The 57,671-nt window shown below is 41.4% G+C and carries 58 protein-coding genes and 1 other RNA gene (1 of these 59 running past the window's edge); 52 read left to right on the top strand and 7 right to left on the bottom strand.

From position 1 onward, the window contains the following. From ACFPOH_RS04655 to ACFPOH_RS04530, 26 genes are all read left to right on the top strand, one after another. A protein-coding gene (locus tag ACFPOH_RS04655) for a DUF2768 domain-containing protein (protein ID WP_342469689.1) crosses the window boundary here: on the top strand, positions 1 to 5 show its end. The gene continues 262 nt to the left of window position 1, outside the view; 5 of the gene's 267 nt are visible here — the last part of the coding sequence; its start codon lies beyond the left edge, outside the window; its stop codon occupies positions 3 to 5. Positions 6 to 23: 18 nt separating this feature from the next. Further along, entirely contained in the window at positions 24 to 743 is a 720-nt protein-coding gene (locus ACFPOH_RS04650; RefSeq protein WP_390308944.1) for a hypothetical protein, read from the top strand. A 91-nt stretch (positions 744 to 834) separates the two neighbouring features. After that, the gene (spoIVA, locus tag ACFPOH_RS04645; protein ID WP_342471316.1) at positions 835 to 2,313 is read left to right on the top strand and encodes a stage IV sporulation protein A; all 1,479 of its coding nucleotides are present in this window, start codon (positions 835 to 837) and stop codon (positions 2,311 to 2,313) included. 202 nt (positions 2,314 to 2,515) lie between these two features. Further along, on the top strand, positions 2,516 to 2,788 hold the full coding sequence (locus tag ACFPOH_RS04640) for an HU family DNA-binding protein (RefSeq protein WP_208649539.1): 273 nt from the start codon (positions 2,516 to 2,518) through the stop codon (positions 2,786 to 2,788). Between the two features lie 222 nt (positions 2,789 to 3,010). Further along, the gene (gene folE / locus ACFPOH_RS04635; protein ID WP_342581252.1) at positions 3,011 to 3,580 is read left to right on the top strand and encodes a GTP cyclohydrolase I FolE; all 570 of its coding nucleotides are present in this window, start codon (positions 3,011 to 3,013) and stop codon (positions 3,578 to 3,580) included. Between the two features lie 55 nt (positions 3,581 to 3,635). Further along, positions 3,636 to 3,857, top strand: coding sequence for a trp RNA-binding attenuation protein MtrB (gene mtrB, locus ACFPOH_RS04630; protein WP_208649541.1), 222 nt, complete (start codon positions 3,636 to 3,638; stop codon positions 3,855 to 3,857). Positions 3,858 to 3,924: 67 nt separating this feature from the next. Beyond that, positions 3,925 to 4,677 carry a heptaprenyl diphosphate synthase component 1 gene (locus tag ACFPOH_RS04625; protein ID WP_342469686.1) on the top strand — a complete coding sequence of 251 codons (753 nt, stop codon included), beginning with the start codon at positions 3,925 to 3,927 and terminating at the stop codon, positions 4,675 to 4,677. 17 nt (positions 4,678 to 4,694) lie between these two features. Next, the gene (locus ACFPOH_RS04620; RefSeq protein ID WP_342469685.1) at positions 4,695 to 5,399 is read left to right on the top strand and encodes a demethylmenaquinone methyltransferase; all 705 of its coding nucleotides are present in this window, start codon (positions 4,695 to 4,697) and stop codon (positions 5,397 to 5,399) included. A 14-nt stretch (positions 5,400 to 5,413) separates the two neighbouring features. Continuing rightward, complete coding sequence (hepT, locus tag ACFPOH_RS04615) at positions 5,414 to 6,388, top strand: heptaprenyl diphosphate synthase component II (protein WP_342581253.1); 975 nt, start codon at positions 5,414 to 5,416, stop codon at positions 6,386 to 6,388. 107 nt (positions 6,389 to 6,495) lie between these two features. Further along, positions 6,496 to 6,912, top strand: a complete 417-nt coding sequence (gene ndk / locus ACFPOH_RS04610; protein ID WP_342469683.1) for a nucleoside-diphosphate kinase — start codon at positions 6,496 to 6,498, stop codon at positions 6,910 to 6,912. A 244-nt stretch (positions 6,913 to 7,156) separates the two neighbouring features. Further along, positions 7,157 to 7,927, top strand: a complete 771-nt coding sequence (locus ACFPOH_RS04605) for a CheR family methyltransferase (RefSeq protein ID WP_342469682.1) — start codon at positions 7,157 to 7,159, stop codon at positions 7,925 to 7,927. Between the two features lie 157 nt (positions 7,928 to 8,084). Continuing rightward, the gene (gene aroC / locus ACFPOH_RS04600; protein ID WP_342581254.1) at positions 8,085 to 9,266 is read left to right on the top strand and encodes a chorismate synthase; all 1,182 of its coding nucleotides are present in this window, start codon (positions 8,085 to 8,087) and stop codon (positions 9,264 to 9,266) included. A 2-nt stretch (positions 9,267 to 9,268) separates the two neighbouring features. Continuing rightward, positions 9,269 to 10,360 carry a 3-dehydroquinate synthase gene (gene aroB / locus ACFPOH_RS04595; protein WP_342581255.1) on the top strand — a complete coding sequence of 364 codons (1,092 nt, stop codon included), beginning with the start codon at positions 9,269 to 9,271 and terminating at the stop codon, positions 10,358 to 10,360. Beyond that, complete coding sequence (aroH, locus tag ACFPOH_RS04590; RefSeq protein WP_390308943.1) at positions 10,357 to 10,728, top strand: chorismate mutase; 372 nt, start codon at positions 10,357 to 10,359, stop codon at positions 10,726 to 10,728. Before aroB ends, aroH begins: the two co-directional genes overlap by 4 nt. Positions 10,729 to 10,743: 15 nt before the next feature. Then, on the top strand, positions 10,744 to 11,844 hold the full coding sequence (gene hisC, locus ACFPOH_RS04585) for a histidinol-phosphate transaminase (RefSeq protein ID WP_342581257.1): 1,101 nt from the start codon (positions 10,744 to 10,746) through the stop codon (positions 11,842 to 11,844). After that, positions 11,841 to 12,938 (top strand): prephenate dehydrogenase, encoded by a 1,098-nt coding sequence (locus tag ACFPOH_RS04580; protein WP_390308942.1) that lies wholly within the window; start codon positions 11,841 to 11,843, stop codon positions 12,936 to 12,938. The genes hisC and ACFPOH_RS04580 overlap by 4 nt, the downstream gene beginning before the upstream one ends. A 27-nt stretch (positions 12,939 to 12,965) precedes the next feature. Continuing rightward, positions 12,966 to 14,255, top strand: a complete 1,290-nt coding sequence (gene aroA / locus ACFPOH_RS04575; RefSeq protein WP_390308941.1) for a 3-phosphoshikimate 1-carboxyvinyltransferase — start codon at positions 12,966 to 12,968, stop codon at positions 14,253 to 14,255. Positions 14,256 to 14,359: 104 nt separating this feature from the next. Further along, positions 14,360 to 15,616: a tetratricopeptide repeat protein gene (locus tag ACFPOH_RS04570; protein WP_342581260.1), complete on the top strand. Its 1,257-nt coding sequence runs from the start codon at positions 14,360 to 14,362 to the stop codon at positions 15,614 to 15,616. A 13-nt stretch (positions 15,617 to 15,629) separates the two neighbouring features. Next, the gene (locus ACFPOH_RS04565) at positions 15,630 to 16,184 is read left to right on the top strand and encodes a ReoY family proteolytic degradation factor (RefSeq protein ID WP_342469675.1); all 555 of its coding nucleotides are present in this window, start codon (positions 15,630 to 15,632) and stop codon (positions 16,182 to 16,184) included. A gap of 122 nt (positions 16,185 to 16,306) precedes the next feature. After that, positions 16,307 to 16,756, top strand: a complete 450-nt coding sequence (locus tag ACFPOH_RS04560) for a YpiF family protein (protein ID WP_390308940.1) — start codon at positions 16,307 to 16,309, stop codon at positions 16,754 to 16,756. A gap of 162 nt (positions 16,757 to 16,918) precedes the next feature. Then, on the top strand, positions 16,919 to 17,419 hold the full coding sequence (locus ACFPOH_RS04555; RefSeq protein WP_342469673.1) for a QcrA and Rieske domain-containing protein: 501 nt from the start codon (positions 16,919 to 16,921) through the stop codon (positions 17,417 to 17,419). 22 nt (positions 17,420 to 17,441) lie between these two features. Continuing rightward, positions 17,442 to 18,116, top strand: coding sequence for a menaquinol-cytochrome c reductase cytochrome b subunit (gene qcrB, locus ACFPOH_RS04550; RefSeq protein WP_342469672.1), 675 nt, complete (start codon positions 17,442 to 17,444; stop codon positions 18,114 to 18,116). A 40-nt stretch (positions 18,117 to 18,156) separates the two neighbouring features. Next, positions 18,157 to 18,951: a menaquinol-cytochrome c reductase cytochrome b/c subunit gene (locus tag ACFPOH_RS04545; protein WP_342469671.1), complete on the top strand. Its 795-nt coding sequence runs from the start codon at positions 18,157 to 18,159 to the stop codon at positions 18,949 to 18,951. A gap of 166 nt (positions 18,952 to 19,117) precedes the next feature. After that, a complete protein-coding gene (lhaT, locus tag ACFPOH_RS04540; protein ID WP_342469670.1) occupies positions 19,118 to 19,717 on the top strand; it encodes a lipoprotein heptaprenylglyceryl N-acetyltransferase LhaT in 600 nt (199 codons plus the stop codon). 55 nt (positions 19,718 to 19,772) lie between these two features. Beyond that, a complete protein-coding gene (locus ACFPOH_RS04535; protein ID WP_342469669.1) occupies positions 19,773 to 20,450 on the top strand; it encodes a zinc metallopeptidase in 678 nt (225 codons plus the stop codon). 203 nt (positions 20,451 to 20,653) lie between these two features. Beyond that, positions 20,654 to 20,863: a hypothetical protein gene (locus ACFPOH_RS04530; protein WP_342581265.1), complete on the top strand. Its 210-nt coding sequence runs from the start codon at positions 20,654 to 20,656 to the stop codon at positions 20,861 to 20,863. Between the two features lie 123 nt (positions 20,864 to 20,986). Here the strand turns inward: ACFPOH_RS04530 and ACFPOH_RS04525 are convergent, their stop codons facing one another. After that, entirely contained in the window at positions 20,987 to 21,838 is an 852-nt protein-coding gene (locus tag ACFPOH_RS04525) for a YitT family protein (RefSeq protein ID WP_342581806.1), read from the bottom strand. Between the two features lie 262 nt (positions 21,839 to 22,100). On the opposite strand from ACFPOH_RS04525, the gene dapB reads away from it, so the two are divergent. The 16 genes from dapB to ACFPOH_RS04445 all read left to right on the top strand — a co-directional run bounded on the left by dapB (position 22,101) and on the right by ACFPOH_RS04445 (position 37,350). After that, positions 22,101 to 22,898: a 4-hydroxy-tetrahydrodipicolinate reductase gene (dapB, locus tag ACFPOH_RS04520; RefSeq protein ID WP_390308939.1), complete on the top strand. Its 798-nt coding sequence runs from the start codon at positions 22,101 to 22,103 to the stop codon at positions 22,896 to 22,898. A 25-nt stretch (positions 22,899 to 22,923) separates the two neighbouring features. Then, a complete protein-coding gene (gene mgsA / locus ACFPOH_RS04515) occupies positions 22,924 to 23,331 on the top strand; it encodes a methylglyoxal synthase (protein ID WP_342471313.1) in 408 nt (135 codons plus the stop codon). A gap of 110 nt (positions 23,332 to 23,441) precedes the next feature. Beyond that, the gene (gene bshA, locus ACFPOH_RS04510; RefSeq protein ID WP_342581266.1) at positions 23,442 to 24,581 is read left to right on the top strand and encodes an N-acetyl-alpha-D-glucosaminyl L-malate synthase BshA; all 1,140 of its coding nucleotides are present in this window, start codon (positions 23,442 to 23,444) and stop codon (positions 24,579 to 24,581) included. Next, positions 24,578 to 25,762: a CCA tRNA nucleotidyltransferase gene (locus tag ACFPOH_RS04505; protein ID WP_390308938.1), complete on the top strand. Its 1,185-nt coding sequence runs from the start codon at positions 24,578 to 24,580 to the stop codon at positions 25,760 to 25,762. The genes bshA and ACFPOH_RS04505 overlap by 4 nt, the downstream gene beginning before the upstream one ends. Beyond that, on the top strand, positions 25,740 to 26,729 hold the full coding sequence (locus tag ACFPOH_RS04500) for a biotin--[acetyl-CoA-carboxylase] ligase (RefSeq protein ID WP_342581268.1): 990 nt from the start codon (positions 25,740 to 25,742) through the stop codon (positions 26,727 to 26,729). The genes ACFPOH_RS04505 and ACFPOH_RS04500 overlap by 23 nt, the downstream gene beginning before the upstream one ends. A 276-nt stretch (positions 26,730 to 27,005) precedes the next feature. Further along, a complete protein-coding gene (panB, locus tag ACFPOH_RS04495; RefSeq protein ID WP_390308937.1) occupies positions 27,006 to 27,839 on the top strand; it encodes a 3-methyl-2-oxobutanoate hydroxymethyltransferase in 834 nt (277 codons plus the stop codon). Positions 27,840 to 27,842: 3 nt separating this feature from the next. After that, positions 27,843 to 28,697, top strand: a complete 855-nt coding sequence (gene panC / locus ACFPOH_RS04490; RefSeq protein ID WP_342581269.1) for a pantoate--beta-alanine ligase — start codon at positions 27,843 to 27,845, stop codon at positions 28,695 to 28,697. Between the two features lies 1 nt (position 28,698). Then, entirely contained in the window at positions 28,699 to 29,082 is a 384-nt protein-coding gene (gene panD, locus ACFPOH_RS04485; RefSeq protein ID WP_342469661.1) for an aspartate 1-decarboxylase, read from the top strand. Positions 29,083 to 29,298: 216 nt separating this feature from the next. Then, entirely contained in the window at positions 29,299 to 30,639 is a 1,341-nt protein-coding gene (lpdA, locus tag ACFPOH_RS04480) for a dihydrolipoyl dehydrogenase (protein WP_390308936.1), read from the top strand. A 110-nt stretch (positions 30,640 to 30,749) separates the two neighbouring features. Further along, complete coding sequence (dinG, locus tag ACFPOH_RS04475; RefSeq protein WP_390308935.1) at positions 30,750 to 33,512, top strand: ATP-dependent DNA helicase DinG; 2,763 nt, start codon at positions 30,750 to 30,752, stop codon at positions 33,510 to 33,512. Positions 33,513 to 33,570: 58 nt separating this feature from the next. Next, the gene (locus ACFPOH_RS04470; protein WP_342469658.1) at positions 33,571 to 34,050 is read left to right on the top strand and encodes a cell wall elongation regulator TseB-like domain-containing protein; all 480 of its coding nucleotides are present in this window, start codon (positions 33,571 to 33,573) and stop codon (positions 34,048 to 34,050) included. A gap of 15 nt (positions 34,051 to 34,065) precedes the next feature. Next, positions 34,066 to 35,259 (top strand): pyridoxal phosphate-dependent aminotransferase, encoded by a 1,194-nt coding sequence (locus ACFPOH_RS04465; RefSeq protein ID WP_342469657.1) that lies wholly within the window; start codon positions 34,066 to 34,068, stop codon positions 35,257 to 35,259. Positions 35,260 to 35,326: 67 nt separating this feature from the next. Beyond that, a complete protein-coding gene (locus ACFPOH_RS04460; RefSeq protein ID WP_342469656.1) occupies positions 35,327 to 36,046 on the top strand; it encodes a DnaD domain-containing protein in 720 nt (239 codons plus the stop codon). A 10-nt stretch (positions 36,047 to 36,056) separates the two neighbouring features. Next, positions 36,057 to 36,716: an endonuclease III gene (nth, locus tag ACFPOH_RS04455; RefSeq protein ID WP_342469655.1), complete on the top strand. Its 660-nt coding sequence runs from the start codon at positions 36,057 to 36,059 to the stop codon at positions 36,714 to 36,716. After that, a complete protein-coding gene (locus tag ACFPOH_RS04450; RefSeq protein ID WP_342469654.1) occupies positions 36,713 to 37,066 on the top strand; it encodes a YpoC family protein in 354 nt (117 codons plus the stop codon). Before nth ends, ACFPOH_RS04450 begins: the two co-directional genes overlap by 4 nt. 98 nt (positions 37,067 to 37,164) lie before the next feature. Next, positions 37,165 to 37,350, top strand: a complete 186-nt coding sequence (locus ACFPOH_RS04445) for a hypothetical protein (RefSeq protein WP_390308934.1) — start codon at positions 37,165 to 37,167, stop codon at positions 37,348 to 37,350. A 188-nt stretch (positions 37,351 to 37,538) separates the two neighbouring features. Here ACFPOH_RS04445 and ACFPOH_RS04440 read toward each other — a convergent pair whose 3' ends face one another. Together ACFPOH_RS04440 and recU are read right to left on the bottom strand one after the other, a co-directional pair. After that, positions 37,539 to 40,097, bottom strand: a complete 2,559-nt coding sequence (locus ACFPOH_RS04440; protein ID WP_390308933.1) for a PBP1A family penicillin-binding protein — start codon at positions 40,095 to 40,097, stop codon at positions 37,539 to 37,541. Between the two features lie 98 nt (positions 40,098 to 40,195). After that, entirely contained in the window at positions 40,196 to 40,819 is a 624-nt protein-coding gene (gene recU / locus ACFPOH_RS04435) for a Holliday junction resolvase RecU (protein WP_342581275.1), read from the bottom strand. 158 nt (positions 40,820 to 40,977) lie between these two features. Between recU and ACFPOH_RS04430 the strand changes: the two genes are divergently transcribed. The 9 genes from ACFPOH_RS04430 to fabG all read left to right on the top strand — a co-directional run bounded on the left by ACFPOH_RS04430 (position 40,978) and on the right by fabG (position 50,355). Further along, on the top strand, positions 40,978 to 41,175 hold the full coding sequence (locus tag ACFPOH_RS04430) for an endonuclease (RefSeq protein WP_342469650.1): 198 nt from the start codon (positions 40,978 to 40,980) through the stop codon (positions 41,173 to 41,175). A 36-nt stretch (positions 41,176 to 41,211) separates the two neighbouring features. Beyond that, positions 41,212 to 41,586 (top strand): YppE family protein, encoded by a 375-nt coding sequence (locus tag ACFPOH_RS04425; protein WP_390308932.1) that lies wholly within the window; start codon positions 41,212 to 41,214, stop codon positions 41,584 to 41,586. Then, positions 41,564 to 43,834, top strand: coding sequence for a DEAD/DEAH box helicase (locus tag ACFPOH_RS04420; RefSeq protein ID WP_390308930.1), 2,271 nt, complete (start codon positions 41,564 to 41,566; stop codon positions 43,832 to 43,834). Before ACFPOH_RS04425 ends, ACFPOH_RS04420 begins: the two co-directional genes overlap by 23 nt. A 4-nt stretch (positions 43,835 to 43,838) precedes the next feature. After that, positions 43,839 to 45,092, top strand: coding sequence for a ribonuclease H-like domain-containing protein (locus ACFPOH_RS04415; protein ID WP_390308929.1), 1,254 nt, complete (start codon positions 43,839 to 43,841; stop codon positions 45,090 to 45,092). A gap of 171 nt (positions 45,093 to 45,263) precedes the next feature. Next, a complete protein-coding gene (gpsB, locus tag ACFPOH_RS04410; RefSeq protein ID WP_342469646.1) occupies positions 45,264 to 45,554 on the top strand; it encodes a cell division regulator GpsB in 291 nt (96 codons plus the stop codon). Between the two features lie 57 nt (positions 45,555 to 45,611). After that, an RNA gene (gene rnpB, locus ACFPOH_RS04405) (RNase P RNA component class B) lies at positions 45,612 to 46,008 on the top strand. A 235-nt stretch (positions 46,009 to 46,243) separates the two neighbouring features. Next, positions 46,244 to 47,389, top strand: coding sequence for a THUMP domain-containing class I SAM-dependent RNA methyltransferase (locus tag ACFPOH_RS04400; protein ID WP_390308927.1), 1,146 nt, complete (start codon positions 46,244 to 46,246; stop codon positions 47,387 to 47,389). Positions 47,390 to 47,543: 154 nt separating this feature from the next. Next, complete coding sequence (locus ACFPOH_RS04395) at positions 47,544 to 49,445, top strand: ATP-dependent DNA helicase (protein WP_390308925.1); 1,902 nt, start codon at positions 47,544 to 47,546, stop codon at positions 49,443 to 49,445. Between the two features lie 169 nt (positions 49,446 to 49,614). Further along, a complete protein-coding gene (fabG, locus tag ACFPOH_RS04390) occupies positions 49,615 to 50,355 on the top strand; it encodes a 3-oxoacyl-ACP reductase FabG (protein ID WP_390308924.1) in 741 nt (246 codons plus the stop codon). Between the two features lie 105 nt (positions 50,356 to 50,460). On the opposite strand, the gene ACFPOH_RS04385 is transcribed toward fabG, so the two are convergent. Genes ACFPOH_RS04385 through ACFPOH_RS04375 form a run of 3 tightly spaced genes read right to left on the bottom strand, consistent with a single transcriptional unit; the run spans position 50,461 to position 52,808 of the window. Continuing rightward, positions 50,461 to 52,158, bottom strand: coding sequence for a b(o/a)3-type cytochrome-c oxidase subunit 1 (locus tag ACFPOH_RS04385; RefSeq protein WP_390308923.1), 1,698 nt, complete (start codon positions 52,156 to 52,158; stop codon positions 50,461 to 50,463). Continuing rightward, on the bottom strand, positions 52,142 to 52,636 hold the full coding sequence (locus ACFPOH_RS04380; RefSeq protein WP_342469641.1) for a cytochrome c oxidase subunit II: 495 nt from the start codon (positions 52,634 to 52,636) through the stop codon (positions 52,142 to 52,144). Before ACFPOH_RS04380 ends, ACFPOH_RS04385 begins: the two co-directional genes overlap by 17 nt. A 43-nt stretch (positions 52,637 to 52,679) precedes the next feature. Continuing rightward, positions 52,680 to 52,808, bottom strand: a complete 129-nt coding sequence (locus ACFPOH_RS04375) for a hypothetical protein (RefSeq protein ID WP_342469640.1) — start codon at positions 52,806 to 52,808, stop codon at positions 52,680 to 52,682. 587 nt (positions 52,809 to 53,395) lie between these two features. On the opposite strand from ACFPOH_RS04375, the gene ACFPOH_RS04370 reads away from it, so the two are divergent. Further along, positions 53,396 to 57,016, top strand: coding sequence for a dynamin family protein (locus ACFPOH_RS04370; RefSeq protein ID WP_390308922.1), 3,621 nt, complete (start codon positions 53,396 to 53,398; stop codon positions 57,014 to 57,016). 26 nt (positions 57,017 to 57,042) lie between these two features. Here the strand turns inward: ACFPOH_RS04370 and ACFPOH_RS04365 are convergent. Beyond that, positions 57,043 to 57,671, bottom strand: a 629-nt coding sequence (locus ACFPOH_RS04365; RefSeq protein ID WP_390308920.1) for a transposase, incomplete at its 5' end; no start/stop codon positions are given.

The raw sequence follows: 57,671 nt of genomic DNA, 5'->3' as shown, positions 1-57,671 counted from the left end.
CATAATCTCAGGAGTGAAAATCGATGAAAAATAAACCCATATTCTTGGTAATGTTGCTATTAACATCCTTTTTATTATCCGGATGTTTGTTTCCTCAGGAAGAGCGGGTGGAAAATCAAATCCCTGACGAAGCCCAGCTTATTGCGGTGCAGAATGCCGTCGATCAATATAAAGCGGAAACCGGCGTATTGCCGATAAAAAACAAAGAGATGGATACAGATATCTTTATCAAATATCCGATCGATTTTTCCAAACTGGTGCCAAAATATTTGGCGAATGTTCCTGGGAATTCTTATGAAAAAGGCGGCATTTTCCAATATATTATCTGGGATCCGGAAAACAATCCTACTGTGAAATTGGTAGATTTGCGGTCTGCAGAGACGTTGAGAGAACTGAACCTGCGTCTTCTCTCATCCAAATACATGATGTATAAAGAGCAAATTGCCGACTACGTATATTCGATAGATTACAAAAAATTGGGGTATACGAAAGAACTGACGGTTCCGAGCCCTTACTCGAACAACCACTTGCCATTGGTCGCATCTACGGAAGGTAAAGCCTATGTGGATTATTCCATCGATTTGGCTCAATTCCTAAAAGAACATGACATCAAACCAAAATCGGGCGAAGATATCCGTATGTACCTGGTGGAAGCTTATCCTGTTGTGCCGGCCTATTCGTTGCCTTACACGGTAAACGAGGACAATGAACCGGTCTTTATGTATGATCCAACAAAAAAATAAAAAATTTTAGCCTTGTACGACTTTTCGTGCAAGGTTTTTCATATTTTAGATATATAATTCATAGATTGAAGTACGTAAAGGAGGAGCTACAATAGGGGAACAAATATTTCAACAAATAGCGGAAAGAACAAATGGCGATGTATATATTGGTGTTGTAGGGCCTGTGAGAGTTGGAAAATCCACATTTGTGAAAAGAATGATGGAGTCCATTGTGCTTCCGAACATCGTTGATGAAGAAGAGCGGAAAAGAGCGCTGGACGAGCTGCCCCAAAGCTCACCCGGTCCTGTCATTATGACGGCGGAACCGAAATTTGTTCCTGCCCATGGAACGGAAATTTGTATTGGGGAAAATGATATACCTTTCCGCATCCGTTTTGCTGATTGTGTGGGTTATGTCATTGATGGGGTAAAAGGGTATGAAGATGAAAACGGTCCAAAATATGTACACACCCCGTGGAATACGGAAGCCATTCCGTTCCAGGAAGCGGCACGCATCGGAACCGATAAGGTGATTCGGGATCATGCCAACATCGGGGTAGTTGTAACAACAGACGGTACAGTGAACGGTATTGCCCGGGAAGCTGCGCAAGTGGCGGAAGAACAAATTGTTGAACAACTGCAGGAAATCGGTAAACCATTTGTCATCATTTTAAACAGCCAATATCCGAACAACCAAAATACGCAAAGATTGCGCAATGAATTGATCGCCAAATACAATGTGCCGGTCATTGCCACATCCATAGATCAAATGTCGATCAATGACATGGAATATATTCTCGAAGAAGCATTGTATGAATTCCCTGTGGAAGATATTGAAGTGGAAAAGCCTGATTGGCTGGACGTTTTAGAACCTTCCCATCATGTCAATGCGACACTTTCGGATGCGGTTGGAAACGTCCTTAATTCTGTCACAAAAATCCGGGATGTTCATAAAGCGGTGGAAGAATTAAGGGACATCGATTTTATCGAAAGTTGCGATATCGAAAAAGTCGATGCCGGAATCGGTGTGGCTACGGTGCGCATTACATTGAAACCGGAAATTTACAAAGCGGTATGCAATGAATTTTTGGATGCACCGATCGACACGAAAAAAGATTGGCTGCTCTTCATCAAAGAGGCGCAGGAGGCGAAAAAAGCCCAAAAACGCTTCCGCGAGGCGATTGAAGAAGCGACGGTGAATGGTTATGGCGTAACGCTTCCGACAATGGAAGAGTTTGAACCGAGCGAGCCGGAAATTATCAAACAAAATAATTTCTACGGCGTCCGGATGAAGGCGAAAGCCCCTTCATACCACATTATCCGCGTCGATATGGAGTCTGAATTCTCGCCTTTGATTGGATCGGAGTTCCATAGCCAGCAGCTTCTAAAAGATCTGCAATATGCTTATAAGCACGATCGCGAAGCATTATGGCAAACTCCATTATTTGGCACGCCCCTTCATGAAGTGTTGACGGAAAGCATCCGTTATAAGATGAATGCTGTTCCGCCAAGCGCGAAGAAGAGAATGCGCCAAACAATTGAAAGAATGGTGAATGAAGGAGAAAAAGGACTCATCACGTTTATTATTTAAAAAATGTGAAATAATAAAAATAATGGAATGTTATATAGGACTTTTTGTCAAGTAGACGAAAAGTCCTTTTCGTTGTCTAATGTTTAAAAAATACAACTTTTCTTGGACAAACATGCATAAATACAGTTGCACCGCGTATTTCAATATGTTACTCTTTTTACATGATTTAGCTTTTCTAACCCTTTGAGAGGAGGTGAATAGCATGAATAAAACAGAATTAGTGAACTCTGTTGCTGAAGCTGCGGGTCTTTCCAAGAAAGATGCTTCTAAAGCAGTAGATGCAGTATTCGATATAATTCAAGACACTCTTGCAAAGGGTGACAAAGTGCAATTAATCGGTTTTGGAAACTTCGAAGTTCGTGAACGTGCTGCACGTAAAGGACGTAATCCACAAACAGGAGAAGAAATTGAAATCGCTGCAAGCAAAGTTCCAGCTTTCAAACCAGGTAAAGCACTTAAAGAAGCTGTAAAATAAAAAGCTTCTTTAAAATTACATAGAGCAGTCGTCATGAATATGATGACTGCTCTTTTTACATATTAATTATAATATTAATAAACGATAAATCAATTTTAACATCCGGATCAAGAAAACTCATCAAAAAATTCAAATTTTATAAAAGCCTTTTGCGATTCACGTCTGTATGTGCTACGATTCAATTTGACAGTGTTGTGTTTTGTCGATTTAGGAGGAACATTTATGTCGAATGTTGATTTAAAAAAAATAGAAGAAGCTGTAAAAATGATTCTGGAGGCCGTAGGAGAAGACGTTAATCGTGAAGGACTCATTGATACGCCCAAACGGGTTTCAAAAATGTATGAAGAAATGTTCAAAGGTTTGAATGAGGATCCGAGAAGTCTGTTTGAAACGGTCTTTCATGAAAATCACGATGAACTTGTTCTTGTAAAAGATATTCCATTTTATTCAATGTGTGAACATCATTTAGTTCCATTTTACGGAAAAGCTCATGTTGCATACATACCCCAACAAGGACGGGTGGCAGGTTTAAGTAAAATAGGACGATTGGTGGAATCGGTCAGTCATCGACCTCAATTGCAAGAACGGATTACAACGACCATTGCGGATATTTTAATGGAAAAATTGGAGCCCCTGGGCGTTTTTGTCATGATTGAAGCGGAGCATATGTGCATGACGATGAGGGGATTAAAAAAACCCGGGACAAAAACGGTCACTTCTTGCGCAAGGGGAATTTATGAAGAAGATGCTGTAAAACGCCAAGAAGTAATTTCATTTATTCAAATGTCTTAATTAACATACCAGTTTATGTTATGATAACAAAGAAAAAGAGATGTGAGGGAGAAGTATGAACCAATCCGATTATGTCGTAATTGAAGCCGAAGAAGATGGCGTACATGTAATTGGTTTAACCCGTGGTGAAGATACAAAATTTCATCATTCCGAAAAATTGGATGCCGGGGAAGTAATGATCGCTCAATTTACTGAACATACTTCCGCCATGAAGATACGGGGAAAGGCGAAAATTTATACAGCCCACGGCATCATTGAAAGCCAATCAAAAAAGTAACCAGTTTTGTATGACGACTGTAATAAGTGCAGGAGACAGTGCCTGAATGTGGAATGGAGTAATACCTATGGATATATCATACATTGAAAAGCATATTGAACAATTGAAAAATGATATATATCGAAATGTGGAACATAAAACTTTGGTGAAATATACTGGGAATCCATTGGTGGATGAAAATCAATTATTTTACTTGCTGTTGCCGTTTTTTGATGGGGAAGCTTGGGATGATGACATATATCAAGGGGTGATTACGGTTGGTATAGTACAGGCATCCCTTGCAAAACATAATCTTGTCGACGAGTATGATGCAACAACGAAACAGCAGCAGCTGACAGTGCTTTCTGGCGATTATTACAGTGGTCGTTATTATGAAATCTTAGCTAAATCCGGTAATATTTCATTAATCCGTCAACTTTCTGAAAGCGTTATAATCAGATCGGAACATGAAGTGCGGGTATATGAACCGACCAATTATGCCATCGACGATTGGTTTGACAGCTTATCTGTGATCGAATCAGAATGTATTAACAGGTTTTACCAAATATACAATTTCAATCAATATTCAAAGATTATGCAGAACAATTTATTGATTCTTCGATTGCAAAATGAACTATTAAACTATAGAAAAGGTAATAGCTCACGTTTTTTACAAAAAATGAAGGAAAGCGTTGGACCTGATGATTCTTTAAATTTCGAAAAGTATCTTCAACATAGAATCGAAGTGCTTGTTGACCAATTGCGAGAATTGTTACGTACCTCTTCTATGAAAGCTGAATTGAAACAATACATTGCAGAACGGTTGATTAGAGAGAGTTAAGAAAGGTAATGAAAAAAATGGCAAAATCCAAAGAGCAACGTGTCCATGAAGTCTTTGAAAAAATTTATCAAAATTACGATAAAATGAATTCGGTGATCAGTTTCAATCTTCATGTCAGATGGCGTAAAGATATTATGAAACGAATGAAAGTCAAGCCAGGTTCGAAATGTCTGGATGTATGTTGCGGTACAGCCGATTGGACGATTGCGCTGGCAAAGGCGACAGGGGAAAGCGGCGTTGTAATAGGACTCGATTTTAGTAAAAATATGTTGAAAATTGGAGAGGAAAAGGTGAAACCTTATCCTCAAGTGGAGCTGATCCATGGCAATGCGATGGAACTCCCATTCGAAGATAATACTTTCGACTATGTTACGATTGGATTCGGATTACGGAATGTTCCGGATTATATGCAAGTATTAAGAGAGATGCATCGCGTATTAAAGCCTGGCGGAATGGTCGTTTGTTTGGATACATCACAGCCGGAAATTCCGGTTTATAAACAATTGTTCCGTTTCTATTTTCGATACATCATGCCGCTATTCGGAAAAATTTTTGCGAAGAGTTATGAAGAATATTCGTGGCTGCAAGAATCTGCGAGCGCTTTCCCTGGCATGAAAAAACTGGCCCAAATGTTTAAAGAAGCCGGATTTGTCAATGTCACATATAAAAGCTATAGCGGTGGTGCGGCAGCAATGCACATGGGATACAAAAAAGGAATTTAGGGAGAGGTTAACGAGTGGAAAAGATGAAATTAAAAATGCTCTATTCCGATTTCAAACCGGATATAGATATCATCGAAGCAGAATTGGAAAAAGCTCTCAACTCAACGTCGCATGTATTAAACGACGCCTCTCTCCATCTATTACGTGCGGGCGGTAAAAGAATTCGCCCACTTTTTGTTTTAATGAGTGCAAAATTTGGTCAATATAATATTGAACGAATGAAGTACGCTGCTGTGCCTCTTGAATTGATCCATATGGGTTCCCTTGTTCACGATGATGTCATTGACCATTCCGACATGAGACGGGGGCGTCCAACCGTCCGTTCCCAGTGGAATAACCGGGTCGCAATGCTCACGGGAAACTTTATTTTTGGACGGGCCATCCAATATGTATCCCATATCGAAGACCCGAAGGCGCATCAAATACTGGCCAGAACAATGGTGGAAATATGCAATGGAGAAATTATCCAAATTGAAGATAAATATCGTACGAACCAAAATTTGAAGGACTATTTCCGCCGCATTAAACGAAAAACCGCCATCCTCATAGAATCGAGCTGTGAAGTGGGAGCGGTTGTCGCAAATGTGGATCCTTTGAATACACAGCGATTAAAAAGATTCGGCTATTATGTCGGCATGAGTTATCAGATCGTGGATGACGTGTTGGATTTCATATCGACGGATAAGCAGCTGGGCAAACCGGCAGGCAGCGATTTATTGCAAGGAAACATTACGTTGCCGATTTTGCTTATGAAAGATCATCCGAAAATCACCCGATTTATTGAGCGGGCTTCCAAAGGGGAGGTCACGGAAGCGGAACGGCTGGAAATGCTTCAAATCGTCCGCAAATCGGATTCCATCAAAAAAGCGCTGGAAATAAGCGACCGCTATTTGAAAAAAGCGATGAAAGAAGTTGAGAATTTGCCTGATAATCCGGCAAAGAAAAAACTGAAAGAAATCGCATTATTTATTGGAAAACGCAAATTTTAAAAATTTATTCCCCACCCCATATTGATAGTTGAAGGTTGAGCTTGAATTTGTTAATATTTAGCGGTGAGCAAAAACCTTATTTTGGAGAATTAAGGAGTTGTTAGGACATGGCAATTGAAAAAACATTTCTTATGGTAAAACCTGATGGTGTAAAACGCCAAGTAATCGGAGATATTATCGACCGTTTTGAACGTCGTGGATTTGTATTGCGCGGAGCTAAATTAATGAATGTTCCACGTGAATTGGCTGAAAAACATTATGAAGAACATAAAGAGAAGCCATTCTTTAACGAATTGGTTGACTTCATCACTTCCGGACCGGTATTTGCAATGGTTTGGGAAGGCGAAAATATCATTAAATTGGCTCGCGTGATGATGGGAGCTACGAAACCTGAAGAAGCTCAACCAGGTACAATCCGCGGTGATTATGCAGTGACAATTTCCGAAAACGTTATTCACGGTTCCGATTCACCGTCATCAGCTGAACGTGAAATCAAATTATGGTTTAATGATGAACTAGTTTAATCATCCACGTTTATTTCTGTTGCTTTAAGCTATTCCACAGCAATCCTCTCGCTGTCGGGATAGCTTTTTATTTATACTTCTTTTCCATTTAATATTGAAGTTGATATAAAAAGGTTTGTGTTATTCAACATAAGTTAAAGATTATTTTCACCGTTGGAAATTCACTTTTTGATTTTTTTATATATTTCAGAAAAGAAAAATTTTGTATATAATAGGTGTACGTCATTAGAGGGGATCGATAATCATGAATGACTATGAACTGTTTGTTCAAGGAATAAAGAGATTGACCGGAATCGATTTGTCGCTGTATAAAGAAGCGCAAATGAAACGTCGATTAACCTCACTTTATGAAAAAAAAGGGTACAACAATTTCGTGGATTTTTTGCGTGGGGTTGAAAAAGACAGAGATTTATTAAACGAATTCCTGGATCGGATGACGATAAATGTTTCTGAATTTTATCGAAATTCAAAACGTTGGGAAGTCCTTCAAAATAAAATTTTCCCCAAACTGCTGGAAAAAAATAAGCGCTTGAAAATATGGAGCGCGGCATGCTCGACGGGGGAAGAACCTTATACAATCGCCATGGTGCTTTCCCAACATGTGCCTTTATCTTATATTCAAATATTGGCAACGGATATAGATGTAAATTGCCTTCAAAAAGCGAAGCGGGGGGTTTATCCTGAGCGTTCTTTGGCGGAAGTCCCTCCGAACGTCAAATCGAAATACTTTATTCAGGAAGGCCAATTTTACAGGGTAAAAGATGAAATAAAAAATACGGTAACTTTTAAAAAGCACAATTTGTTAAGTGACCCATATGATAAAAATTTTGATTTAATTGTTTGTCGCAATGTCATGATTTATTTCACTGAAGAAGCAAAGGATCATATCTATAAAGAATTCAGCAATTCTTTGCGGCCAGGAGGCATTTTGTTTGTAGGATCGACGGAACAAATTTTCAATCCTGCCCGTTATGGTTTTGAAGTGGAAGATACGTTCTTTTATCGGAAAAAATGAGGGTGAAAAGGGCGCTTTTCGACATTGTGCGAAAAGCGTATTATCTTTTATTCGAACGTCATTTTATACAATTTGTTCGATTCATCATGTTTTTTAACTACTGTTATGTTATATTAAAGAATACATACTTTAACGAGTTGAAGGGAGAAAGTGTTTGATGAGATATTTAACTGCGGGGGAATCCCACGGTCCTCAATTAACGACGATTATTGAAGGGTTGCCATCCCTTTTGCCGATCACTGCAGAACAAATCAATTATGACTTAAAACGACGCCAGGGGGGGCACGGCCGAGGCCGCCGCATGCAAATCGAAAAGGACACAGTTGAAATTGTAGGCGGCATCCGGCATGGGAAAACATTAGGTTCCCCCGTAGCGTTGGTTGTCAAAAATGATGACTGGAAACATTGGACAAAAATTATGGGAATCGAACCCCTTCCCGAAGATGTGGATCCTGCAGAAATCAAGCGCCAAATTACAAGGCCGCGCCCTGGACATGCGGATTTGGTGGGCGGAATCAAATATGGCCACAGGGATTTGCGCAATGTGCTGGAACGTTCCAGCGCAAGAGAAACAACTGTCCGGGTTGCTGTCGGATCCGTTGCCAAAGCGTTATTAAAAGAATTGGGCATTTCCGTTGTCGGTTATGTGACTGAAATTTACGGAATCAAAGCGGATACATCAAAAATTGCGGGAAAATCCGCTGACGAAATTCGTAAAATGGTCGAAGAAGATCCTTGCTATACGGTGGATCCGGAAGCTTCAGCGAAAATGGTTCAGGCAATCGATGAAGCGAAAAAAGATGGGGATTCCATCGGCGGTGTTGTGGAAGTGATTGTGGAAGGGATGCCGCCGGGCGTTGGGTCTTACGTTCATTATGACCGGAAATTGGATGCCAAATTGGCCCAAGCCATGATTTCCATCAATGCTTTCAAAGGCGTGGAGTTTGGCATCGGTTTTGAAATGGCCCGCAAAAGAGGTTCTGAAGTGCATGATGAAATTATTTGGGACGAAGAACACGGCTACAGCCGCAGAACAAATCGTTTAGGGGGCGTTGAAGGGGGCATGTCTACCGGAATGCCAATCATCGTCCGCGGTGTCATGAAACCAATTCCAACCCTTTACAAGCCTCTTGAAAGTGTGGATATTGAAACGAAAGAACCATTCAAAGCGAGTGTGGAACGTTCCGATGCTTGCGCGGTGCCGGCTGCCTCCGTTGTTGCGGAATGTGTCATCGCATGGGAAATCGCCAAAGCGATTGTTGAACAGTTCCATAGCGATCAATTGCCGCAATTGAAAGCGCAAATCGAAGAAGTACGTAAATGGGCGAAGGAGTTTTAATTATGCGAATTCCAGTGAATGCAAAAAGCCATTCCTACGAAGTGTTCATCGGAAGCGGAATTTTACGTTCCGCTTGCGATGCTTTAAAAGAGAAAATCGAAAAAGCGGATAAACTCGTTGTATTTACCGATGAGAATGTTTGGCAGGCACAACAGCAATATTTTACAGAAAACTTTCCGTATCCTTTTGAAGTGTTTGTAATGCCAGGGGGAGAAGCGTGTAAAAGTTTTAAAAATTTTGAAGATGCCCACACTTTTTTAATTGAGAATCAATGCTCAAGAAAATCCTTCCTGTTTGCCTTTGGCGGGGGAGCTGTCGGGGATTTGACGGGATTTGCCGCCGCTACGTTCATGCGCGGCGTTCCTTATATTCAAATTCCGACGACGATTTTGGCCCACGATTCGGCGGTAGGTGGAAAGACGGCCATCAATCATCCTCTTGGCAAAAACATGGTCGGCGCATTCTATCAGCCGGAAGCGGTCGTATATGATATCAACTTTTTATCCAGTTTGCCGACAAAAGAAATCCGTTCAGGAATGGCGGAAGTCATCAAACATGCGCTGATTTCCGATGAAGTGTGGCTGAAAGAGCTGATGCAGACACCATCCATCACGGACATCGAAAAACCTGTGTTGGCGAAACACTTGAAATCAGGCATCGAAGTGAAGGCAAACATTGTCGAGCAGGATGAAACCGAGCATTCGGTCCGAAAGTTTTTGAACTTTGGCCATACATACGGCCATGCCATCGAAGCGGCGGCAGGCTATGGAGGTCTTGCCCATGGAGAAGCGGTCATGATCGGAATGGTGTATGCCCTTCTCCTCAGCGAAAAATACGGTCGGATTTCCCGCGAATTCACAAAGGAATTTGTGAAGTTCGCCTATAAAAACGAATATCCGTTGAAGCAAGTAAACAATTATTCTTTTGAAGATTTATATGAATATTTAATGAAAGATAAAAAGATAGAATATGGAAAATTGAAATTTGTTTTACTGCAAGAAATAGGAAAACCTTTTGTGAAAGAAATTGAAGAAAAGGAATGCCGGGAAGTGGATAGTGAACTTCGCTGTCTGCTGGAGGAGGTATGCAAATGATTCGCGGCATACGTGGAGCAATCACCATTGAATCTAATACACCCGAATTGATTTATAGTGAAACAGAGAGATTGGTAAAGGAAATGGCAAGAGTGAACAAGATCGATCCCGAGGATATCGCTTCGGTCATTGTCACAACAACACCGGATATCAATGCCGCATTCCCAGCGAAGGCAGTCCGTTCCATTGAGGGTTGGAAATATGTGCCGACGATGTGCACCCATGAAATGAATGTGCCCGGCTCATTGTCTTTATGTATCCGGGTATTGATGCACGTCAATACGACAGTGCCTCAAAAAGACATTCAGCATGTTTATTTAAATGATGCTGTAACCTTAAGACCGGATTTAGTGAATGAAAATCGATAAGAAGGAGCGTTCATCATGAAATTCAAAAAACAAATTTATGGAATGAAAGCATATCAACCAGGTAAACCTATCGAAGAAGTTCAAAAAGAATTTGGTTTAAAAGAAGTGGTGAAACTGGCTTCTAACGAAAACCCTTTTGGCTGCTCACCAAAAGTGAAAGAGTTCATCCAAAATAACGGTATCAATTTCGCCATCTATCCGGACGGTTATGCCCAAGAACTTCGCACAGCTGTGAGCAACCATCTTGGGGTGGAAGAAACACAATTGCTGTTCGGAAACGGTTCGGATGACATCATCGCCATTATTTCACGGGCGCTGCTCTACCCTGGCGTCAATACGGTAATGGCGGATCCATCTTTCTCCCAATATAGCCACAATGCGGAAATTGAAGGGGCGGAAGTTCGGAAAGTGCCGTTGAAAGATGGCAAGCATGATTTGGAAAAAATGTTGGAAGCCATTGACGAAAACACTTCCATTGTATGGGTCTGCAATCCGAACAACCCGACCGGCACAATTGTTGCGGACGAAGAATTAAACGCATTTTTGAAGAAAGTGCCTCAAGATGTGCTGGTTGTATTGGATGAAGCCTATTTCGAATATATTACAGATCCTTCTTATAAAGATTCGCTTCATTACATTAATGAATATCCAAATGTCATTATTATGCGCACATTTTCGAAAGCGTACGGTTTGGCCGCATTCCGCGTAGGTTATGCCATCGCCCAAGCGGATTTGATTGCCAAATTGGATCCGGTGCGCGCTCCTTTCAACAACACGGTGTTGAGCCAAAAAGTGGCCATTGTCGCATTACAGGACCAACAATTCATTAAAGAGTCAGTGGAGCAAAACGAAAATGGAAAACAGCTGTTTGTCGAGTTTTGCAATAAGCATGGACTAAAATACTATCCTACACAAACAAACTTTATTTTATTTGAAGTGAAAACAGACAGTGATGTCATCTTCCAAGAAATGATGAAACGCGGCTTTATTGTTCGCAGCGGAAATGCCTTGGGCACACCTGGATACATCAGGGTTTCCTTCGGCACAGAAGATCAAAACCGCCGATTCTTATCAACTCTTGAAGAAGTATTGAAGGAGCAGGGAGTATTGGCATGACCCGCAACGTATTAGTCATTGGTTTAGGATTGATTGGGGGATCGCTGGCATTGGCTTTGCAGAAATCCCCCCAAACAAAAGTGGTTGGCTATGATATATCCGAAAAGACGAGAGAACTGGCCAACACGTTGAATATTGTGCACGAAGTTTCGGACGATGTGGAGGAAGCGGCAAAAAAAGCGGATTTCATTTTTTTTGGAACGCCGGTCAATGCCACCCTTCAATGGATGGAAGAGTTGAAGCATTGGGAATTGAAAAAGAATGTCATCATTTCTGATACGGGCAGCACAAAAGGATTAATCATGAAAAAGGCGGAGGAACTGCGCGCGCAAGGGATCACCTTTATCGGCGGACATCCGATGGCGGGTTCCCATAAGAGCGGAATTACCGCCGCCAAACCATACCTATTTGAAAATGCTTATTATATATTGACTCCGTTTGAAGATGAAGATGGAAATAAAATTATCGCTTTACAACAGCTGCTGAAATATACATTGGCCAGATTGGTAAAACTGAATGCGGAAGAACATGATCATATGACGGCGGTGGTAAGCCATTTTCCCCATATTGTAGCCGCTTCCCTTGTTCATCAATTGCATGAAGAAAATAAAAAATATCCGATGACTGGCATGCTGGCTGCCGGGGGGTTCCGCGACATTACCCGGATCGCTTCATCCAACCCGATGATTTGGCGGGATATTACATTGCAAAACCGGGAAGAACTCATCGGGCAAATGGATGCCTGGATCGATGAAATGCAGAGGGTAAAGAAAATTTTGATGGAAAATGATGATGCGTCCATCGAAGAATATTTTAAAACGGCAAAAGATGTACGGGATGCATTGCCTATTTCCACCGGAGCATTCTATACTACATACGATTTATATGTGGATATTCCGGACTACCCTGGTGTCATTTCGGAAATCACGGGTTATTTGGCAGAAGAAAAAATCAGTATTACGAATATTCGAGTGGTGGAAACGAGAGAAGATGTCTTCGGTATTTTAGTCATCAGTTTCCAAAACGAAAAAGATCGGGAGAAAGCGATGAATTGCATTCGTTCACATACGAACTTTGAAATGCATGTCTCTTAACTCGTATGTGGAAAGGGGGAAATCAAATTGACTGCAAAAGTATTGGCATATAACAAACCTCGTCTGGAAGGAATCCTGACGGTGCCGGGGGATAAATCCATTTCCCACCGCGCGGTTATGTTTGGCGCGATTGCAAAAGGAAAAACGACGGTCACCGGTTTTCTGCCAGGAGAAGATTGCTTAAGTACAATCGATTGTTTCCGCAAATTGGGCGTTGATATTCAAGTGGATGGCACAAATGTCGAAATTAACAGCCCTGGAATGGAAGGTTGGCAAGAACCAAAGGAAGTTTTATATACCGGCAACTCCGGAACGACGACAAGATTGATGCTTGGCATTTTAGCCGGCACCAATTTTCATAGTGTGATGACAGGCGATGCTTCCATCGGAAAACGTCCAATGGGGCGCGTCACAAAGCCTTTGAAACAAATGGGAGCGCTGATCAATGGCCGGGAAGGGGGACAATATACGCCTCTTGCCATTCAAGGAACAAAATTAAAGGCGATCGATTATACAATGCCTGTTGCGAGCGCGCAAGTAAAATCGGCAATTCTTCTTGCAGGCCTTCAAGCGGAAGGAACAACGATTGTAAGGGAAAAGGAAGTTTCCCGCGACCATACCGAACTCATGCTGAAACAATTCGGGGCAAACATTGAAGTGAAAGATGGGGTCATCTCCATTGAAGGTGGCCAGCAATTGAAAGGAACTCACATTGATGTGCCAGGCGACATTTCCTCCGCCGCCTTTTTCTTAGTGGCTGGCGCGATTGTTCCAAACAGTGAAGTGATTTTGAAAAATGTGGGCATCAATCCGACGAGGGCCGGCATCATTGAAGTGATGCAACAAATGGGTGCCGATTTGACGATTGCTCAGGAAAAATCGGATGCGGCCGAACCGACAGCTACCCTCACGGTGCGCACTTCCCATTTAAAAGGAACAACAATTGAAGGGGAAATCATCCCTCGGCTGATCGACGAAATTCCAATCATTGCACTTCTCGCAACGCAAGCGGAAGGAACAACGATTATCCGCAATGCGGAAGAGTTGAGAGTAAAGGAAACCGACCGCATTGAAGCAGTCGTGACCGAGTTGAAAAAACTTGGCGCGGATATTACGGCTACGGAGGACGGCATGATCATCAACGGTCCAACAAGCTTAAAAGGCGCCAAATTGTCCACTTATGGCGATCACCGCATAGGCATGATGGCGGCAATCGCTTCACTCATTACCGAATCGCCGGTTGAAATTGACGATGCCGATTGTATTGCGATTTCATATCCAACATTTTTCGAACATCTTGATTTATTATTAAAGTAACGGGGAATAAAAGGTTCATCGCTTTGAAGATGAACCTTTTTTCTTGTCTAGTGAAAAATAGTTTTGTAGCATAATGGTAGAAAAAGAAAGCAAAGGTGAGAGAATTGAATATCATTACACAGGACATCATCCAGGCAATCGAAGGCGGCGAAATCGACCGTGTCGATACATTGTTGGAATCGCTATTTTTAAAGGAAACTCCGGAAGTGCAATATGGAATTTACGAATTGTTATTACAATACGGGTATCTGCCACAAGCGAAAAAAGTACTGGAACATTTGCGTTTCCTTTTCCCAGACGAGGCGCAGATTGCAATCGATTATGCTTCGGTGCTCATCGAATTGGGGGAAGAAGAAGATGCCCTTGATCTATTGTTGACAATCGATGAAAGCGCACCGGAATATCCTCAGAGTTTACTCATTTTGGCGGATTATTATCAAATGCAAGGATTATATGAAGTGGCGGAAAAACGCATTAACGAAGCGTTGGAAATCCTCCCTGACGAACCGCTGATCCGGTTTGCCAAAGCGGAATTGCTTGTTGAAATGGGGCGTTTTACAGAAGCGGCACGCATTTATGAAGAGCTGCATAAACAACAGAAAGAAATCGCAGGGGTACTGCTTGCGGAAAGACTGGCGGAAGTATACCGCGCAGGGGGAGGATATGAAACGGCGCTGGATTATTACATGGAAGCATTGGAAGAAAAAGTGACCGCCGATTTGCTATACGGGAGTGCCTACTGCGCGTTCCAGTGCGAAAAATATGAAACAGCCATCAGACAGCTGGAAGATTTGAAAGAACTGGATCCGGATTATTTCAGCAGCTACTTGTTGCTTGCCCAATGCTATGCGATGCTTGAGGATAATCAAAAAGCGTACAGCATTATAAAAGAAGGAATCAAACGGGATGAATTCGAAAAATCCTTCTACTTATTTGCCGGAAAAATCGCGTTGAAAAATAAACTTCCTGAAGAAGCAATCGGCCATTTGCAAAAGGCCGTCGCGTTGGATCCGGAATACATGGAAGCCATCTTGGTGCTGATGTCCGTCTACCATCAGATGGAGAGGTACGACGATATTATTGAATTGTATGAAAGCCTGCAAAAAGAACAATTTGAATGGATTTCCTTATTCCCATTTGTTGCGGATGCATATGCAAAAAATGAACAGTACGAGCGAGCATACGAAATTTATAAATCAGCATATAATGAATTAAAAGATGATCCTTCTTTTCTAGAAAACTATTGTTATTTCCTCATTGAAGACGGAAAGCGCGATGAGGCACGGGAAGTGGTTCAGCGCTTGATCCAATTACAACCGACAGAAGTTGAATGGGTAGATTTACTTGAGAGTTTAGAATAGGGGAGGGACATTCATGACTTCTTCCGTACCAATCGTCGACAAAAAGAACTTTGTTCGCTGGTTTCTGAAAAACTTCCAATTGAAGCGGCGGGAATGTGTCTGGATATTAAATTATCTGCTGAGCAACGATGAGTTGCTTGAAAATATTCATTTCGTCGAAGAAGCTCATTATTGTCCTAGGGCAATTGTGATGTCGAGTGTTGATTCCAATGGTGTGCCGTTCCGATTCTATAAGGGCAATATTATGACGAGTGATGCCGAAAAATCCTTTCATGATTTGAGGCTCTATCCAAACGAAGACATGTACATTCAGCTGAATTTTCCGAATGTGCCGCCAAACCAGCTGTATTTGGCTGTCTTAGAGGAAAACCCATATATGCCAAAATATTTGAATATCAATGAAAAAGACCGGTTGATCGCGGAAGAAATTCTCAATACGAGCATGCTGACATTCCAGGAAGAGAAACTGTTAAGAGAAATCGATGAAGCACTCGACCAAGGAGATAAAGAAAAGTTCTTGGAACTTTCGAATCTGTTGCAGGCTTTGAAAGAAACTTCAAAACACTAGCGAAATTCAGTCGAAAGAGATACTCTTTTCGACTGGATTTTTTATTTTCAGCATCTTTTTCCAACGGAGTGGGGTATAATATTGAGTAATGATGAAAAAATGTGTCTTTGGAGGAAAAAATAATGTATTTTCAGGTAAAAGATGTACAACAATATCAACAGAACAAAGAATTTATTGATACGGCAATCGTTCCGCTGGTATCTTTGGATTTTGCGGAGGATAAGATTGTCAAAAGCAGTTCGGAAGCGGAGTTTTTAATGGCATTGACTTCCTTTATTGAGCAACAGTTCAAAGGCCGCTTGATGTTGATTCCTCCATATTCCTACACCGAGGATATGAAAAACGAGAAGCTTGTCCAAACTTTGAAAAAGAATATTCAAGAAGGGGGTTTCAAGCATGTCATCTTTATCACATGCGATCATTTTTGGACAAAGTTACAGGATGTGATAGACGTGATATGGCTGCCTGCGATTCCGATCGAATCGATGGATAAGGATGTGAAAAAACGGATATTGGAAGAACAATTAAAACAGGTGCTTCCGGTGCTGTCATCAAAGTGGTCGCAACATTAACAATTCCTTCAAGAATTGTTCACAATCTATAGAAATCCAATATAATGCATTATTGACCTGCCCATTTTATTGATATATCATAGATATGTCCTAGTTTATACTATTATTAATTATAAGTAACTATGTCTGTTGGACTGACCTTAAGTTAGAGGGGGGAAAAGGATGAGTAACAAAAAGGTTTCAAGACGTCAATTTCTTAACTACACTTTAACTGGTGTTGGTGGATTTATGGCGGCAGGTATTTTAATGCCAATGGTTCGTTTTGCAATTGATCCGGCTTTGCAGGTGAAAGCTGAAGGCGATTTCATACTTACTAGCCAAAAAGTTGCTGACTTGACAGATGTACCAGTACGTGTTGACTTCTCTTACGAACAAGTAGACGCTTGGTATAAGTCTGAAGTTTCCGAAATGGCTTGGGTTTACAAAGAAGGCGACAAAATTATAGCGCTTTCACCAGTATGTAAACACTTAGGTTGTACGGTAAACTGGGAAGGCGGCGAACACAAAAACGAATACTTCTGTGCTTGCCATGGTGGACGTTATGAAAAAACTGGTAAAAACATTCCAGGTACACCACCAACAGGTCCGTTAGATCAGTATGAAGTATCTGAAAAAGATGGTTATTTAATGCTTGGGAAGAAAATACCAAACACATTAGCTTAATTAGTTAGGGGGTACAACACAAGTGCTAAACAAATTATATGATTGGGTCGATGAGCGTTTGGATATCACCCCAATTTGGCGTGATATTGCCGACCACGAAGTGCCTGAGCACGTTAACCCTGCACATCACTTCTCTGCATTCGTATACTGTTTCGGAGGACTTACATTCTTCATTACAGTGATCCAAATTTTATCCGGTATGTTCTTGACAATGTACTATGTGCCGGATATCGAAAATGCATGGAAATCCGTATACTACTTGCAAAACGAAGTGGCATTCGGTGAGATCGTGCGCGGTATGCACCACTGGGGAGCATCATTGGTAATCGTAATGATGTTCTTACATACGCTTCGTGTGTTCTTCACAGGTTCCTATAAGAAACCTCGTGAACTAAACTGGATCGTAGGTGTTTTGATTTTCTGTGTAATGTTAGGTCTTGGATTTACAGGATACCTGCTTCCTTGGGATATGAAAGCGGTATTCGCCACTAAAGTAGGTCTTGAAATTGCAGGTTCTGTTCCATTTATTGGTGAATTAATTAAAATCTTGCTTGCTGGTGACGCATCCATCATCGGTGCCCAAACGTTAACGCGTTTCTTTGCAATTCACGTATTCTTCTTACCTGCAGTATTGTTTATCTTGCTTGCAGTGCACTTTATCATGATTCGTCGTCAAGGTATTTCAGGACCACTATGATTGTTGGTTTTGATTCGATAGTTCAAAAGGAGGGGACAACATGCATCGCGGAAAAGGAATGAAATTCGTCGGCGACTCCCGTATTAAAGCGTCAAACAAAATGCCGAACAAGCCGAAAGACTATTCCGAGTATCCAGGGAAAACAGAAGCCTTTTGGCCAGACTTCTTATTGAAAGAATGGATGGTTGGTGCTGTTTTTCTTATCGGTTATTTAATTTTAACGGTCGCTCATCCTTCACCATTAGAGCGTCCGGCTGATCCAACAGATACATCTTACATTCCATTACCAGACTGGTATTTCTTATTCTTATACCAATTATTGAAATATTCATTTGCTTCTGGTGACTACAACGTTATCGGTGCAATTGTTATTCCAGGATTAGCTGTCTTGTCATTATTATTAATGCCTTGGTTGGATAAAGGTCCTGAGCGTCGTCCGTCAAAACGGCCAATTCCTGTTGCAATTATGTTATTGGTAGTAGCTTCAATGTTCTATTTGACTTGGGAATCTGCCGCTCACCATGACTGGGAAGCTTCAAAAGCTCAAGGTCAAATTACACCAAAAGATTTAGGATTAATCCCGGATATTGAAATCGATGAAAATTCTGAGGGTTATCAAATCTTCCAATCTCAGCAAACTTGTGTTGGCTGCCACGGTGGTGATTTGACTGGTGTTGGTACAAACCCTATGTTATTAGGTAACGAATTGACTGCTGATGAAGTTCTTGAAATCATCAAAAATGGTCGTGGTGCAATGCCAGGTGGTCAATTCTCTGGTACAGACGAAGAAGCACAAATTTTAGCAGAATTTATTGCAAGTCTTAAAGAGGAATAATCTTTTTTATTGTAGGGGCTAGTTTTTTAAGCTGGCTCCTTTTTTATGCAATTTGATCAAATACATAAAATTCTGAAAAAGTTCACATTCTACACTCATATTTGGTAATATTACTTATGAAAAAAAGGAATCCGATATTCCGGTTTTTTGCAAAAGGGGAAACAGAATGAAAAGTTTATTGCCGCAAATGATGTATTTACTTCAACACCGATCTATATTAACCATGTTGTTTATCATCAATTTTTTAGGCACCATTTACGGATACATTTGGTATATGCCTCAACTTTCAAGAACAGCCCCGCAATTTTTGCTTTTTGTGCCAGACAGTCCGACGGCCAGCTTATTTTTCTGTTTTGCCATCATCGGCTGGTTGTTGGGGACAAACTTCAAATTGTTGGAAGCCCTTGCCCTCATTACATTGGTGAAATACGGTATATGGGCAGTTGTGATGAATATACTAACATTGATGGAGATCGGATCAATTGGATTGGCTGGATGGATGCTGGTTTTTTCCCATTTTATGATGGCGGTTGAAGGAATTTTATATATCCCAAAATACCGTTTTACCCTCGGGCATATCATCATCGCTGCAATCTGGACTTTACATAATGATGTAATCGACTATGTATACGGTCAGATGCCGACATATAGCAGCTTATATCAATATGCAAATCACATCGGTTATTTCACTTTTTGGTTGTCCATCCTCTGTATCTGCATTTCCTATTATTCTTTTAAAAAGCGCGATTATTTGCATAAAATATGATAAATATTTAGAATAAATATTAGGAAAATAAGGAAAGGGGAACTAAGACACCAGGATGTACATTCTATATTTTGTAATCATTTTATTATTGCCGATTTATGCTCAATTGAAAGTGAAACGCACTTATAATCGTTATTCTCAAGTTGCCGCTTCAAAAGGATTGACCGGGGCGCAAGTGGCGCGAATGATTTTGGACAGCCATGGACTATATGATGTCCGCGTTGTTCCAACACAAGGCATTTTATCCGACCATTACAATCCAATGACGAAAACAGTGGCATTATCGGAAGGAAACTATTACAACGATTCTTTGGCAGCCATTGCTGTTGCGGCCCATGAATGTGGACACGCTGTGCAACACCAGGAATCCTACTCATTTTTGGTCATGCGTTCAAAACTTGTTCCTGTGGCCAATTTCTCATCCAACTTATCTTGGATTTTTGTAATGATTGGGATCATTGCGCAAAGTACGAACATGCTTCTATTGGGTATAATCCTGCTTGCTGCCGGCGTCTTGTTCCAGGTGGTGACATTGCCAGTGGAATTTGATGCTTCCAAGCGGGCAATGAATGAAGTTGTTCAGTTGGGAATCATCAACAATCATGAAGAACCCGGTGCAAGAAAAGTGTTAAGCGCGGCGGCATTGACATATGTGGCAGCAGCAGCTGTGGCCATCCTTGAATTGTTGCGATTAATTTTGGTGTTTACAAATATGAGTTCTGATGAAGATTAATTTTATGGCGGATCATTGCAAAAAGAGCGGATTGGTCGATTCCAATCCGCTTTTTTTATATATTTGTTCGCACCGGTTCCATTGGGCTGCTCAATAAAAAGTGAAACTTGTAATAATAATTTCAAATGATCCCGGAATATGTTAATAACCCTTCCTATTAATTAATAAGATATAGCAAATCCGGATAAATGGGGAGGGATCGCATGAAAATCGATTATCCTAAAATGTTGTTATTCGGTTTGCTCACTTTTGTGATTCTTTTGATTCTTGCCATCTACTCATTTAAATTATCCTTGCATTTTATCGTAAATGATGAAGAAGATGTTTATGATGGATTCAGAATTTCAGAAATTGAAGATTCGGATTCAGTGAATGGGGAGAATAATGCAATCGAAATGGAGGAGAATCATTAAAATAGATTGTTTAAAATTCAAAGGCTGTCTGAATGTTCTTCCAGACAGCCCGCCGGCTCAAAGAAAGAATGATCCGATTTTCGTTCATTCCGTTATTTAAATGGAAAGGAATTTTCCTCTTGATTATTCTTCAATCCGGAAACCTTCGCCGGTGACGTCTTTCACATCGATGATCGATACGAAAGCTTTTGGGTCGATTTTTCGGATGATGGATTTTAATTGAACGATTTCATTTCTGCCTACAATGCAGTATAAAACATCTTTATGTTGTTTTGTATAATAGCCGTAAGCATGAAACACGGTGATGCCCCGACCCATTTTTTCCGAAACGGTTCTTGCGATCTCTTCAGGCTCGTTTGAAATAATGAATGCCCCTTTCGCCGCATATGCGCCTTCCTGCACGACATCAATCACTCTGGCTCCGACGAATACAGCCACCAGCGTATACATCATCGTAATGGAACTTAAAAAAGTGAGCCATGAGGCGATAAGTACAAATGTATCGAACAGGAACATCGTTTTTCCCATGCTCCAGCCAACATATTTGTGGGCAAGACGGGCAATGATATCGACTCCTCCGGTAGTACCGCCACATCGGAAAATGATTCCCAAACCGACGCCGACGAATACCCCCGCAAATAATGAAGCAAGCAATAAATCATTCTTCAAATCCAGCGGAAACTGGTATGCTTGAAATATTTTCAAGAATACCGATACGCTCAAAATCCCTAAAATTGAGTAGAAAAACTCTTTACGTCCAAGCAATTTCCAACCTAAAATAAATATTGGAATATTCAATACAATATTTGTAATGGCTGGATCTAAGTTGAATGTAAAGTATAAAATTAAGGAAATTCCACTAAATCCGCCTTCTCCCAACTTGTTGAGCATATTGAAATGAACAAATCCGAAACTGTATATCGCTGTTCCGATAATAATTCCAATGATTTGCTGTATTTTTATATCCTTCAAAATACGACCTCCTTATTCCAAGGACAATTAGGCTAGATTGCATGTTTTATTATGTTTTATTTTTCTGCTTTTGACAACTCCTTCCCTTTTCATTACGATGGTTAAAAGGGAATTTTGAACCAAAGTTTGATAAATGGTAAAGATTTTGCCCAATTTGTCGAACGGGTTGGTTGCATTTTAATTAGTATGATTTCCAATTGAAATACAATGTACATTCATATGAGAAAATGGAATAAACATGGATGAAACGAAAGGACGAATCACAATGACAATAAGAGTAGCAATTGCAGGATGCAGAGGAAAAATGGGAAAAGAAGCCGTTAAAACCGTTGTAGGTCAAGAGGGAATAGAGCTGGTGGCGGCGCTTGACTACAAACATGTCGGGGAAAGCCTCGCGGAACTTGAGATGTTTCCAGCTGATTTAGATGTTCCGATTTATTTGGACTTATCCCAATTAATAGAAGAAACAAAACCGGATGTATTAATTGACTTAACAAGTCCTCATGCTGTATATGATCATGTCAAGGTTTCCCTTTTGCACCATGTTCGCCCGGTTGTCGGAACCACAGGCTTTACGGATGAACAATTGGAAGAATTGACGCAGCTTGCACAAGAGCAAAAAACGGGTTGCATCATCGCACCGAATTTTGCCATTGGTGCGGTGTTAATGATGAAATTTGCAAAAGAGGCTGCAAAATATTTGCCAAATGTGGAAATCATTGAATTGCATCATGACCGCAAACTGGATGCCCCATCCGGTACGGCAAAGAAAACGGCACAAATGATTGCGGAAGTCCGGGAAGAACGGAAACAGGGACATCCATTGGAAGAAGAAACAATGGCTGGTGCGAGAGGAGCGGATTTTGAAGGGATGCGCATCCACTCCGTCCGTCTTCCGGGATTGGTGGCCCACCAGGAAGTCATTTTTGGCGGAAACGGACAATTGTTGACGATTCGCCATGACTCCTTCAACCGGGAATCATTTATGGATGGCATTGTCTACTGTGTCAAAAAAGTAATGGAACTGGAACAATTGGTTTATGGTATGGAAAATATTCTATAAAAAGAATGGATGAATGCTTATGAAAATGAAAATTGCATTAATTGCTCACGATAGCAAAAAAGATAGTCTTGTTGAGTTTGCCATTGCATATAAAGAAATATTGCAGCAACATGATTTGTATGCAACAGGAACGACAGGCCGCCGCATTATTGAAGAGGCAGGGCTTTCCGTTACTTGTTTTCGTTCCGGCCCTTTAGGCGGCGACCAACAGATGGGAGCAATGATTGCCAACAACGATATGGATATGGTGTTTTTCTTCCGCGATCCATTGACAGCGCAGCCTCATGAGCCTGATTGTACAGCGCTTATCCGTTTGTGCGATGTTTACAATATCCCGCTTGCAACCAATATGGGAACGGCGGAAATTTTGTTGAAAGGCTTGCAGGAAGGATTCGTGGATTGGCGATTGATTCAGGAAAGAAAGTCGAATTAATGGACCATTGCATCCGTCTAGGATAAAATTGGTTGGAACTTATGCTGTTTAGTCTTTTCGTTATGTTGGTATAAATGATTGAACATTCTAAATTGAAAGGGCGTGTGTCGGTGAGAAAATTAAAAATTGGTATTACATGTTACCCAACGGTGGGCGGCTCAGGAGTGTTGGCGACGGAATTGGGGAAAAAGCTCGCGGAACGCGGACATGAAATCCATTTCATTACATCCAGTGTGCCTTTTCGATTAAAAAAAATTTATCCGAATGTCTTTTTCCATGAAGTTGAGGTGAACAACTACTCCGTATTCCAATACCCGCCATATGATATTGCGTTGGCAAGCAAAATGGCCGATGTGATTTTGGATCAAAATTTGGATGTATTGCACGTTCATTACGCCATTCCACATGCGGTGTGCGCAGTGCTTGCCCGTGATATGTGCGGGGAAAACATTGGAATTGTGACTACTTTGCATGGAACGGACATTTCGGTTTTAGGGCAAGATTCAACACTTGCGCAAGCCATCAAGTATGGCATTGAAAAATCCGACATAGTGACAGCAGTATCCAACGCGTTAAAAGAACAAACATATGAAATTATCAAACCGAATAAAGAAATCGAAACAATCTATAATTTTGTCGATGAATCCGTCTTTAAACCATTGGAAGAAGCTCCATTATTGAAAAAACAATACGGGATTGGGGAAGATGAAAAAGTCATTATCCATTGCTCCAATTTCCGAAGAATAAAAAATCTGCCGGACGTCGTTGAAACGTTCATTCGGATCCGCAGCCAAATTCCGGCCAAATTGCTGCTTGTCGGCGACGGGCCTGAACAGCACCGGGTGATGGTCCAAGCGAAAGAATCACCATACAAAGACGATATTTTATTCTTAGGGAAACAGGAAAATGTGGAAGAACTATTCTCTATCAGTGATTTAAAACTATTAATGTCTGAGAAAGAATCCTTTGGTTTGGTGCTGCTTGAGGCAATGGCATGCGGCGTGCCGGGCATTGGAACAAACGTCGGCGGCATTCCGGAAGTGATTGAACACGGCGTCAATGGTTATATTGTCGAATTGGGCGATGTTCAACAGGCCGCAGAATATGCCATCGAATTATTGTCGGATGAAAATAAACACGCTGATTTCAAGAAAAACGCCATTCATACGGTGCAAACGAAGTTTAGTGCCGAACCGATTATCGATCATTATGAAGAATTATATTATCGATTGGCGGCATTGAAAGTATGAAGCAATCAAACGATTGGGAAGTGGCATTACGCGTAATTGATAAAATTGAAAAGGCCGGTTATGAAGCGGTCATTGTTGGAGGAGCGGTAAGGGATCATTTGCTCGCACGGAAAATCCATGACGTGGATGTTGCGACAAATGCCCTTCCAATGGAAATCAAAAACATTTTTCGAAACACCGTTGATGTGGGTATCCAGCACGGAACGGTCATTGTATTGGATGAAGGCTGTCCCATAGAAGTGACCACATACCGCACCGACGGAACCTATACCGATTTCCGCAGACCGGAAGAAGTGACATTTGTGAGGGACTTGCCAAAAGATCTGGAGCGGCGAGATTTCACCATCAATGCGATGGCATATACAAAAGACGGCGAAATTATCGATCTATTCGGCGGAAAAGAAGATTTAAATAATGGTATCATTCGGGCTGTAGGTGATGCCAATTCAAGATTCCGGGAAGATGCCTTGAGAATGTTGCGGGCTGTACGTTTTGCGGCACAACTCGGTTTCTCCATCGAGGAATCGACAATGAACGCCATCCAAAAAGATAGCGATTTAATTGAATTTATTGCCAAAGAAAGAATTCACATGGAACTATCGAAAATGTGGGTGGCGGAATATGTCTATTTAGGAATCAAGGCGCTTGTTGAAAGCAATTTGGCGCTTTATTTGCCGGGCAATTTTGCGGAACATTTGGAGGCATGGAAACCGTTTCAGGCAAAAGAACCTGAAGTGGGATGGGCATATCTTTGCCTATTAAACCGTAAAGAAATGGAAGATATTATCGAATTTTACAGATACTCAAACAAGGAAAAAAGCTTTGCGAAAAAAGTGATTCACGCCTATGACCGGTTTCTGAACAGATGGGACGAATATGATTATTTTTCAAATGACTTGACCATTCTGGAAACTGCTTATGATTTTGCCGTTTGGCAAGGCAAGGACGTTCCTTTTTCCAAGGATCATATTGCCAAAGTGAAAAAGCTTTTGCCGATTCAAACAATGGACGATTTTGCATTGAACGGCCATCTCCTCATCCAATGGTCCGGGAAAAGGGGAGGACCTTGGGTAAAAGAAGCACTGGACAAAGCGCTGTATGCAGTTTTAACAGGGCAAGTAAAAAATGATGAAAAACAATTAAAGGAATGGTTCCACAATGAATTTATCCATGAAAGATAAAATATTGCAACGCTTTCTTTCAGCAAAAGGCGAGCCAATTTCAGGACAACAGCTTGCGGATGAATTGGGGATATCCCGCACTGCCATATGGAAACATTTGCAAACCCTTCAAGAAGAGGGATATGAGTTTGTGACCATCAAGAAAAAGGGGTATCGGTTGGTTGAAGTGCCAGATCGGGTGGATGCGGCAAAAATTTCTTCTTTTTTAAATACGAAACGTTTTGGCCATGCGATTCATTACTTTGAAGAAATCGACTCGACCCAATCGGTTGCCCAGCAGTTGGCAAGACAAGGTGCGGAAGACGGCACCGTGATCATCGCCGAAGAACAAACGGGCGGCAAGGGAAGAATGCAACGAACTTGGCATTCGGCAAAAGGGAAGGGCATTTGGATGACAATCATTGTCCGTCCAAATATTCCTCCCCACCAAGCCCCCCAGCTCACACTTGTTGCAGCTGTAAGTGTCGTATTGGCAATGAAGTCTCTATATAAAAACTTTATACCGGTAATCAAATGGCCGAATGATATTTTAATCAACGGGAAAAAATGTGCCGGCATATTGACGGAGATGCTTGCGGAAATGGACCGGGTGGAAGGTTTGCTCATCGGAATAGGGATCAACACAAATCATGAACTGGACGATTTCCCTGAAGACATCCAATCCATTGCCACATCGATCGCCATTGAAGAAAAACAAAAAGTGGATCGGGCACAACTGGTAGCGGAGATTTTAAAGAATTTGGAGTATTATACAGATGAATATGTGGCCCATGGATTCAAGTCGATCAAAAAATTGTGGGAAGAACATTCAGGCACAATCGGCAAACGGATCAAAGCCACAACCATCCGGGAGATCATCGAAGGACAAGCGGTCGGCATCACCGATGAAGGGGTGCTGGAAATTCTTTTGGATGACGGCCAAGTGAAAAAGGTCTACTCTGCGGATATTGAAATTCAAAATGAATAAGTGTTTCGAACAACTTCCTTCTTTTCCAAAGGTTCAACGCTTTACAAACCTGTCAATTTTCTGTATCTTTTTATTAAGTTGCTTACATCAACGGACAGTATCTTTTTGAACTGTACCAAAAGCAACTATAAAATTAAGGAATCTGCCTTGATCGATTATGACAGGGACGGAAGAAAACAAGTTCGAAACATGCGAACATACACCATCCTTCTGTCCATTTTTGGAAGAAGGATATTTTTTGTTTTCTTCCTCTGAATTTTCAAAGGAGGAAACTTCGTGAAAACAACAAGCGATTTTTTAACAATGAAGGCGAATGGTGAAAAAATTGTCATGATCACTGCTTACGACTGCCCTTCTGCCAAATACGCGGAAGAAGCGGGAGTCGATATGATCCTTGTCGGTGACTCTTTGGGGATGGTCGTGTTAGGATACGACTCCACGGTGCAAGTGACAGTGGACGATATGATTCACCATGCAAAAGCGGTCCGCCGCGGCGCAAAAGATACGTTTATGGTGGTGGATATGCCTTTCGGTTCTTATCATGGCGATCCGAATGAAGCATTAAAAACCGCCGTTCGCATGATTCAGGAATCCGGCGCGGATGCTTTAAAAGTCGAAGGTGCCGGAGAAGTGCTTTATGTGATAAAAAAATTGGTTTATGCAGGAATTCCGGTTGTAGCACATCTGGGATTGACACCCCAATCGGTTGGTGTGCTTGGAGGATATAAAGTGCAAGGAAAAACGGCTGAACAAGCTCAAGAATTGATTGAAGACGCCCTTCGTTGCCAGGAAGCAGGGGCCATGGCCGTCGTTTTGGAATGCATCCCTCACCAATTGACTGAAATCGTTTCCAAGAAATTGGTGATTCCGACAATCGGCATCGGTGCAGGTCCTGAAGCCGATGGACAAGTACTTGTGTTCCATGATCTGTTAAGATATGGAAAGCACCGTATTCCGAAGTTTGCGAAAGAATTTGCCAATGCGGGAGAACAGATTCAAAAGGGAATTGAAGGGTATGCAAAAGCGGTAAAAGAAGGTTCATTCCCCGCACCTGAACATTGTTTCAATATGAAAGAAGAAGAATTATTCTCGATTTATGGAGGCAAATAATTCATGGAAGTTGTAAAAACAATTGTTGAACTGAAATCTATCGTTAAAAACGTAAAATCAGAGGGAAAAACGATCGGGCTTGTACCAACGATGGGTTATCTTCATGAAGGGCATATGGCGCTTGCCAAAGCGGCAAGAGAAGAAAATGATTTTGTCATTATGAGCATTTTCGTAAACCCTACCCAGTTTGGTCCGAATGAAGACTATGAATCTTATCCGAGAGATTTGGAGAGGGATAAAAAAATTGCGGAGTCCGTCGGGGTGGATGTCGTTTTTGCCCCTTCCGCCGAAGAAATGTATCCGACAGATGGCGGCATCCGGATCCATGCAGGAAGACAGGCGACGATTCTTTGTGGTGCATCAAGACCCGGCCACTTTGACGGGGTGTTGCAAGTGGTGACGAAATTATTCCATCTTGCTGAACCGACAAGAGCCTATTTCGGCCAAAAAGATGCCCAACAAGTGGCCATAGTGACGACGCTTGTCCGGGATTACAATTTCCCATTGGAAATCCGGACAGTTCCAATTGTCCGTGAAGAGGACGGACTTGCAAAATCATCCCGGAACGTCTATTTATCAGAAACTGAACGCAAAGAAGCACCGGCTATTTATAAAGGATTAAAACTTGCAAAAGAAGAATATCTATCTTCCAATGATGCTGAAAAAGCGGTTCGGGCTGCGAAAGATTATATTTTGGAAAATACAAGTGGACGGATCGATTACGTCGAATTATTGTCCTATCCGGATTTGGCACCGGTGGACGACTCAACGGAACAATTGTTGCTTGCTGCTGCAGTGTATATTGGAAAAACTCGTTTAATTGACAATATTATCTTTTCAAAAAAAGGGGAAATTTAAAATGTTTAGAGAAATGATGAACGCCAAAATTCATCGTGCACAAGTAACGGAAGCGAATTTAAATTATGTGGGTTCCATTACGATTGATGCGGATCTGTTGGATGCTGTCGGCATGCTTCCAAACGAAAAAGTACAAGTGGTGAATAACAACAACGGTGCGCGATTTGAAACATATATCATCCCCGGTGAACGTGGAAGCGGCGTGATTTGCGTCAACGGTGCCGCTGCACGCCTCGTTCAGGAGGGGGATATTGTCATCATTATTTCTTACGCTTATGTGGAGCAGGAAAAACTTGCCGATCACAAACCGACTGTTGCGATTATGGGGGAAGGCAATAGAATCAAAGAAATCATCCATTATGAACCTGAGGCAACAGTGCTATAAGCCGCCGGTCAATGGCAAAGATGAAAACCGGACATAGGGCAATCAGAAGCAAATTGGAAAGTCCATATTCCAATTTGCTTTTTTTATTTCTGTACCGTTGAATATTTTTTCTGAAAATGATCCATTGTAATGGGGTAATGACGGTTAATAAAATCCGCAACAGAATTAGATTGATTCCCAATTTTATGAATGTTAATTTTTAAATGAGGTGATGAAATGAAAAAATTTGATGTTGCAATTATCGGAGCTGGTGCGGGCGGATATGTGGCGGCCATTTATGCGGCAAGAAGCGGCCTCAACGTTGCTTTGGTGGAGAAAGGAAAAGTTGGTGGAGCCTGCTTTAATTTAGGTTGTATTCCATCAAAAATCATGATCGAGCATTCGAAACTCGTCCAGAAAATGAAGCTTGGACAAGAGTGGGGCATTACGGCGGGTTCAATTGACATCGATTTTCCAAAGCTGATGAAGCGGAAAGATGTCATAATTCAACAATTATTGGAAGATATTCACCGGTATATCGGAAACAACACTATCACTTTTTATGAAGGCAAAGGGGAAGTTTCAAAGGATTTAACGGTGAAAGTAAATGAAGAAACGTTTGAAGCGGAGAACATCATATTGGCGACTGGCAGCAGACCGTTCGTGCCTCCTTTTAAAGGGCTTGAGACGGCCGATTACCACACAACCGATACAATTTTCCATATTAAGGAACTGCCGAAGCAATTAACGATCATTGGCGGCGGAGTCATTTCCATCGAAATGGCTTTCAGTTTGGCGCCATTAGGTACGAAAGTGACAATTTTGAACCATAGCCGGGATATTTTGCAGACGGAAGAGCCGGATGCGCGGCCCATTATCCGTCAAAAATTGTATGATCTGGGAGTGGAACTTGTTCTGGATTTTGATTTTGAAGAAATTCGCGGAAATGAAATTGTGACTTCAAGAGGTGTTTATACATACGAAAACTTATTATTTGCGACCGGCAGAAGACCGAATGTGGATATTGCGGAAGCGCTCGGGTTGCAAATGGCTGGGCGATACATTAAAGTCAATGAATATTATCAGACAAGCATGCCGCATGTGTATGCAATCGGCGATATTATTGGAGGCTATCAATTGGCCCATGCGGCAAGCGCGGAAGGCATCCATGCCATTGAAGCGATATTGGGGAACAAACCGGAACCGATTGATCAATCGGCGATTCCACGATGTGTTTATTCCACACCGGAAATCGCGACATTCGGGGTCATGGAGGATGAGGTGAATCCCGAAGAGGCAATTGTGACGAAACTTCCGTTTAAATCAAATCCGAAAGCCTTAATGGAAGGCAATTCGGACGGGTTTATTAAATTTATTTCCAGCAAAAAGGACAGCCGCATTTTAGGGGCATGTGTCGTAGGGGATGGTGCAACGGAAATCCTGAATTCCATGCTTGCAGTAAAAGTGGCCGGTGGAACGGCGGAGGATTTGGGGAAAATTATTTTCCCACATCCTACAAAAAGTGAAGTGATTGGAGATGCTGCCAGAACGGTTTTTTGGAGGGGGATTCATATTTGATCTCCGGATGGGCAGGGCGAAAAGGTTATTTGAAACCTTTTCGCATTTTTTATATCTATGTTAAAATTCGCTTATAGCTTATACTATGGAAATTGTGAGTTGAGAAACAAATGGAAAACCAAAAATTTGTCATTGTGGATTTGGAAACAACCGGCCATTCCCCAAAAGCGGGGGATCGGATCATCCAAATTTCAATGGTGATCATGAAAAATTGGGAAGTGGAAGAGACTTTCACGACCTTTATAGATCCGAAACGATCCATTCCCTTTTTTATTCAGGATTTAACGAATATTTCCGAAGAAGAAATCAAAGACGCTTTGCCTTTTGAATCCCATGCGGAAGTCATTTATGGCCTGTTGCGGGATGGGATATTTGTTGCCCATAACGCGGACTTTGATTTATCTTTTTTGCAGGCGGAACTGGAACGGTCAGGGTTCCCGAAATGGAAGGGAAAGAAAATCGACACGGTGGAACTGTCAAAAATTGTATTTCCAACGGCGCTAGGCTTTAAATTGGGAGATCTTGCAAGCGATTTGAAGATTCCGCTCAACCATGCCCATCGTGCGGATGATGACGCAATGGCGACGGCACTGCTCTTAAAAAAATGCTGGGAAGAAATTTTGGCATTGCCCATCCATACAATTGAACAATTGCATAAACATTCATTCAAGTTAAAATCGAACATTTCCCATTTATTGTTTCATGCATTGCAAATCAAGCGGAAATCAGTTGAGGATGAGGATGGATTTATTTTTTACAACCAGCTGGCATTAAAAAAGAAAGAGCCTACCGCTGATTACGATGAATTAACTTCGGCATATCCGCATTCCAATCAGGAAAAAACGGCGCTTCTATCCAAGCAATTTCCCCATTTCGAAGAGCGGCAGGGCCAGTTTCAGATGATGGATGCCATTTGGGATACGCTCCAGCAAAAAAATGAAATCATGATCGAGGCTTCCACCGGGGTAGGGAAAACCCTGGGATATTTATTGCCTTCCTTCATTTATGCCAAGCAGCAAGGAAAGAAAGTTTGCATCAGCACGTACACCTCTTTTTTGCTGGAACAAATTTTATATAAAGAAATTCCGAAAATGGAAAAGGTTTTTGGAATGAAAATCCATGCCTCCCTCCTCAAAGGGATGCAAAATTATATCGATATTGAATTATTTGAACAGCTGCTCGAACAAGAGGAGCATTCCTATGATGAAACATTGACGCTTATGCAAATTCTTGTTTGGCTTTCCAAAACCGAAACGGGGGACTTGAGTGAATTGAATCTCTCCGGCGGAGGACAGCTGTTGATTGATAAAATCCGCAAAGTCCGCCGAAATGACAATCCCTATGATTTTTATGAAAGAGCACTGGCGGAAAGCGCAAAATCCGATATTATTGTGACAAACCATGCAATGTTATTGGCCGATTTGGAGCGCCTTGAGCCAATTTTTCAATCGATTGACGGATGGATCATCGATGAGGCGCATCAGTTCATCCATGCGGCGATTCATCGCCAGCAAGTGGTTTTTTCTTATGCTCAATGGAAATATTATTTTGGACAAATTGGACATGCATCGGAAAATGGGTTATTTCATAAATTCCAAGTGGCAGCAATGCAAACAGGAAGATTTTCAAAGCAGCTATTCATTCAATTAGAAAAATATTTTCAAATAACATTGGAACGGTTTGAGCAAGTGATGGAAGACCTTGTCCACTCGATGAAAGATCGGAGACAGCCTTTTTTGGAATATCGGCATACGGCATTCTTGAAAGAGTTATCATTAAAAAAACCTTTATTAAAAGAAGTGTCGAGCGCTTTGCAAAGTTGGATCGATTTGGCGGAACAAGCGTCAAACCATTTTCGTCATCATGGGGAAGAATTATCAAAGGAAAGCAGGCTGCTACTGGAGCGATGGGATTATTGGATTCGTGAATGGAAAATGAAATTGGCGGAATGGGATCAAATCTTTTTTGTGGATAATCATCGGCATGCCGTTTGGATTGAATTTGATAAAAGACATGTTCCGGGAAGCATACGCATTTATAGAAAGCCGATCGAAATCAAAGAAGCGATTGTACGCATGTCTCAGTCATTACGAAAAAATGCCGGCATTGTCTGGACTTCGGGGACACTCACCATTCCCAATAATGAACGTTTTATCGCAAAGGACTTGGGAATCTCAGACGATGTTCCTGTTTTGAAATTGGAAGCCCCCCAAAACTATTACGCCGGCGCAAAAGTTTATATTGCAACGGATATGCCGGATATTCAAGGAGTTCCGCAGTCGGAGTATATTGAATCGGTGGCAGCGGCTGTCACTCAAATTGTCCAATCCGTCGAAGGCCGCTGTTTTGTATTGTTCACCTCCCAGGAAATGTTAAAGCGGACGGTGGAACTGATCCAGGAAGCGGAATTATTAAATGATTATTTACTCTTTGCCCAGGGGGTTACAGGGGGCAGCCGGATGCGGTTATTAAAATCTTTCCAAAAGTTTCAGCGTTCCGTATTGTTCGGCACAAACAGCTTTTGGGAAGGAGTCGATGTTCCCGGTGAGGAGTTGAGCGCCGTCATTATTGTAAGGCTTCCTTTCTCATCACCGGATGAACCGACTTTTAAAGCCAAAGCGGCGTTATTAAAAGCAAAAGGGAAGAACGCTTTTACGGATTTGTCATTGCCCGAAGCGATTTTAAGATTCAAACAAGGTTTTGGAAGGCTCATCCGCTCATCGAAAGATCGGGGGGCATTGATCGTGTTGGATCGACGGATTGAAACGAAATCATACGGGAAGGAATTTATTAAAGCCCTTCCGGACATCAAAATTGAAAAACTCCCGCTTCAACATATGGTGAAAGATTTGCAACATTGGTATAATAACTAACGTGAGGAAGAACAGCAGATAAACAACGATAAAACTTGACAAAAAACAAGGTGTTCAAATGAAAAATTGGATTATTTTTATCATTAGTTTTGTGTTAATATTAACTATTGGAATATCTGTTTTAGTCCTCTGGGAAGCATCGAGTCCATTCACGAAAATTGAAAAGCAGGCGGTGGAATTGGCAATCTCATCAGACTCGATCAAAACGGCTGATGACGCTTATGTCTACAATGGAAATAAGCCGTATGTCACCGTTTTTGGGGTTGATGAAGAAGGGGTTGAAAAAGCCGTTTTTGTACCGATCACGTTGGATGAAAAATCGATACAAATCGTTCGGTTGGACGAAGGCATTTCAGAGGAAGAGGCGATATCGCACATAGATAAAAAAGATGTCAAAGAAGTGCTTCATACAAAATTAGGCTATGAGGAACCGGGGGCCGTTTGGGAAATTGCCTATATCAACAAATCGGACAAACTCAATTATGTCTATATTTTGTTTGAAGATGGACAATGGTGGAAACGCATTTTGAATTTATAGAGGAGTCGATTAGGAATGAAAGAATTTTTGGCCAATCGTGTAAAAACTTTAACACCTTCGTCAACTTTAGCAATTACGGCAAAAGCGAAAGAAATGAAAGCGCAAGGCATCGACGTGATTGGACTTGGAGCGGGTGAACCGGATTTCAATACGCCGCAAAACATCATCGATGCAGCTATCGATTCAATGCAAAAAGGATACACAAAATATACTCCTTCCGGTGGTCTTCCGGCTTTAAAACAAGCGATCATCGAAAAGTTTAAACGTGATAACCAATTGGAATATCAACCGAATGAAATTATTGTAGGTGTTGGAGCAAAGCATGTTCTTTACACTTTATTCCAAGTGATTATTAATGATGGCGATGAAGTCATTATTCCAATTCCTTATTGGGTTTCTTATACTGAACAAGTCAAACTTGCCGGCGGTGTTCCAGTCTTTATCGAAACAACGAGTGAAAGAAATTATAAAATAACACCGGAACAACTGAAAAACGCCATTACGGATAAAACAAAAGCGGTGATCATCAACTCCCCAAGCAATCCAACGGGAATGATTTACACACGCGAAGAATTGGAAGAAATCGCGAAAGTGGCGCTCGAGCACAATATTTTGATCATTTCGGATGAAATTTACGAGAAACTTGTTTACAATGGTGCGGAACATTATTCCATCGCGCAACTTTCCGAAGAAGTAAAAGCGAAAACCATTGTCATTAACGGTGTTTCAAAATCCCATTCAATGACAGGTTGGAGAATCGGATATGCGGCCGGAGATGCAGATATTATTAAAGCGATGACCGACTTGGCATCCCACTCAACTTCCAATCCGACGACAGCTTCCCAATATGCGGCGATTGAAGCCTACAATGGTCCGCAAGATTCGGTGGAAGAAATGAGAAAAGCTTTCGAATCCCGTTTGGAAATCATTTATCCAAAATTGAGCGCCATCCCTGGATTTAAAGTGGTAAAACCTCAAGGTGCTTTCTATTTATTGCCGGATGTGAGCGAGGCAGCGGCGAAAACGGGATTTGCATCGGTGGATGATTTTGCAAGCGCGCTTTTAACTGAAGCGAATGTTGCGGTGATCCCTGGTTCCGGTTTCGGTGCCCCTTCCAATATCCGCATCAGTTATGCCACTTCTTTGGATTTATTGGAAGAAGCAGTGAGCCGCATCGAAAAATTCGTAAAAGATCGTTGGCAACAATAATATTTATTTTCACTTATAGCGTCCGTTTTTTACGGGCGCTTACTTTCTAATGAAAGGGGTCAGGGAAATGAAACAACAGAATGATCGGCTCCGTAAGTGGATTGAGCAAAAACATGTGGGCATCCCTGAACTTTTTTTTCGTTATTACAAAAAATTGGGAATCTCAGATGAAGATGCCATGTTATTATTGCATTTGATCGCTTTTCATTCCGAAAACATCCATTTTCCAACGCCAAACGCTTTGGCCGAAAGAATGCACTTTTCGGTAGAAGAAATTTCCGAGAAGCTGGGGCGGCTTGTGAAAAAGGGCATAATCGAAATCACCAGCGGGGTTGACGCGAACGGGAAACTATATGAAAAAATTACATTATGCCCATTATGGGAGCGGATTTTGGATCTCATCGATCTACAAACGATGAATCTAGAGGAAGAAAATCAGAAAAAAGAAGAAGGGGAAATCTTCACGCTTTTTGAACAGGAATTTGGCCGTTTGCTTTCACCGATGGAAATAGAAACGATTTCTTCCTGGTTGGATCAGGACAACCACTCCCCGGCCATCATCCGAGAAGCATTAAAAGAAGCCGTGCTTGCCGGAAAGCTGTCTTTGCGTTATATCGACCGCATTTTGTTTGAATGGAAAAAGAAAAACATCCGGACCATTCAACAAGTCGAAAAGCAAAGGGAACAATTCGCAAAACAGAGTTCCCCTTCCATTCCACCTAAACCATTCACAACGGATCATCATAAAAAAGTGCCATTTTACAATTGGTTAGATGAAAGAGAATAGGGGAGATAGAATGCTGACAATAAAACAGTGGGAACATTGTTTGGAAGAAATGGACAACATGTTCCCGGATGCCCATTGCGAGCTGGTACATAGCAATCCATTCGAATTATTGATCGCAACGCTGCTATCTGCTCAATGTACGGATCAATTGGTCAATAAAGTGACAAAAGATTTATTCCAAAAATATAAAACACCGGAAGATTATTTATCGGTACCTTTGGAGGAATTGCAGCAGGATATCCGTTCCATCGGGCTTTACCGGAATAAAGCAAAGAACATTCAAAAACTGTGTGAGAAGTTGATAACAGAATTTAACGGGGAAGTTCCAAAAACGAGGGAAGAATTGACTTCTTTGCCAGGGGTCGGAAGGAAAACGGCCAATGTTGTCATGTCTGTGGCTTTTGGAATTCCTGCCATCGCGGTCGATACCCATGTGGAAAGAGTCACAAAGCGTCTCGGCTTGTGCAGATGGAAGGACAGCGTATTGGAAGTGGAAGAAACGTTGATGAAAAAGACGCCGAAGGAAAGATGGTCCAAAACCCATCATCAATTAATTTTCTTCGGAAGATATCATTGCAAAGCTCAAAATCCCCAATGCCACCAATGCCCATTGCTTGATCTGTGCAGGGAAGGGCAAAAACGGCTGAAAAAAGGGCTGATCAAACAATGATTCGCGTAAGAAAAGAAGCCATTCAAAAGGACCGAATCGAACCTTATTTTGAACAATGGGAAAACCTATCGAAAGAAATTTATGCTGCCCATGATGAGCGCGATAGCAAAAAAGCGAAAAATTTAATGGAGCAGGGTATTGCCCTTTTTGAAGAGCTGATGGTAAACACTTCGGATACGGATGTCGAAGAACTGTTGGTGCATGAAGAATACGAAGGAATGCCTTTAAACGGAATGGAGCGGTTCCAATTCATCAAATCTAGACCGGGGCAATATGCCTGTTATGTGCAACTGGATGAATTATTCAAGGAAGTGAAAAAGCGGTTTGCGCGGTTAAGGGTGCAGAAATAGGAGTACAGCCAATGGTGGTTGTACTTTTTTTCATTATTTTTAATGGTTTATTTTGGTAAAATGATGGTAAAGTTGTAAAATTATGAGGAGATGTTTCCATGGGCCATATCGCTTTTTTATCTGCACTTATTCCGTACCTGATATTGTTTGCTGTCGCCTATCTTTTTTTCAATCTGATTTTCAAGATCAAGAAAAACATTGATTTATTGTTGGAGCAAAATAAGCAGATTGTTTCTTTATTAGAAAAAATGGATAAAAGCGGGAATGAACAGAAGATTCAATAAAAGCGTTCCCAAAATCATATCAATATGACATTTGCACCGTTATTTGCTTTGTCAGAAAGTAGATTGCAATATCATTTCAATCAGTCGGTTGCTACAGCCCATAGATGGAATGGGCAAAAGAAAGAGGCAAGCGGAACAAAGATGATTCCACTTGCCTCTGTTTTTGGTTTCAAAAAAGTCCGTTTATTTTATTGGGTTTGGGTAGGTGGTGCCGGCTCGGCTGGAGGATTCACTCCCTGATTATTTCCATCATTTTGATTATTGTTGTTGCCGTTTCCGTTGCCTGGATTCGGATGGTTTCCATTATTGTTTCCGCCATTGTTTCCACCATTGTTTCCGTTATTGCCACCATTATTGTTTCCGCCAGGTTTTCCTTGATTTCCGTTGCCGTTGTTGTTATTTGGTGGGGATGGTTCATCCGCTCCATCCGGTGATTCCACATCCGGCTCTTCAACACCGCCGTCAATCTTAATCGTTACGGAAGCAGGTGAACTCCGCACATCATCAATGATTGCCACAACGGTGAATGTATATGTTTTTCCGGCTTCAATGCCAGATACGGTTGCACGCTTTTCCGCAGTGGTCGTCACGATCGTAGATTTGCCATCTTCAGATGTCATCGACACTTCAAATTGAACATTAGCGTCTTCGTAATCTTCCGGAACTGTGTAATCCCATGTCAAATCGACCAATCCAGGTGTGTGATTGACTGCTTGTAAGTTAAATGGTGCCCCGATGTCTTCCTCTTTATATTCGTCGGAAACTTCTGTCGGTTCAGTACCACGGACAAACAGCTCTGTTCTTCTTTTATCGCTTGGTGTATGTTCGCTTGCCAATTTCAACGGTTCTGTACCGACTTCAATGGTCGCTTCCACAACGGAACTTGGTTTTGTAAACCGTTTCGTTTCTTTTCCTTCCGAAATTTGGCTCATGATTTTGCTGAACAATACTTGAGGAAGACGGCGTTCATCCCAAGTGGTAATCGGATCTTTCCGTTTTTCATAGCCGCTCCAGATGGCAATGGAATAATTCGTTGAATAACCGACAAACCACGAATCCGGCACTGCTGTGCTTGGCAAGTTGTATGTTCTGAATTCATCGGAATCATAGTTTGTTGTACCCGTTTTTCCGGCAATGTCCAATCCGGAGACCCGTGCAGCTGTACCGGTTGCATTCGGTTTTGAGCTGACCACATCGCGGAGCATATCCGTGATCATATAAGCTGTATAGTCGTTCATCGCCACAACCGGCTCTGCTTTATTTGTAATTTTAGAACCGTCACGGAAAACAATTTCTTTGATTGTATGCGGTTTGTTATAAACGCCGTTATTGCCAAAGGCAGCATAGGCGCTTGCCAATTGGATAGGCGAAAGATGGATGTCACCACCGCCGATGGCATCAGATTCATACACGTTTTCAGCATCAATTCCTAATTTAGAAATGAAATCTTTTGCTTTGTTTGTTCCAACTTCCTGCAACGTTTTGACTGCTGGAATGTTACGGGAAGCATATAACGCTTCTCTTACGGTAATCGTGCCAAAATATTTCCCGTCCCAGTTTCCAAACGCTTTTCCATTGGAATACTTGTACGGTTCATCCACAATCGTTTTTCCGGTGGACCATTTCAAATATTCGATGGCAGGGCCGTATGCCACAAGAGGCTTCATTGCGGAACCAGGCTGTCTTTTGGCATCGTCGGCATAGTTATAGCCACGGCCCGCCCCGTAATTGCGTCCGCCGCCGACCGCTCTTAATGCACCGGTTTTTGTGTCAACGACCGCAATCCCTGATTGGATGGTTTCTGTCGGGAAATTGCTGTCAGAGTTCATGATGTTTTCAACGACAGATTGCGCTTTCGGATCGAGCGTTGTATACACTTTGATCCCTTCTGATAATAGGCTCGGATCCTTCGCTTCAATCTCATTTAACACAATGTCCAAAAAGGCGTCATATTTTGTGCCGGCAACGCCTTTTCTTTGTTCTTCAGGAAGTAGGCGTGATGTTACATCGACTTTTTTCGCTTCTTCCGCTTCCGCTTCCGTGATTTTGCCGTGCTGAACCATCAAATTTAATACGATATCACGGCGTTTTTGGGCCCGATCAGGATTTTTGAACGGATTATAGTTGTTCGGACTTTGCGGCATACCTGCAAGCAGGGCAATTTCGTCCAATTCCAATTCATCCAGATCTTTGCCGAAGAAATATTCGGCACCTGTTGCAAACCCATAAATGTTTCCGGAAATTAGTACTTTGTTGAAATACATTTCAAAGATTTCTTCTTTGCTGTACATGCGTTCAAGCTGAATGGCAAGCCATGCTTCCTGCGCTTTCCGTTTCAATGTTTTTTCATTGCTTAAGAAAGAGTTTTTCACGACCTGTTGGGTGATTGTACTGGCACCCTGTGATCCGAATCCCCCGGTCAAGTTTGCCATTACGGCTTTACCGAGGCGGAACACGTCGATTCCAAAATGATCGAAAAATCTTGCGTCTTCTGTTGCCAGAATCGCGTCGACCATTTCTTGCGGGATTTCATCATATTCAACATATTTTCGGTTTTCAACCCCGATGGTTGCAAAAAGCTCCCCGTTCATATCGTAAAATTCCGCTGAAATTGGATCTTTTAAAAGATCCTCGTTCAGTTCCGGCGCTGAACTTGCGTAATAAATGAACAGCCCGGCTCCAAAAACGGCTCCTGCCAGAAACAGTGTCAGGATGGATATGATCCCCCATTTAAGCCATTTCTTCATCGGTTTTTTCTTTCTTTTTTGTTGAGATTCTCGCATTTTTCTTAATTCAGACCGAGAACGTCGATTTTCGCTCAATGCTATCGCCTCGCTTCATTAAACTAACATTCTTTGTTGCATATAAATTTCTTTATTATGCTTATATAATCAATTCTAGGATTGTAGCCTGGAATGATTTCATAGCTCTTTGATTCAAAGGTTTCCAATGGTATCGACTTTCTTCCGCCTTTTTTCATATGGCACCATGATTCATATAATACTGAAAATGGAAGAAAGAAATATCGATCCAGTTTCGAAAATCTTACAATGGTAAATGCGATCCCTTGTTGATCAACGACGTTTTTCATATGGGTGATTTGATGTTCATGTACATTTTTCAACGGGAAAGAAGTTTTGCTTTCCGTTTCTTTTGCTTCGAAATCGATATAATAGCCGTTCCAAACACCATTATAATCCGTTGTTGATGGAGTGCGGAAATAAGCTTCCCGGATGACCGCGGCACTCCTTTTCGGGTACTCTACTTTGACGATTTGGATGGGAACAGGTTTCTTATGGACGATTGCGATTTGCCTGCTTAAATAGTATTCATTCGTTTCATTGATTTCTTCTTCAAGGGTTTTCCCCCTATTTCCAAAAGAAAAATCTTTCACTTTGCCAGTGCCGACCTGCTCCGGTGTTTGATTTTTCGGCTTATAAGGTTTGCCGTTCGGATACTTCAGCATCATCAATCACCCTCTAAAAAAATAATATCCAAATCTAGTAATTAGTTTAACATAAAAAATTATCGAAAAAATTGTTCTTTTATCTAACGTTGTCTAGTTTTGACAGGCTGAAAGGTTTTTTCCTCCATGCATGGAATAAACACATAAAAAGGAGGAATGTTATGAATAAATTTCAATTGCTTATTTCCCAACTGGATTGTTTGGACGAAATGATGACGGCCAAATTGGAGAACGAGCGGGCATTGATTAATGACTATTTTTTCGCCCAAATTGTTTCCACTCATCAGAAAGTAAGCTTAGCAGAAAAGAATGTTCATGTAAAGAATACTTGTTCCCCTATGGCTAGTGATTTAGAATAGATTTTGATAGACTAAGGAGTAAGAGGTAGCTATTCTATGGAACTGTTGGAAATGACTAAAAAGTTGATTGAAGAGTGTGATGCGTCAAGGAACCGTTTTTTGAAAATGAGCGAACTTGACGCCACACCAAATTTTTTTGATGAAGTGAAACCATATGCTGATGAAATACATGAATTGGTGATGGCCTGGAAAGCATCAGCCATTCAATGGATTAATGAGCATCAACCGAAATACATGCATGTCCAGCAGATTGAAAATGCGGCGGATTCAATGGATAAGTTTGTCGTTGAATCCTTTTATAAAGAAACGAGCAAGAAAAGATTTTTCCAAACCGTGCATTCAGTGCGTTTCATCCTTACAACTTTGTCAAGGTATTTGGAGGAGAACAATGGTGAAGAAATCAATCGATGAACTCATTTACGAATGGCAGCAGGATGAAGAATTAAAAGAAAATATAGCACATGTCGTGACGATTGATGGAAAAGAAGGGGAGTATGCGGACTTTCCGGAGAATTTGCATCCATCCCTCAAAAAGGCGTTGGGCGGCCGGGGGATTGAAAAATTGTATACCCATCAACGGAGAGCGTTTGATTTGGCCCTCGCCGGAAAGTCGTTTACCGCAATCACACCTACCGCTTCCGGAAAATCTCTATGCTATCATTTACCCGTGCTGCAAAAAATTTTGGAAAATCCTTCTGCCAGAGCGATTTATTTATTTCCCACAAAAGCGTTGGCACAAGATCAAAAGACGGATTTAAATCAGTTGATCGATGCGATGGATGAAGAAATTTACTGTTATACATATGATGGCGATACGGCGCCGAGCATCCGGCAAAAGGTGAGAAAAGCGGGCCATATTGTCATGACGAATCCGGATATGCTCCATTCCGGCATTTTGCCCCATCATACGAAATGGGTTTCACTATTTGAAAATTTGCAGTTTATCGTCATTGATGAACTGCATACATATAAAGGGGTTTTTGGAAGCCATGTGGCCCATGTGTTGCGGCGGCTCATGCGGATTTGCCAATTTTACGGAAGCCATCCTATTTTTATATGCACTTCCGCAACCATCAAAAATCCGAAAGAACTGGCGGAAAAATTAACGAATACGGAGCATGAGCTGATTTCAGAATCCGGGGCGCCGGTCGGAAAGAAAACATTGATTTTTTATAATCCTCCAATTATCCATAAGACTTTCGGCGTCCGAAGAAGTTCGGTCTTGGAAGCGAGCGGTTTGGCGGCGCGGCTCTATCAGGCGGGGATACAAACGATTGTGTTTGCCAAATCCCGCGTGACGGTGGAAAGGCTTGTTACATATTTAAAAGAGTTGACGAAAAATAAAATCAACGACGAATCCATCCAAGGATACCGGGGCGGTTATTTGCCATCGGAAAGGCGTCAAATCGAAAAAGGATTAAGGGATGGGACGATTCAAATTGTCGTCAGTACAAATGCCCTTGAACTGGGCGTCGATATAGGACAACTCCAGGCGTGCATCATGACAGGGTATCCGGGAAACATTGCGAGTGCATGGCAACAGGCGGGAAGGGCCGGAAGAAGACAGGAATCCGCATTAATCATTTATGTGGCGAATTCCACAGCCCTTGATCAATATATCATCAATCATCCCGAATACTTATTGGGCAATTCTCCGGAAGAAGCATTGATCAATCCGGACAACATTCTCATTTTAATGAGCCATTTGAAATGCGCATCTTTTGAATTGCCGTTTTCAACAAACGATTCCTATGGTGAATTTGAAGTGCAGGAGCTGCTTGACTATTTGAAGGAAGAAGGGGTGCTCGTCAAAACAAATGCCCATTATTATTGGATGAGCGACCGATTCCCTGCCCATGATGTGAATTTGCGGTCCGCCGCCCAGGAAAATGTCGTCATCATTGATCAAACGGTTCCGGCGGGTACAAAGGTGATTGGGGAAATGGATACGTATTCCGCCATGACCCTTTTGCATGAAGAAGCGATTTATCTTCATCAAGGCGTTCAATATCAAGTGGAAAAACTGGATTGGGAAGAGAAGAAAGCGTACGTCCGCGAGGTGGATGTCAATTACTATACAGATGCGAATTTGGCGGTGGAATTGAAAGTGTTGAGCGAAGATAAAACCGCAGCCTATAAAGAGGTGACGGTCAGCTACGGAGATGTGAGTTTGGTAGCGATTCCTACAATTTTCAAAAAAATCCATATGACCACTTTGGATAATATCGGGTCCGGTAAAATTCATATTCCACCGATGGAAATGCATACAAATGCAACGTGGATTTCATTTGATTTGCCTGAAAATTGGTCGGAGGAAATGCTGACCGATGCTTTAACGGGGGCAAGTTACGCCATCGGATCTTTCATACCTCTATATATTCAATGCGATCGGAAAGATGTGACTGTCGTACCACAAGTAAAGTCCGTCCACAATGAAAAACCGACTTTGTTTATTTATGACAGCTATCCGGGAGGTATCGGGTTGAGTGAAAAGGTTTATGATCTGCTTGTCCCGATTTTGGAAATGACCATCCAACATGTGAAATCCTGTCCTTGTGAACACGGATGTCCATCCTGCATCGGGGCGCAGGACAGTTTGTCAAATGGAAAAGAACGGGTAGTGAAAGTATTGAACATGATTTATAATGAAATGATGTGATGGGATGAGCTACGAAAATAAAATATTACAATTGAAAAAAATGGTGGGGAAAAAGAAAGCGGCAGAATCCGAAAAACCTTCCTACCAAAAACCTGAAAAACCGGCTTACATCGATGAATGGAAAAAAGCCGGTCTTTCGATTGTAGAAAATGATTTCGGAGTCGTATTAAAAAGGCAAGTCCAATATCCTTTCGACTATAAACATGGACGGTATGAATTAAAGGAGTTTTTCCAAGCGGTCGAAAAATGGGAACAGTCGAAAATAGAGCATCCCTATTCCATTTATCCTGGAGAAAAGGTGCTGTTTTTTGATACGGAAACAACCGGGTTAAAGGGCGCAGGCACGCACATTTTTCTTTTGGGCCTCCTTGAGGTCGATGAAGAGGCATTCGTGCTGAATCAATATGTGCTGGCGGATCCGGCGAATGAAGCCGCCTTCTTGTTTGAATCCAAGTTATGGCAACGGGGAAAAACGATCGTTACATACAATGGGAAAAGTTTCGATTGGCCCCAATTGGAGATGCGGTGGATCTTTCATAAAAACTATTTGCCAACATTACAAAGTCCCAGACAAATCGACTTATTCCATAGTTCAAAAAGAATCTGGAAAAATCATTTGGAAAAAGTAAAATTAATAAAAGTGGAAGAAGAAAAATTGGGCTTCAAAAGGGAAAATGATATTCCCGGGTTTCTTGCACCGATTATTTATGCGGATGCGGTCAGAAGCGGAAATGCTGAAGGGCTCATAAAAGTGCTTCAACATAATGAATGGGACATCCTGTCACTTCTTGTGCTGTACATTCATTCAACAAATCTTCTTCTGGATGACGTGTTGCGGGATGGAGCCACAACGTATACAAATATCGGCAAATGGTACAATGATTTAAAAGAACCTGAACAAAGCAGGCAACTATTTTTGAAAGTGACGGAACAATTTGCGGAACATGAAACCGGCCTTGCCTATTATTATTTGGCATTGCAACAAAAACGTCACAAACAATTCAAAGAATCGATTGAATCTTTTCAAAAGGCGATTCATACAATTGATGGAAGAAAAAAATTGGATTCCTATGAGCAACTGGCAAAGCTATATGAACATCAAATGAAAAATTACCCGGAGGCGCTCCAGTATACACTCAAAGGAATAAAAATGATTCAGGAAGCGGATTTTTTCAGCGATCATCAAAAGAAAAAACAATTAGAAAATTGGGACAAAAGATTGCAAAGGTTGGAAATCAAAAACGGGAAATATTTATAACGTTTGGTAATGAAAAGTATTTCCCGGGGAAGCGCAAAGTTTGACAAAAAAACGATCTACCGCATGTCGAAATATGCAAAAAATATGATTTTGCGGTGTTTTCCTGTCCTTTTATAGGGTTACATGTGGTATAATATATAGTACGTATGTATCGATGGAAGGGCGATGTGGATGGAAATCAAATTAAATTCCAAAATGATTTTGGAAAAAGAATTCAAGAGACAAATGAAAGGCTACAACATTGATGAGGTGGACCAATTTTTAGATATAATAATGGAAGATTATGACAATTTTAATAAAATCATAAAAGAATTGCAAGCGGAAAACGAAAGATTGAAAAAAGAGCTGGAAGCGGCCAAAAAGCAACAAACGCCTCAATATGCCGGAAGTACGAACTTTGATATTCTAAAAAGACTATCAAATTTGGAAAAGCATGTTTTTGGCAATAAATTGTACGATTGATAAAATCCACAAGTTGATTTAAATCGTTTGTTTAGTATAATATTAAATGGTCATAGTGATTTCGAGTAATCGCTGCAAACGTTATATGTTTGTAGAGGAAAGTCCATGCTCACACGGCTCTGAGATGACCGTAGTGTTCGTGCTTACCGAAAAAATAAGGTAAGGCAAAGCTCTTGCAGCTTTGACGGCGGAAGGAAGACCTAAGTCGCAACTGGCGATATGGTCGACACTTCCTGAAAAGTGCCACAGTGACGTAGCTTCACTGGAAACGGTGAAGGTGGAACGCGGTAAACCCCACGAGTGAGAAACCCAAATTATGGTAGGGGCGCCCCCCTGAAGGAAATGAACGGAGGGGGGGACGGGGAGGATTCCTTCCCGTAGATAGATGATTACTACCTGACAGTACGAGGCGAAAGCCGTTCGAGTACGCAGGGACAGAACATGGCTTATAGAAATCACTATGATGAGAAACATTAATCGAAATGATTATGCTTTATCATCAGGAGCTCTCCATCATGAAGGAGAGCTTTTTCTTTTGTAGATGCAAGTAGGGAATAATGTCAATAAGAAGAATGAATCTTCCGAATGAAGGCTATAGATAGTGGAAGGATCTAATTTTGTAATCCGAAACAAAATGATGATATAATTAATTTCTTGAAAATATGGAAAGATATCGAGGATGGATGCAAATGACGAAATTTCAACTGGTCGCTACATCTGCAATGGGACTGGAATCCATTGTTGCAGACGAAGTAAAAGCATTGGGGTACGAAACGCGTACGGAAAACGGAAAAATTTATTTTGAAGGTGATGAAAGGGCGATTGCCAGAGCCAATCTTTGGCTGAGGGTGGCCGATCGGGTAAAAATTGTTGCAGCCCAATTCCCGGCAACGACTTTTGAGGAATTGTTTGAAAATACAAAATCTGTTGAATGGGAACGTTATTTGCCTGTTGATGTGAATTTCCCGGTCTCAGGAAAATCGGTGAAATCGAAATTATTCAGTGTTCCGGATTGCCAAGCAATCGTAAAAAAAGCGATTGTGGAACGGTTAAAAACAGCCTATAAGAAAACCGGATTATTGGACGAATCGGGGGCGACTTTCAAAATTGAAGTATCAATCTTGAAAGATATGGCAACACTTACAATTGATACAAGTGGTGCCGGACTCCACAAAAGAGGTTATCGGGTAGGCCAGGGGGATGCCCCTTTAAAAGAAACGTTGGCAGCCGCTTTGGTAAAAATCTCAAAATGGTCCCCTCATCGTCCCTTTGTCGATTTATTCTGCGGTTCCGGCACGATTCCGATCGAGGCGGCGTTAATTGGCCAAAATATTGCACCAGGGTATAATCGGGATTTCATTTCGGAAGAATGGCCCTGGATGGATATGAAAATCTGGGATGACGCCCGGATAGAAGCGGAGGATTTGGCAAACTATGATCAACCTCTTGAAATATTGGGGACGGACATTGATCATAGAATGGTAAAAATCGCAAAAGAGAATGCGCTGGAAGCCGGTTTGAGCGATTTGATCACTTTCAAACAAATGCAGGCGACCGATTTCACGACTTCCCTTACAGATGGTGTCATTGTCTCCAATCCTCCTTATGGGGAGAGAATCGGGGAAAGGGAAGAAATTGAAAGAGTGATCCGCGAACTTGGGAAAATAATGAGAAATTATCCGACGTGGTCGGTCTATATGCTGTCATCCATGGACAATTTTGAGGAACTGTACGGCAAGAAAGCGACGAAAAAACGGAAATTGTTTAACGGATTCATCCGCACCGATTTTTATCAATTTTGGGGCCAAAAATCAAACAAACAATCATTGATTTAAGGAAGATCGAATGTTGTTATTTTATGTCGAATTTCTTATAATAAAATTATTGTAATCAAGGTAATTTCTGAACTTTTTAGGCAGTGTCTTGAATTTTTTCGAGACACTTTTTCTTCATGTCTAACAAGTAGACATTGATAAAGGAGAATAGAATATGAAATCATCGATACCTTTTGAATTATCGAAAGAAAAAAGCTTTTTTGATTCGTTGGGGGATTGGATCGGCGACATTTTTTATGACATTTTGCCCGAAAAAGGATTTGAATGTCGCGATGAACAAATTTACATGAGCTATCAAATCGAAAAAGCTTTAAAAGAAAAAAACGTTTTGTTTGCGGAAGCGGGTGTTGGAACGGGAAAAACCCTCGCTTATTTATTGCCCGCAATCGCGTATGCGCGCTATAAAGGGAAACCGGCATTGATTGCTTGTGCAGATGAAACATTGATTGACCAGCTGGTTAAAGAAGAAGGGGACATCGCCAAAATCGAAAAACATTTGGGGATCAAAGTGGACGTACGCCTTGCAAAATCACGGGACCAATATTTATGTTTAAAGCGCTTTGAAGAAGCGGAATTATATGAAGATGAAGAATGGATTGATGAGATCGCCTTCACCATTCCGGAAGAGGTGTTTTCAGAAAGTTCGGCGGTAAAAATTCCTTTGTATGGCGCAAGAAGCGATTTTCCCCAAATAAGCGACGAAAATTGGAATAAAGTGAATTACAATTCCATCATGCAATGCAGCATTTGCGAAAAACGCAACCGATGCGGACAAACTTTGCATCGGGCCTATTATCGGAAAGCGGTGGATTTGATCGTCTGCTCCCAGGATTTTTTAATGGAACATTTGGCAACGAAAGAATCCCGCAAACGGGAAGGGCAATTGACTCTCTTGCCGGAAGTGTCAATGATTGTCCTGGATGAAGGGCATCTGTTGGAATATGCTGCCCAAAAGGCGATGACTTATAAAGTGCAGAATTATACGATCGTAAAATTGCTGGATCACTTGATGGCGGACGGAATCCGTGAAAGCACTTTATATGCAATGGAAAAACTGCAAGATGACCATGAATTGTTTTTTGACCAGCTCCGGGATGATGTAATCCCGTCAGAAGAGGACAGAAAAAGTATCCGGAAATCAGAAAAGTTGATTGCATTGGGAAAACGATTGATCGCTGACGTGGAACAATTGCTGGAAGAGTTTGTATTCGAATCGGAAATGTATGTGATTCCGGAATATGAATTGAATATTGTTGAAGAATTTTTGGAAGATTATCAGGAAGCATTAAAGATATTTATCTCAAAAAGCGATGCCATTGACTGGCTGGAGGATACGGATGGAGAAGAAACATTGGTCATCATGCCAAGATTGATTACAGAAGTATTGGAAGAGAAATTATTCTCTAATAACATACCAATCATTTTTTCATCGGCAACGTTATCGGTAAATAATGATTTTTCCTATATTGCATCCAGCTTAGGTGTAAAAAAATATCAACATTTCAGCGTGCCTTCTCCTTTTGATTATGATGAAGTGATGAAAATCTATTTGCATGAGCTGGACGAAGATCAAAAGATGAAAAAAGTGGAAGAGCTGCTCAAGCAAAACAAGAAAACGTTGGTGCTCTTCAAATCAAGACAATCGATGCTGAAATTCAAAGAGAATTTGCCATTGATGTCCCGGTTGACGGTCGGTTTTGAAGGGGATCGTGAACTCACATCCATCATCAAAGATTTCCAAAACGGTACAATCAAAACCCTTTGCTCTTATCATTTATGGGAAGGGGTAGACTTGCCTGAAGAATCTTTGACGCAGATCATCATTTATGAATTGCCTTTCCCGCCGAAAGATCCGCTTTTTGAAGCAAAAAGAAAATTTGCCGGAAATCCATTTGAAGAAGTGGATATGCCATTTATGTTATTGCGGTTGCAGCAGGGGATCGGCCGGCTTATTCGGACGGCCAATGATTATGGAGATATCCATATTTTATTAAATGAAGAAGACCGTAAAATGCGGTCCCGCTTCCTTGAAGTATTGCCGGTGGAACCACAATAAGAATATGAAACTGCCACAGATATATGCAAAAAGTCTATATGGATTTTTTGCATATTTTTTTATTTTTTGGAATATAATTTTATAAAATTTGTTGAATTTGGTCGGGGCGACGGCGTATTATGTCAATGATTGTCTGTTTTTTTGAAATTCTATGAAAAAGGAGAATCGTATGAGACTAAAAGGGAAGGTTGCGATTATTACCGGAGGAGCAAACGGGATTGGCAAGGCTGCTACAAAAAGATTTTTGGAAGAAGGGGCAAAAGTGGTTGTCGCGGATATACAAAAGGAAGCGGGGGAGCAATTGGCGAAACAATTCCGGGATCAGGGTCATGAAGTAATGTTCTATCCAGTGAACGTTGCATCCAAAGATGAAGTGGAAACAATGGTCGAGAAAGTGAAAGAAATCTTCGGAAAAATCGATATTTTAATTAACAATGCGGGGATTACAAGGGATGCTATGCTTGTCAAAATGACGGAAGAGCAATTCAATGACGTGATCGATGTGAATTTAAAAGGCGTATTTCATTGTGCGCAAGCGGTTGCAAAAGTCATGATTGAACAAGGAAATGGGAAAATTATCAATACATCCTCTGTCAGCGGCATCTATGGAAACATCGGGCAAACAAATTATGCTGCTGCAAAGGCGGCCATTGTCGGGATGACGAAGACATGGGCGAAGGAGCTGGGCAAAAAGGGAATCAATGTGAATGCGGTGGCTCCGGGATTTACGAAAACCACAATGGTGGAGAAAATGCCTGAAAAAATATTAAATTATATGGAATCGATTACAAGCTTGAAAAGGCTTGGAGAACCGGATGATATTGCAAACGCTTACCTGTTTTTGGCTTCCGATGAATCCAATTATATTACCGGCCACGTATTGCATGTGGATGGCGGAATTATGATGTAAAATGAAAAGTACTAGTTGAAAAAAAGTTCACACTATTTTAATATTTAATTTGTGTGTAATAAAAAAAACCCTCCCCATTTGAGGGGAGGGAATTGTGCTGTCATTTTACCAGAGTTTGAAACCTTTTGAACCAACTGGAGAGTTATTGATGATATCAATGATTGGGATTGTGTAAGCGAAGATGATCACCGCAATCATGATAATTCCCCAAAGTTTGAAGTTTTCAAGGGCTGCAGGTACTTTTTCTGCACCTGGTGCAACTTCCGCAACAGGGAATTCTTCTTCTCCTTTCGGTGCGAAGAATCCAAGGTAAATGATTAATCCAGTAATCACTAAGATGGCGATGAATAGGATTGAACCACCAATTGCTTGCGTAATTTGGTAAGAAATCCATTCAGCTGCTTGTTCTGAACCGCCATATTCGGAGTAAGCGGAACGACGTGGCGCACCGAGTAAACCTGCAAGGTGCATGGCACTTGACATGATTGTCATACCGATAGCCCATAAAATACCTGCGCAGTTAGCCATGCTGTTTGCGCGTTTTGTTAATTTTCTGCCATTTAGGTGTGGTATTAACCAGAAGGCTGTTCCGAAGAATGTTAACGCAACAGCAGTTGCTACAGTCAAGTGGAAGTGACCTGTTACCCAAATTGTGTTGTGTACAAGTTCGTTCATTTGGTAAGATGCGTTAACGATACCGCCGGCACCACCAGGAATGAAGGCAACCATACCAATGAATGGCAATAAGAATCTTGAATCGCTCCAAGGCAATTTTTTGAACCAACCGAATACGCCTTTAGCGCCAAGTTCGCGACCACGCATTTCAAATGTTGCGAACATGGAGAAGGCAGTCATTAAAGATGGAACAACAACGAAGAACGTTAAGACTGTTTGAATAAATTTCCATAATGGATCGATACCTGGTTCAGTGAATTGGTGGTGTAGACCAACCGGCACTGAAAGGATCAAGAACAACATGAAAGCCAATTTTGCCAAAGATTCAGAGAAGATTTTTCCGCCAATGACTTTTGGAATGACAACATACCAAACCATGTAAGCAGGCAATAACCAGAAATAAACCAATGCGTGACCGAAGTACCAGAATAGAGTACGGGATAATAATACATCCACACGTTCAACCAAGCCCATGGACCAAGGAATCAATTGGAATAATACTTCTATTGCTACACCCAATGTAGCGATGAACCATAAGAGGTTGTTAACTACAGCCATAAAGGATAATAATGGTGTGCTTTGACCTTTATGTTCTTTTCTCCATTGAACAAAACGCATCGCTTGTGCTAAACCTGTAATCCATGAACCTACAACCACTAATGCCAAGCCAAGGTAGAATACCCAGTGAGCTTTCAATGGCGCATAGAATGTATAAAGGACAGAAGCTTGATTTGTTAAGACCATTGCCGCTGCTGCAACTAATCCGATTGTTGCAAGCCAGAAACCTACCCAGCCGATTGTGCGTTGTTTATTTGTGAATGTACCGCTAGTTCGGCTGACAGCAGCTGTTTGGAATCCCATAATGAAGAAAGTAGTCAATACAAGTCCGAGTAATACGCCGTGCACTGTCAATACTTGATAGTAGTTTAGGAAACTTGGAAGTTCAAATTTACCTGAACGAACTAAAACTTGTAATAGTCCGGCTGTACCACCTAAAAATACTGCTATGAATGCAACATAAATGTAAGCTAATGCCAATTTTCCATCTTTTTTATCAACAAATTCAAGCTGTTTTTTCAAGCCTGAAGATGCAGTGCTTTTTACAGTTTCCTTAGTTGCTGTTGTCATTAGTGTCCACCACCTTTAATGTAGAGTACATCAATGCGTGACCTGTACCGCAGTACTCGTTACATACGATTGTATACGTTCCGGCTTTATCTAAAGTTGTAATTTTTTCAGATACATAACCAGGTTCAAGCATCATGTTGATGTTTGTTCCTGCAACCTCGAGTCCGTGAATAACGTCTTTTGTAGTAGCGATGAAACGAACTTTAGATCCTACCGGGATTTCAATTTCAGTTGGATTGTAAGCGAAAGCCTGTGCAACGAGCACTACTTCATAATCCCAATCTTTGCCTTCCACTTTATGCAATCCTGGATTGTCAAACGGAGCATATTCATCAACCTTTTCATAGTCAATTGTCCATTTAGAGTTATTTGGATGCGTTCCGCTATGGAATGCGCTTACACCGAGGATGATAAGGAACACGATCAGCGTACCTGTTCCGAAAATCATCCACCATTTCTCATACTTGTGTATTTCCATTGTTTTCCCTCCTACTCAAGTTGTTAGAAGCGAGCTTGATCGTTTAGAAACGACCAGTGTACAGATCGAATGCAAGTACCCAGAAAATGATGATGACCAGCCCCACTCCGAAGGTCGCTAATAGGGTACCTTTTAAATTTTCTTCTGACGAAGGCTTTTTGTGATTTGACATGTCTCTCCCTCCTATGAACTTCAAATGTGTTACTTCACGATTCATCATAATAAAAATAAAACTGCTAAGATGTGATAAAAATCACAGTTCTATAATGGAAATGTGAAATTACTGTGAAAGCTAATACCATCCTCCCCCCTTTTATGGCGCTTAATCTGTGAGGGTTTTCATAAAAAACTTAATAGAAGTATTGAAAATACAGCTTTTTATGAGGAAAAATAGATTAGGTGTTTGTACATTCAATACCTTTTTTCGACAAAAGAAAAACCAGCCAAATAAAAAATTTTCTATTTTATAATGTTGAAATTTTTTATATAATAATTGATAAAGATTCTCATTATTAGGAAGGGAAAGACGAATGGTTTACCTGTTCATTGCTTCGACAATTGCCATCTATTGCTGGATTGGTACATACATTTTCGATCACGTGACAAAATAGTGCCAACACTTTTTAAAGTGGGGCACTATTTTTTATACGAAAAAAACTCCATTTTCCTTTGAATCTTTTTGATTTACTAGCGATTTTGCTTTAAAACCATGTTAATATTATAATTGTGACAAAATGAAGGCAAAGGGGTATTTATTGCATGAGTACTTTTGACGAAAAAATGGAGCAACTGTTAGAACAAGCAGCGGTTCAATACATAGTCTTCAAACGGAATGAAGATGAAGAGCGGATGGAAAAACTCCATCTGTTTGCGAAAAAAATTCTGCAAAAAGAGTATGTCATTGGATTTGCGGGGCATTTTTCTGCTGGAAAATCCAGTATGATCAACGCTTTATCCGGAGAAGATATTTTAGCATCCAGTCCGATTCCGACAAGCGCAAATATCGTAAAAGTGCATAAATCGGATGAGGATTTTGCCATTTGTTACATGAAAAATGATAAGCCGGTGAAATTTGAAGCCGGTTACGATATAAAAACGGTCAAAGAATTGAGCAAAAACGGAGAGCTTGTGACTCAAATCGAAATCGGGCATAAAGATTCGAAATTGCCTGTTGGTGTAACTGTAATGGATACACCGGGAGTGGATTCCACAGACGATGCTCACCGAATGAGCACAGAATCCGCATTGCATATCGCAGACATCGTTTTTTATACGATGGACTACAACCATGTGCAATCCGAATTGAACTTCCAATTTACGAAACAATTAATGAAATACAATCCAAACGTCTATTTGATTGTGAACCAAATCGACAAGCATAATGAGAATGAGCTTTCTTTTGATGAATATAAAGAATCGGTCCACAACTCCTTCAAAGCTTGGGGAGTGGAGCCAAAAGGCATCTTTTTCACATCGTTGAAGCAATTGGATCATCCGCACAATGATTTTGAAAAAGTGAAGAACATTGTCATGGATTCCATGAATCATTGGCAGGAACGATTGATTGAAACGGCCGAAAACACTTTGAAAAAAATGCAAAGTGAACATTTGGCCTTCTTGGAAGAAGAGAAAAATGCCCGTTTTGAGGAGTTCTCGGAAGTTTTATCCGCCGATGATTGGGCAAACCGTGAAGATATTCTCGAACAATATGAAAAATTGAAATTGCAAACGGAACTTTTCTCTATTGAAAAATGGGAAGATAGCTTTAAAGAAAAGCGCAATGACTTGCTGGAAAATGCGGCCATCATCCCTGCGGATTTCCGGGAAAAATTGCGGCTTTATCTGGAAAGCCAGCAGGAAGGTTTCAAAGTGGGCGGCTTATTCGGTTGGAAGAAGAAAACACAGGAAGAGATCGATCGCCGGAAAAAAGACGTTTACGATCAATATCAATCCATTTTGCAATCCCAGATCATCGGGCACATGAAGTCTTTAATGAAACAGTTGTTGAAAGATGTTGGCGCGTTGACCGATGAAAGGGCGGGCGAAATCGATGCCATTTCCTTTGATGTGCCGTTCAGCCTCATCGAAGAATGCGTGCAAAAAAACGCCATCGTGACTGGCGATGCGGTGCTCAACTTTGCCAACCGGGTAAGAGAGGCGACACGCCGTTATTTCATCCGGGAAACGGACGCATGGAAAGAAAGTCAAATTCCGCTTTTGAAAGAAATCAGTGAAACGGCTCAAGCGCCGGCTCGGCAAAAATTGAAAAACCTGGAGAAAAAAGCGAAGGCGATTCAAAGCATTGCCCAAATGGACGAGAGAAAAGAATTTTTGGAAAGACAGCTCGTTCATGCATCGAAAGATACAAGGGATGGAGCAAGAAAACAGAAGGCGCTATGGGAAAACCGATTTGAACAAGAATTGAAAGAAATTCGGTTATTTGATCCATCCATGTTGAAAAAAGAAGAAAAAGAAGAGGTCATTGTCGAAGGGCATGAGGAGCATAACCGCCTATCCGTCCAAGGGGAAGAAGTCGTTGAAAACGCAGTGCGTACGGCAAAACTTGTCCGACAAGTCGAAGGTTTTGAAGAAGTGTCAGACTTCTTATTGAAAAAAGTGGAGAGACTTGAACATAAAGACTTTACAATTGCCTTATTCGGCGCTTTCAGTGCAGGGAAATCCAGCTTCTCCAATGCATTGATGGGCGAAAAAGTATTGCCGGTTTCTCCAAACCCGACAACAGCGGCCATCAATAAAATCCGTCCAGTCGATGAAGAACATCTTCACGAAACGGCGGATGTGCAATTAAAAACAAAGGATCAGTTATTGGAAGATATCCAATTTGCCTACGAAGCGATCGGCATGACGGTGCAATCGCTGGAAGAGGCTTATAATCGGGCGGATGAAGCTTTGCAGGTTGAACTGAAAGACGAGCGTTTGAATGTGCATAAATCCTTTATCCGCGCTTATAAAGAAGGATACCCAACATACAGCGAAAAACTCGGTGAAGTTCTTCGGGTCAACAGGGAAGAATTTGAGCGCTTTGTTGCGGAAGAACACCGCTCCTGCTTTGTGGATAACATCAACTTCTACTATGATTGCCCGCTTACGCGCATGGGGGTAACCCTTGTAGACACACCGGGGGCGGATTCCATCAACGCACGCCACACAGGTGTCGCCTTTGAATATATCCGCAATGCCGACGCGATTTTGTTCGTCACATACTACAACCATGCCTTTGCAAAGGCGGACCGGGAATTCCTGATCCAGTTGGGCCGCGTAAAAGATGCCTTTGAATTGGATAAAATGTTCTTTATTGTGAATGCCATCGACTTGGCAAAAAATGAAGAGGAAGCGGAAGAAGTGAAGGCATACGTCCGCAATGAATTGCAGCGCTTTGGCATCCGATTCCCTAAATTGTTTGGTGTGTCCAGTTTGCTTGCGTTGCGTGAAAAGCGGGAAAAAGCGAAATATGCTTCCGGCATGCAGCCATTTGAAGAAGCCTTTTACCGTTTCTTGAACGAAGACCTTGCATCCATCGCAATCCAAGCGCTTCATGAGGAAGTGGAAAAAACACATCAACGCTTGTCCGATTTAATCACGCAAACAGAGGAAAACTTAAAACGGAAAGATGAGCGCCTGGAAGAACTCGCCCAATTAGAAAATTATGTGGAAAAGCATTACAGCAGTGCGTCTACCAGCATGATTGAAAGCGATACGAAACAAGAGCTCGATGAATTATTATATTACGTGCTGCAACGGGTATATTACCGTTATCCTGACTTTTTCAGAGAAAGTTATAATCCATCGACTTTTGCGGCATTATCGCCTCAGGAAGCTTTAAGCAAAGCATTGAAAGAAACATTGAGTTCATTGAAATTCGACTTTGCCCAGGAGCTTCGGGTGACGAATTTCCGCATCGCCCAATTCATTCAAAAACAAATCAAAGAACGTTTCAAAGAAGAAAGCCGTTCTTTGAAAGAAATGAATCCGAGCTTCTCATTTATCGCTTATGAATTCGAAGATGCGGAATTATTGGATTTTGAAGGTCCATTTGAAGACTTCAATAAATATGCATCCGTGAAATCCTACTTCAAGAACACGAAATCCTTCTTTGAAAAGAATGAGAAGGAACAGTTGAAACAAGCGTTGGAAGATATGACAAAACCGGATGTGGAGCGTTATTTGGAAGAAGAAAAGCAGCGGATGATGGACTGGGCGAAAGAGCAAATTGCGAAGGAAGCGGAAGGATTGCGCAAGCATATTTACCACCAAGCGATGAATCAAATCCACACAGAGCGTCTGTTATTGCAGGAAGAAAGCCGTTTGGAGACTTGGAAAGAAATATATCAACAATTGCAGAAGGTGGAGTTGAAATAAGGAAGGAGGCTGGGACAAAACTAGCTTCAAAATAGGAAAAAGGAGAATTTGAGCCAACTCAAATTCTCCTTTTTCCATTTCTCTCCATTATTTTTGGTCAGTTGGGCCGTGTATTTCCGTAAATTCACGGCCATTAAGGCAATCCCCATTTCATTTTCCACCTTCGATTTGCCTCTGACGGAAAATCGAGTGAAACGCAAATTAGCCTTCAAAAATCCAAAAACTGGTTCTACGTCCATTTTACGTTGACGGAAAATAGAACCTGCTTTTTCTTCTGAAAGCTTCGCTCTTACATATTCTTTTTGTCGTTCCCATTTTTCATTCACCATGACTTTTCGGTGGTTGCCTTCTTTTGCTTTTGTACATGATGAACGGAATGGACATCCCGAACAGTTTTCACATTCATAAATTTTGAATTCTCGTTTGAAACCGGTCTTATCGGTACGTACAGAATGATATCTGAATGTTACACGTTGCTGATTTGGGCAAATGTATGTATCACTTTCTTCGTCGTACGTCCAATTGTCCGGATGAAATGGGTTTTGTTTATATTTCTTCTTTTGTTCTTTCTCATACATGGTATATGGAATAAGTGCCTCACATTTTCGATTCGAAAGGATGTCCTCATAGTTCTGTTCACTACCATAACCAGCAT

Origin of the sequence: Ureibacillus suwonensis (assembly GCF_042655065.1) — a bacterium.
Lineage (GTDB): Bacteria > Bacillota > Bacilli > Bacillales_A > Planococcaceae > Ureibacillus > Ureibacillus suwonensis.
This window is presented reverse-complemented; position numbering and strand designations above follow the sequence as displayed.

Excerpts from the sequence above, each read along its gene's own strand:
- aroC (WP_342581254.1), top strand. The coding sequence starts at position 8,085 with ATGAGATATTTAACTGCGGGGGAATCCCACGGTCCTCAATTAACGACG.
- aroH (WP_390308943.1), top strand. The coding sequence starts at position 10,357 with ATGATTCGCGGCATACGTGGAGCAATCACCATTGAATCTAATACACCC.
- ACFPOH_RS04445 (WP_390308934.1), top strand. The coding sequence starts at position 37,165 with ATGGGCCATATCGCTTTTTTATCTGCACTTATTCCGTACCTGATATTG.
- aroB (WP_342581255.1), top strand. The coding sequence starts at position 9,269 with ATGCGAATTCCAGTGAATGCAAAAAGCCATTCCTACGAAGTGTTCATC.
- ACFPOH_RS04380 (WP_342469641.1), bottom strand. The coding sequence starts at position 52,636 with ATGGAAATACACAAGTATGAGAAATGGTGGATGATTTTCGGAACAGGT.
- ACFPOH_RS04560 (WP_390308940.1), top strand. The coding sequence starts at position 16,307 with ATGTATTTTCAGGTAAAAGATGTACAACAATATCAACAGAACAAAGAA.
- ACFPOH_RS04530 (WP_342581265.1), top strand. The coding sequence starts at position 20,654 with ATGAAAATCGATTATCCTAAAATGTTGTTATTCGGTTTGCTCACTTTT.
- dinG (WP_390308935.1), top strand. The coding sequence starts at position 30,750 with ATGGAAAACCAAAAATTTGTCATTGTGGATTTGGAAACAACCGGCCAT.
- ACFPOH_RS04605 (WP_342469682.1), top strand. The coding sequence starts at position 7,157 with ATGAATGACTATGAACTGTTTGTTCAAGGAATAAAGAGATTGACCGGA.
- ACFPOH_RS04370 (WP_390308922.1), top strand. The coding sequence starts at position 53,396 with ATGAGTACTTTTGACGAAAAAATGGAGCAACTGTTAGAACAAGCAGCG.
- ACFPOH_RS04465 (WP_342469657.1), top strand. The coding sequence starts at position 34,066 with ATGAAAGAATTTTTGGCCAATCGTGTAAAAACTTTAACACCTTCGTCA.
- ACFPOH_RS04535 (WP_342469669.1), top strand. The coding sequence starts at position 19,773 with ATGTACATTCTATATTTTGTAATCATTTTATTATTGCCGATTTATGCT.
- ACFPOH_RS04580 (WP_390308942.1), top strand. The coding sequence starts at position 11,841 with ATGACCCGCAACGTATTAGTCATTGGTTTAGGATTGATTGGGGGATCG.
- ACFPOH_RS04555 (WP_342469673.1), top strand. The coding sequence starts at position 16,919 with ATGAGTAACAAAAAGGTTTCAAGACGTCAATTTCTTAACTACACTTTA.
- mgsA (WP_342471313.1), top strand. The coding sequence starts at position 22,924 with ATGAAAATTGCATTAATTGCTCACGATAGCAAAAAAGATAGTCTTGTT.
- panC (WP_342581269.1), top strand. The coding sequence starts at position 27,843 with ATGGAAGTTGTAAAAACAATTGTTGAACTGAAATCTATCGTTAAAAAC.
- lhaT (WP_342469670.1), top strand. The coding sequence starts at position 19,118 with ATGAAAAGTTTATTGCCGCAAATGATGTATTTACTTCAACACCGATCT.
- mtrB (WP_208649541.1), top strand. The coding sequence starts at position 3,636 with ATGAACCAATCCGATTATGTCGTAATTGAAGCCGAAGAAGATGGCGTA.
- ACFPOH_RS04470 (WP_342469658.1), top strand. The coding sequence starts at position 33,571 with ATGAAAAATTGGATTATTTTTATCATTAGTTTTGTGTTAATATTAACT.
- ACFPOH_RS04385 (WP_390308923.1), bottom strand. The coding sequence starts at position 52,158 with ATGACAACAGCAACTAAGGAAACTGTAAAAAGCACTGCATCTTCAGGC.
- lpdA (WP_390308936.1), top strand. The coding sequence starts at position 29,299 with ATGAAAAAATTTGATGTTGCAATTATCGGAGCTGGTGCGGGCGGATAT.
- ACFPOH_RS04395 (WP_390308925.1), top strand. The coding sequence starts at position 47,544 with ATGAAATCATCGATACCTTTTGAATTATCGAAAGAAAAAAGCTTTTTT.
- ACFPOH_RS04640 (WP_208649539.1), top strand. The coding sequence starts at position 2,516 with ATGAATAAAACAGAATTAGTGAACTCTGTTGCTGAAGCTGCGGGTCTT.
- ACFPOH_RS04625 (WP_342469686.1), top strand. The coding sequence starts at position 3,925 with ATGGATATATCATACATTGAAAAGCATATTGAACAATTGAAAAATGAT.
- ACFPOH_RS04650 (WP_390308944.1), top strand. The coding sequence starts at position 24 with ATGAAAAATAAACCCATATTCTTGGTAATGTTGCTATTAACATCCTTT.
- folE (WP_342581252.1), top strand. The coding sequence starts at position 3,011 with ATGTCGAATGTTGATTTAAAAAAAATAGAAGAAGCTGTAAAAATGATT.
- hisC (WP_342581257.1), top strand. The coding sequence starts at position 10,744 with ATGAAATTCAAAAAACAAATTTATGGAATGAAAGCATATCAACCAGGT.
- ACFPOH_RS04430 (WP_342469650.1), top strand. The coding sequence starts at position 40,978 with ATGAATAAATTTCAATTGCTTATTTCCCAACTGGATTGTTTGGACGAA.
- recU (WP_342581275.1), bottom strand. The coding sequence starts at position 40,819 with ATGATGCTGAAGTATCCGAACGGCAAACCTTATAAGCCGAAAAATCAA.
- ACFPOH_RS04425 (WP_390308932.1), top strand. The coding sequence starts at position 41,212 with ATGGAACTGTTGGAAATGACTAAAAAGTTGATTGAAGAGTGTGATGCG.
- ACFPOH_RS04545 (WP_342469671.1), top strand. The coding sequence starts at position 18,157 with ATGCATCGCGGAAAAGGAATGAAATTCGTCGGCGACTCCCGTATTAAA.
- fabG (WP_390308924.1), top strand. The coding sequence starts at position 49,615 with ATGAGACTAAAAGGGAAGGTTGCGATTATTACCGGAGGAGCAAACGGG.
- ACFPOH_RS04375 (WP_342469640.1), bottom strand. The coding sequence starts at position 52,808 with ATGTCAAATCACAAAAAGCCTTCGTCAGAAGAAAATTTAAAAGGTACC.
- ACFPOH_RS04565 (WP_342469675.1), top strand. The coding sequence starts at position 15,630 with ATGACTTCTTCCGTACCAATCGTCGACAAAAAGAACTTTGTTCGCTGG.
- nth (WP_342469655.1), top strand. The coding sequence starts at position 36,057 with ATGCTGACAATAAAACAGTGGGAACATTGTTTGGAAGAAATGGACAAC.
- ACFPOH_RS04460 (WP_342469656.1), top strand. The coding sequence starts at position 35,327 with ATGAAACAACAGAATGATCGGCTCCGTAAGTGGATTGAGCAAAAACAT.
- ACFPOH_RS04500 (WP_342581268.1), top strand. The coding sequence starts at position 25,740 with ATGAATTTATCCATGAAAGATAAAATATTGCAACGCTTTCTTTCAGCA.
- ACFPOH_RS04440 (WP_390308933.1), bottom strand. The coding sequence starts at position 40,097 with ATGAAGAAATGGCTTAAATGGGGGATCATATCCATCCTGACACTGTTT.
- ACFPOH_RS04400 (WP_390308927.1), top strand. The coding sequence starts at position 46,244 with ATGACGAAATTTCAACTGGTCGCTACATCTGCAATGGGACTGGAATCC.
- gpsB (WP_342469646.1), top strand. The coding sequence starts at position 45,264 with ATGGAAATCAAATTAAATTCCAAAATGATTTTGGAAAAAGAATTCAAG.
- ACFPOH_RS04415 (WP_390308929.1), top strand. The coding sequence starts at position 43,839 with ATGAGCTACGAAAATAAAATATTACAATTGAAAAAAATGGTGGGGAAA.
- ndk (WP_342469683.1), top strand. The coding sequence starts at position 6,496 with ATGGCAATTGAAAAAACATTTCTTATGGTAAAACCTGATGGTGTAAAA.
- ACFPOH_RS04505 (WP_390308938.1), top strand. The coding sequence starts at position 24,578 with ATGAAGCAATCAAACGATTGGGAAGTGGCATTACGCGTAATTGATAAA.
- dapB (WP_390308939.1), top strand. The coding sequence starts at position 22,101 with ATGACAATAAGAGTAGCAATTGCAGGATGCAGAGGAAAAATGGGAAAA.
- ACFPOH_RS04450 (WP_342469654.1), top strand. The coding sequence starts at position 36,713 with ATGATTCGCGTAAGAAAAGAAGCCATTCAAAAGGACCGAATCGAACCT.
- ACFPOH_RS04420 (WP_390308930.1), top strand. The coding sequence starts at position 41,564 with ATGGTGAAGAAATCAATCGATGAACTCATTTACGAATGGCAGCAGGAT.
- panD (WP_342469661.1), top strand. The coding sequence starts at position 28,699 with ATGTTTAGAGAAATGATGAACGCCAAAATTCATCGTGCACAAGTAACG.
- ACFPOH_RS04620 (WP_342469685.1), top strand. The coding sequence starts at position 4,695 with ATGGCAAAATCCAAAGAGCAACGTGTCCATGAAGTCTTTGAAAAAATT.